This is a genomic window from Enterobacter cloacae complex sp. SYL001 (assembly GCF_049237025.1).
Taxonomy (GTDB): domain Bacteria; phylum Pseudomonadota; class Gammaproteobacteria; order Enterobacterales; family Enterobacteriaceae; genus Enterobacter; species Enterobacter intestinihominis.
The window spans coordinates 1-57,671 of record NZ_JBMKJI010000003.1 but is presented as its reverse complement, the minus strand read 5'-3'; the positions used below and the strand labels follow the sequence as shown (position 1 = coordinate 57,671).

Genomic DNA, 57,671 nt, shown 5'->3' with positions numbered 1-57,671 from the left:
GCGCGCGCAGCAGTTGTGTCACCGCCTGAAGAGCCGGGGAGGATCGCCTGACAGCGATAAAGTTATCCCTCTTCTGGCCCAGGCCTTCCCGGACAGGATCGCGCGCCGTCGCGGGCTTGATGGTCGTTATCAACTGGCAAATGGGATGGGCGCGATGCTGGACAGCGATGATGCTCTGACGCGTCATGAATGGCTGATCGCGCCGCTCTTACTCCAGGGCAGTCACTCCCCGGATGCGCGCATCTTGCAGGCGGTTGCCGTAGATATTGACGCCCTGACGCGTGCCTGCCCGCAGCTGCTTCAGCAATCTGACATTGTCGAATGGGATGATGCCCAGGGCACGCTGAAGGCGTTCCGTCGTAGCCAGATTGGCAAACTGACGCTCGGGACAAAACCGCTGGCGAAGCCGTCGGAGGAAGAGTTACACCAGGCGATGCTGAACGGCATTCGGGAAAAAGGGCTGAGCGTATTGAACTGGACGCCTGAGGCTGAACAATATCGCATTCGCCTGCACTGCGCCGCGAAGTGGCTGCCGGAACAGGGGTGGCCAGCGGTGGATGATGAGACGCTGCTCGCGACGCTTGAACAGTGGTTGTTGCCGCAGATGAGCGGCGTACACTCCCTGCGCGCCCTTAAGGCGCTTGATGTTAAGGCAGCGTTACAGAATTTACTGGACTGGTCGTTACGTCAACGTCTGGATAGTGAACTGCCTGGGCATTACACTGTGCCAACCGGGAGTCGGATTGCCATTCGTTATCATGAGGATAATCCGCCAGCGCTGGCGGTTCGGATGCAGGAGATGTTTGGTGAGGCCACCACGCCGTCCATCGCTGAAGGGCGCGTGCCGTTAGTGCTTGAGCTGCTTTCGCCTGCGCATCGTCCCTTGCAGATCACCCGCGATCTGAGGGCGTTCTGGGCGGGGAGCTATCGTGAAGTGCAGAAAGAGATGAAGGGGCGATATCCCAAACACGTCTGGCCGGACGATCCGGCGAATACCGCGCCGACACGGCGCACGAAGAAATATTCGTAATGGGGGAGTGCGGCCTGAAAGGTAAAGTGCGGCCTGATGCCCTCACCCCGGCCCTCTCCCACAGGGAGAGGGAGAAAACACTAAAGACTTTCCTGTCAGGAAAGTCTTGCTGTTTATTTTGAGAGATTTCTTCTTTCACTGACCTGTGCAAGATAAGAAAATCTGGCCTTTGCGCCTGAATGTTGCGGAGAAAAAGCATGGCGGGGAATGACCGCGAGCCAATAGGACGTAAGGGAAAGCCGACGCGTCCGGCGAAAGAAAAGGTAAGCCGTCGTCGCCTCAGAGATGAGGAGTATGACGATGACTATGAAGACGATTATGAGGATGAAGAACCGATGCCGCGTAAAGGGAAAGGCAAAGGGCGTAAGCCTCGTGGTAAGCGCGGCTGGTTCTGGCTGCTGCTGAAGCTGTTTATTGTTTTTGTTGTCCTGATCGCGATTTACGGCGTTTATCTGGATCAGAAGATCCGCAGCCGTATTGACGGGAAAGTCTGGCAATTGCCTGCGGCAGTGTACGGCCGCATGGTGAACCTTGAGCCGGACATGTCCATCAGCAAGAATGAGATGGTGAAGCTGCTGCAAGCCACGCAGTATCGTCAGGTCACAAAAATGACCCGTCCGGGTGAATTTACCGTCCAGGCGAAAAGCATTGAGATGATCCGCCGTCCGTTCGACTTCCCGGACAGTAAAGAGGGGCAGGTGCGCGCGCGTCTGACCTTTGACGGCGATCGCCTGGAAACCATTGAGAACATGGATAACGATCGCCAGTTCGGTTTCTTCCGTCTCGATCCGCGTCTCATCACCATGCTGTCGTCCGCAAACGGCGAACAGCGCCTGTTCGTGGCGCGTAACGGCTTCCCGGATCTGCTGGTGGATACCCTGCTGGCAACCGAAGACCGCCACTTCTACGAGCACGACGGGATTAGCCTTTACTCCATTGGTCGTGCGGTACTGGCGAACCTGACCGCGGGGCGTACGGTGCAGGGGGCGAGTACCCTGACCCAGCAGCTGGTGAAAAACCTGTTCCTCTCCAGCGAGCGCTCTTACTGGCGTAAAGCCAACGAAGCGTACATGGCCGTGCTGATGGATGCGCGCTACAGCAAGGATCGTATTCTTGAGCTGTACATGAACGAGGTGTACCTCGGTCAGAGCGGCGATAACGAGATCCGCGGCTTCCCGCTGGCGAGCCTGTACTACTTTGGCCGTCCGGTAGAAGAGCTGAGCCTTGACCAGCAGGCGCTGCTGGTGGGCATGGTAAAAGGCGCGTCGATCTACAACCCGTGGCGTAACCCGAAACTGGCGCTGGAGCGTCGTAACCTGGTGCTGCGTCTGCTGCAACAACAGCAGGTGATTGACCAGGAGCTGTACGACATGCTGAGCGCGCGTCCGCTGGGCGTTCAGCCGCGCGGTGGGGTGATCTCTCCGCAGCCTGCCTTTATGCAGATGGTACGTCAGGAGTTGCAGTCTAAGCTCGGAGATAAAGTGAAAGATCTCTCCGGGGTGAAGATCTTCACCACCTTTGACTCCGTGGCGCAGGATGCGGCAGAAAAAGCGGCGGTTGAAGGTATTCCGGTTCTGAAGAAGCAGCGTAAGCTGAGCGATCTGGAAACCGCGATGGTGGTAGTTGATCGCAACACCGGCGAAGTTCGCGCCATGGTGGGCGGCGCCGAGCCGCAGTATGCGGGCTATAACCGCGCGATGCAGGCGCGTCGTTCGATTGGTTCACTGGCAAAACCGGCAACCTACCTGACCGCGCTGAGCCAGCCGAATCTCTATCGACTGAACACCTGGATTGCCGATGCGCCAATCTCCCTGCGCCAGCCTAACGGCCAGGTGTGGTCTCCGCAGAACGATGATAAGCAGTTCAGCGGCCAGGTGATGCTGGTGGATGCGTTAACCCGCTCGATGAACGTGCCGACTGTTAACCTCGGCATGGCGCTGGGCCTCCCCGCCATCACCGACACCTGGCAGAAGCTGGGCGTACCGAAAGATCAGCTGCACCCTGTGCCAGCGATGATCCTGGGGGCGCTTAACCTGACGCCAATCGAAGTGGCCCAGGCGTTCCAGACCATCGCCAGCGGCGGTAACCGAGCGCCGCTTTCCGCCCTGCGTTCGGTGATTGCCGAAGATGGCTCCGTGCTGTATCAGAGCTTCCCGCAGGCGGAGCGCGCTGTTCCGGCGCAGGCGGCCTATATGACGCTGTGGACCATGCAGCAGGTGGTCCAGCGCGGTACCGGGCGTCAGCTGGGGGCGAAGTATCCTGGTCTGCATCTGGCGGGTAAAACCGGGACTACCAACAACAACGTCGATACCTGGTTCGCCGGTATTGATGGCCGTGAAGTGGTGATCACCTGGGTGGGCCGCGATAACAACCAGCCGACCAAACTGTATGGTGCGAGCGGCGCGATGTCGATTTACCAGCGCTATCTGGCCAATCAGTCTCCGGTGCCGCTGAACCTCGTTGCCCCGGAAGATATCGTCGATATGGGCGTGGACAGCTCGGGTAACTTCATCTGTGGCGGCGGCGTGCGTTCGCTGCCGGTCTGGACGACCAACCCGGATGCGCTGTGCCAGCAAAGCCAGCCAGAAGAACCGACAGGTAACCCGTTCGATCAGTCTTCTCAGCCTCAGCAGCCGCAGCAGCAACAGCCGCAGCAGCAGAACGAGAAGAAAGACAGCGACGGCGTCGCCGGCTGGATCAAGGATATGTTCGGCGGCAACTAGCCCTTATGACACCCCCTTCCCTGGAAGGGGGTGTTTTTTCACCTCAGCAACTCATTTCCTTAACCCTGTTTTCAATCCTTATTAACGACCCGTTTTCCGTTGATTATTTCTTAAACCCTCAATTCTTGTAGGGCCGCATATCGCTTGCTATGCCGTCAGCGTTTCGCATATTATTCTGCGGTCATAATAATAATTCTCGTTTACGTTATCATTCACCTTTTTCATCAGAGATCCATCATGGCGCTTTCCAATACTGCTCAGCCAATTAACACGTCGCTGCGTAAAATCGCAGCCGTCGTAGCCACAGCGGTTGCCGGCATGTCTGCTTATGCACAAGCCGCTGAAACCCCCAAGAAAGAAGAAACCATCACCGTGACTGCCGCACCGGCTGCACAGGAAAGTGCCTGGGGTCCTGCACCGACGATTGCGGCAAAACGCACTGCAACGGCGACGAAAACCGATACACCCATTGAGAAAACCCCGCAGTCTATTTCTGTTGTGACTCGTGAAGAGATGGACATGAAACAGCCGGGGACGGTTAAACAGGCCCTGGCCTACACCCCAAGCGTTTTCGCAACGCGCGGCGCCTCAACAACTTACGATGTGGTTTCGATTCGTGGTTTCACGACCTCCAGCACCGTGAATACCAACCAGTATCTGGATGGTATGAAGTTGCAGGGAGACAACTACTCTGAAGCGTCCATGGACCCGTACTTCCTTGAGCGCGTAGAGCTGCTGCGTGGCCCGACGTCTGTACTGTATGGCAAAAGCCATCCGGGCGGCGTAGTGAGTATGGTCAGTAAGCGTCCAACCACGGAACCGTTGAAAGAAATTCAGTTCAAAATGGGGACGGATAACCTCTGGCAGACGGGGTTTGATTTCAGCGACGCGATTGACGATGACGGCGTGTGGTCCTACCGTCTGACCGGTCTGGGACGTAGTGAGAACGCGCAGCAGGAAATGGTGAAGTCTACTCGTTACGCGATTGCGCCGTCTTTCAGCTGGCGTCCTGATGATAAAACCGATTTCACCTTCCTGAGCAACTTCCAGAGCGATCCGGATGCGGGTTACTACGGCTGGCTGCCACGTGAAGGTACCGTTGTGCCTTACTATGATGCTAACGGAAAAGCGCACAAACTGCCGACCGACTTCAACGAAGGTGATGAAGACAATAAGATCTCCCGTCGTCAGAAAATGGTGGGTTACAGCTTCGCGCATGAATTCAACGACACCTTCACCGTGCGTCAGAACCTGCGTTATACCAAAATCAACACGCTGTACCGTTCAGTTTACGGTAACGGCTATATCGCCCCGGCCCAGATCAGCCGTGCCTACGTGCGCTCAGATGAAGACCTCAACTCGTTCACGGTTGATACACAGCTCCAGTCGAAATTCGCGACCGGCGCCGTTGACCATACCCTGCTGACGGGTGTGGATTACCTTCGTATGCGAAATGACATTGATGCTGACTACGGCACCGCCGATCCGATCAGCATGAACAATCCTCAGCACGGCAATGCGAACGTCAATGTGAACTTCCCGTATGCCATGCTCAATCGTCAGGAGCAGACCGGGCTCTATGCGCAGGATCAGGCTGAATGGGATAAGTGGGTACTCACCCTGGGTGGCCGCTATGACTTTGCGAAAACGTCTGCCTTTAACCGTAATAACGGAACCACCGCGGAAATTAACGATCAGGCATTTACCTGGCGCGGGGGGATTAACTACCTGTTCGACAACGGGATTACACCATACTTCAGCTACAGTGAATCCTTTGAACCGCTCTCTGGCACTACCCAGGGCGGCAAACCGTTCGATCCGGCACGCGGCAAGCAGTATGAAGCGGGCGTGAAGTATGTTCCAAAAGATCTGCCTGTTGTGGTGACGGCAGCGGTATACCAGCTGACCAAGAACAATAACCTGACCGCGGATCCGGCGAACCCGACCAGCGGCTTTAGCGTGCAGGGCGGTGAAATTCGCTCCCGAGGCTTTGAGCTGGAAGCGAAAGCGGCGGTGTCGGCTAACGTGAACGTGACGGCGGCCTACAGCTACACCGATGCGGAATACACCCACGATACCTGGTATGAAGGTCGTCGTCCGGCAGAAGTACCGCGCAACATGGCATCACTGTGGGCGGATTACACCTTCCACGAGACGGCGCTAAGCGGCCTGACCGTTGGTGCGGGTGCTCGCTACATCGGTAACACGGTGACGTACTACTCCTCAGCGTCGCCTAAAGCCTATGAGTCCTTTAATGTCGCGGGTTATGCCCTGGCGGATGCGACCGTGAAATACGATCTGGCGCGCTTCGGTCTGCCGGGCTCTTCCGTCGGCGTCAACGTGAACAACATCTTTGATCGTGAATACGTCTCCAGCTGCTACAGCGAGTATGCATGCTACTGGGGAGCAGGACGCCAGGTTGTTGCCACGGCGACCTTCCGCTTCTAACCTCTTTATGGGCACGGTTCGCCGTGCCCTTTTTATTTAAGTTGGCTGACATGCAGGATACTAAAACGCAATCCGACTCCACCTTCACGCTCAACAATCTCTCCTTTCGCGTACCCGGGCGCACCTTGCTGCATCCGCTCTCTTTGACGTTTCCCGCAGGTAAAGTGACCGGTTTAATCGGGCACAATGGTTCCGGTAAATCGACGCTGCTGAAGATGCTGGGCCGTCATCAGCCGCCGTCCGAGGGCGACATTCTGCTGGATGACCAGCCGCTGGCGAGCTGGAGCAGTAAGGCCTTTGCCCGCAAGGTGGCCTATCTGCCGCAGCAGTTGCCGCAGGCGGAGGGGATGACGGTGCGCGAGCTGGTGGCGATTGGACGTTATCCGTGGCACGGTGCGCTCGGGCGTTTTGGCGTTGCTGACAGAGAGAAAGTGGAAGAGGCTATCGCGCTGGTTGGGTTAAAACCGCTGGCGCACCGTCTGGTGGATAGCCTGTCCGGTGGCGAGCGTCAGCGCGCATGGATCGCGATGCTGGTAGCGCAGGACAGCCGCTGCCTGCTGCTCGACGAACCCACTTCAGCGCTGGATATTGCTCATCAGGTTGACGTCCTGGCGCTGGTGCATCGCTTAAGCCAGCAGCGCGGCCTGACGGTGATTGCCGTTCTGCATGATATCAACATGGCGGCACGCTACTGCGACTATCTGGTAGCGCTGCGCGGCGGTGAAATGATCGCTCAGGGTACGCCTGCCGAACTGATGCGCAGCGAAACGCTGGAACATATCTACGGTATTCCTATGGGCATTCTGCCTCACCCGGCCGGGGCTGCACCCGTGAGCTTTGTCTACTGATGCTGGATCCAACATTAATTAGCCGCCGTCGCCTGCTAACGGCCATGGCACTCTCACCGCTGCTGTTAAAGATGGGCCCGGCCCGCGCTGCCGCAGTCGATCCGCACCGCATCGTGGCGCTGGAGTGGTTGCCCGTCGAACTGATGATGGCGCTGGGCGTGACGCCTTACGGCGTGGCCGATATTCCCAACTACACCCTGTGGGTGAATGAGCCAAAACTGCCGGACTCCGTCATCGACATCGGTCTGCGTACGGAGCCGAACCTCGAGCTTCTCACCCAGATGAAACCGTCTTATTTATTCTGGTCTGCGGGGTATGGCCCGTCGGAAGAGACCATGGCGAAGATTGCGCCCGGACGGGGCTTTTCCTTTAGCGACGGTAAAAAGCCGCTGACCATGGCAAAAAATTCCATCCACGAGATGGCGCAGTTCCTCAACCGTGAGGCTGAGGCGAAAAAACATCTCGATGAATTTGATGCGCTGATTGATTCCCTTAAGCCGCGCTTTGCCCACCGTGGCGATCGGCCTTTGCTGATGGTGACCCTGCTGGATGCCCGCCATATGCTGGTCTTTGGAAATAACTGTTTGTTCCAGGAAGTACTCGACAGCTTTGGCATTCGCAATGCCTGGGAAGGCGAGATGACGTTCTGGGGCAGTACCGCCGTGGGGATTGACCGCCTGGCGGCGTTTCGTGATGTGGACGTGCTGTGCTTTGACCACGGCAATGAGCGCGAAATGCAAACCCTGATGGCGACTCCGCTCTGGCAGGCAATGCCGTTCGTCCGCGAGCAGCGCTTCCTGCGCGCGCCAGCGGTATGGTTCTACGGCGCGACGCTGTCGGCCATGCATTTTGCCCGCGTGCTGGACAATGCACTGGGAGGCAAGGCATGAGCACGCGTATGGCCCGTTTCCCGATGTTACTGTTAGCGCTCATTTTTCTGGCTGCCCTGGCATTAACCGGCTTTAACCTGACCACGGCGTTACCGCGCGATCAGTGGGCAGCCGCGTTTGCCGCACCGGATATCGACAATATTCAGCAAATGCTGTTCCACTACAGCCTGCTGCCGCGTCTGGCTATCTCCCTGCTGGTCGGGGCGGGACTGGGACTGGTGGGCGTACTGTTTCAGCAGGTGCTACGTAACCCGCTGGCGGAGCCAACCACGCTGGGCGTGGCGACGGGGGCTCAACTGGGGATCACCATCACCACGCTCTGGACCCTGCCGGGAGCGTTAACCTCGCAGTTTGCCGCGCTGGCAGGTGCATGCGTGGTCGGTGCGCTGGTCTTTGGCGTAGCCTGGGGAAAACGTCTCTCACCGGTCACGCTGATCCTCGCGGGGCTGGTCGTCAGCCTCTACTGTGGGGCGATCAACCAGCTGCTGGTGCTGTTTCACCACGACCAGCTGCAAAGCATGTTTATGTGGAGTACCGGCACGCTCACCCAGACCGACTGGAGTATCGTCCAGCGTCTGTGGCCGCAGCTGTTCGGCGGCGTGGTGCTGACGCTGCTGCTGCTGCGTCCGCTCACGCTGATGGGCCTCGATGACGGCGTGGCGCGCAATCTCGGGCTGGCGCTGTCGCTGGCCCGTCTGGCGGCCCTGACCCTGGCGATTGTGCTGAGCGCGTTACTGGTTAACGCCGTCGGCATCATCGGTTTTATCGGCCTGTTTGCGCCATTGCTGGCAAAAATGCTCGGCGCGCGCCGTCTGCTGGCGCGTCTGATGCTGGCGCCGCTGATTGGTGCGCTGATCCTCTGGCTTTCCGATCAGCTCATTCTCTGGCTGGCGCGCGTCTGGATGGAAGTTTCCACGGGCTCGGTGACGGCCCTGATCGGCGCGCCGCTGCTGCTGTGGCTGCTGCCGCGCCTGCGCAGCATTAGCGCTCCGGCGATGGATGCCGGCGATAAAGTGCATGCCGAGCGTCAGTCGGTGGTGTGGTTCAGCCTTGCCGGGCTGGCAGTGCTGGTTATCGCCTCGTTTGCCGCACTCTCGCTGGGACGCGACGCCACGGGCTGGCACTGGGCAACGGGGGATTTGCTGCATGAACTCATGCAGTGGCGCTGGCCGCGGATTTTCTCCGCGCTGATTGCGGGCGTCATGCTGGCGGTGGCGGGCTGTATTATCCAGCGTCTCACCGGCAACCCGATGGCAAGCCCGGAAGTATTAGGGATCAGCTCCGGGGCCGCGTTTGGCGTAGTGTTGATGTTGTTCCTCGTACCGGGAAATGCGTTCGGCTGGCTGATGCCTGCCGGGAGTATCGGTGCGGCAGTCACGCTGATGATTATCCTGATCGCCTCCGGGCGAGGTGGTTTCTCACCTCACCGCATGCTGCTGGCCGGGATGGCGCTCAGCACCGCGTTTACTATGCTGCTGATGATGTTGCAGGCGAGCGGCGATCCGCGCATGGCGCAGATCCTGACATGGATTTCCGGTTCAACATACAACGCCACCGGCAGTCAGGTGGTGCATACCGGGATTGTGATGATCGTGCTGCTGGCGATTGTGCCGCTGTGCCGCCGCTGGATGACCATTCTGCCGCTGGGTGGGGATACCGCCCGCGCGGTCGGGGTGGCGCTGACGCCAACGCGCATTGCGCTGTTGCTGCTGGCCGCGTGCCTGACGGCGACGGCCACCATGACTATCGGCCCGCTCAGTTTTGTCGGATTAATGGCGCCGCATATCGCCCGTATGATGGGTTTCCGCAGGACTTTGCCGCATATCGTGATCTCTGCGCTGACGGGCGGGGCGATCCTGGTCTTTGCTGACTGGTGCGGAAGGATGGTGCTGTTCCCGTATCAGATCCCGGCGGGCCTCCTGTCGACCTTTATCGGCGCGCCTTACTTTATTTATCTGTTGAGAAAGCAGAGTCGGTAATAAAAGTAAACGGCAATCCTTAGATTGCCGTTTTAGTGTTTGCTCCCTCTCCCTGTGGGAGAGGGTTGGGGTGAGGGCATCAAGCCGCACATTTTACAGCTTCGCAAATACCTTACGCGCTGCGTCGATGGTGTTATTGATATCTTCTTCGCTGTGCGCCACGGACATAAAGCCTGCTTCAAACGCTGACGGGGCAAGATACACGCCTTCTTCCAGCATCAGGTGGAAGAAGCGTTTGAAGCGTTCCACGTCGCATTTCACCACGTCCTGATAGCAGGTCACGGTTTTCGCATTGGTGAAGAAAATCCCGAACATCCCGCCCACGTGGTTCACCACCAGTGGAATACCCGCATCTTCTGCGGCTTCCAGCAAACCGTTTGCCAGTTGCGTCGTCCGGTCCGTCAAGGTTTCGTGGATACCCGGCTGCGCCACTTCGGTCAGACAGGCAAAGCCCGCCGCCATCGCAATCGGGTTACCGGAGAGCGTACCCGCCTGGTAAACCGGACCGGTTGGCGCCAGCACGTCCATGACGTCCTTACGTCCACCGAACGCGCCGACAGGCATGCCGCCGCCAATGATTTTGCCGAGGCAGGTCAGATCCGGCTCCACGCCATAATAAGACTGGGCACCCGCCAGCGCCACGCGGAAGCCGGTCATCACTTCGTCGATGATCAGCAGCGCGCCGAACTCATCGCACAGGGCGCGTAGGCCCGGCAGGAAATCCGGCTGCGGTGGGATACAGTTCATGTTGCCCGCAACTGGCTCAACGATGATGCAGGCGATCTCCTGCGGATACTGCTCGAACGCGGCGCGAACGGTGCTCAGGTCGTTATAGGTGCAGGTCAACGTGTGTTTCGCGAAATCAGCCGGCACCCCCGGGGAGTTCGGCTGGCCGAGGGTCAGCGCGCCGGAACCGGCTTTCACCAGCAGACAGTCGGCATGGCCGTGATAACAACCTTCGAACTTGATGATCTTGTCACGGCCGGTAAAACCGCGCGCCAGACGGATAGCGCTCATGGTCGCTTCGGTACCGGAGTTCACCATACGCACCATGTCCATCGTTGGCACCAGTTCGGTGACCAGCTCCGCCATTTTGACTTCCATCTCGGTTGGCGCGCCGAAGCTCAGGCCGCGCTGAGCGGCTTCAATCACCGCGTTGCGGATCGCCGGGTGGTTATGCCCCAGTACCATCGGGCCCCAGGAGCTGACGTAATCGACATAGGCTTTACCATCCACATCATACAGATATGCGCCATCCGCACGTTCGATAAACAGCGGGGTGCCACCCACGCCGGTAAAGGCGCGCACGGGTGAGTTCACGCCGCCTGGGATTAGCTCGCGGGCTGCGCTGTAGAGGTTTTCAGACTTGCTCATGGCGTCGTTCCTGGTTCGTAGAAATGAGTTAAGGCAACTATTCTAAGTGATTCGGAAGAGGTTATAAAATTTTTGCCCCATAGAAGGCTTAACAATTGTTAAGTATTTTTCAGGGGACGAGGGGATTGTCTCTGGTAGAATCCCTGCGGCCTTTTGTATGACGAAACAGAACAGGTAATGAACGAGAACACGCCTTCTTTTGAACAACAACAGTTTACGCGCGCGAAGCACCGGGTCAGTATCCGGCGGCTGCTCAACCGTGACAAAACCCCGTTAGCCATTCTGGTGGCAGCCGCCGTTGTGGGCACGCTGGCCGGGCTGGTAGGCGTCGCGTTTGAGAAAGCCGTCAATGCGGTGCTCAACTGGCGCATAGGCACCGTCGCCAGCTTCGCGGATCGTGAATGGCTGGTCTGGGTGTGGGCCTTTGGCCTTTCGGCCCTGTTTGCCATGGTGGGCTATTTTCTGGTGCGTAAATTCGCACCTGAAGCAGGTGGCTCGGGGATCCCTGAAATTGAGGGGGCGCTGGAAGAGCTACGCCCGGTTCGCTGGTGGCGCGTGCTTCCTGTGAAATTTATCGGCGGGATGGGAACGCTCGGAGCGGGCATGGTGCTCGGTCGGGAAGGACCAACGGTACAGCTGGGCGGTAACGTCGGGCGCATGGTCGGCGATCTGTTCCGTATGCGCAGCGCCGAAGCGCGCCATACGCTGCTGGCAACGGGGGCGGCGGCCGGGCTGTCTGCCGCGTTTAACGCGCCGCTGGCGGGTATCCTGTTTATCATTGAAGAGATGCGCGCCCAGTTCCGCTACAACCTGATCTCCATTAAAGCGGTGTTTACCGGCGTGATTATGTCGAGCATTGTCTTTCGCGTCTTTAACGGCGAAGGGGCGGTGATTGAAGTTGGCAAGCTAACCAATGCGCCGGTCAATACTTTGTGGCTGTATCTGATTCTTGGGATGATTTTTGGCGTCGTTGGCCCGCTTTTTAACACCCTGATTTTACGGGCGCAGGATATGTTTCAGCGCATCCATGGCGGAAATACCACGAAATGGGTGCTGGTGGGGGGCCTGCTTGGTGGCGTGTGCGGGATCCTCGGTTTTATCGAACCGAATGCGGCGGGCGGCGGTTTCGGTCTGATTCCCATTGCCGCGGCGGGGAATTTCAGCGTAGGCCTGCTGCTGTTTATGTTTATTTCACGCGTCATCACCACGGTATTGTGCTTCTCCTCTGGTGCCCCGGGCGGCATTTTCGCCCCGATGCTGGCGCTGGGGACGCTGCTGGGTACGGCGTTCGGGATGGCGGCGGCGGCGGGCTTCCCGGCCTACCATCTGGATGCGGGGACGTTTGCGGTTGCGGGAATGGGGGCGCTGCTGGCGGCCTCCCTGCGTGCGCCGCTGACCGGGATCGTGCTGGTGCTGGAAATGACCGACAATTACCAGCTCATTTTGCCAATGATCATTACCTGCCTCGGCGCGACACTATTAGCCCAATTCCTGGGTGGAAAACCGCTATACTCCACCATTCTTGCCCGTACCCTGGCGAAACAGGAAGCTGAACAGGCCCTGAAGCAGAATACTTGAATGAATTACCAGGGTATTAGATAATGACAAAAAGAATTGGGTGATTTTTACCCAATAGCAGTCGCAGTATTCATGGGAGCATAAGATGAGTGATGACGTAGCGTTGCCGCTGGAATTTACCGAAGCAGCAGCGAAAAAAGTGAAAACCCTGATTGCCGACGAGGACAATCCGGATCTGAAACTGCGTGTTTATATTACCGGCGGCGGCTGTAGTGGCTTCCAGTATGGTTTTACCTTTGACGACCAGGTTAACGATGGTGATATGACTATCGAAAAACAGGGCGTCGCGCTGGTGGTTGATCCGATGAGCCTGCAATATCTGGTGGGCGGTTCAGTGGACTACACTGAAGGTCTGGAAGGTTCGCGCTTTGTGGTGACTAACCCGAATGCGACCAGCACCTGCGGGTGTGGTTCTTCATTCAGTATTTAACCTGAATGCAAATTGTAGGCCCGGTAAGCGAAGCGCCACCGGGCTTATAAACGATACCTATCTTGAATTTTCATCCAGTGCAAACGTCGGCAGCTTCAGGTGCCAGCGTATCGCCGCTAAACGGATCACCAGCGTTACCACCATCCCCAGCATCGCCGCGTTTTCCAGCGGGACAGCAAAGGTATAATACGCCGTGGCGTGAACAATCCCCCCGATGATACAGGCCGTCGCGTAGATTTCCGTTCGCAGGATCATCGGGACTTCTCGCGCCAGAATGTCGCGAATAATCCCTCCGCCCACGCCGGTCAACACGCCCATACAGATCGCCACCAGCGGGCCAGTCCCGGCAATAAAGGCTTTATTCACGCCTATTCCCACAAAGACCGCCAGACCGACGGCATCCAGCACTGGCAATATCCATTTTGGTAGTCTGCGAGGCTGACGAACCAGCACGATGGTTAACAGGCAGGTGACCATCGCCACCACCAGATCCGTTGGATCTTTTACCCAGAATACCGGGCCGTTTGCCAGCGCCATATCGCGAATCGTTCCGCCGCCTACCGCCGTAACGACGCCGAGCACCAGTACGCCAAAAGGATCCATGCGTAGTTTTCCGGCAAGCAAAACGCCGGAGATAGCAAAAACGGCTGTGCCAAGAATATCCAGCCAATACACGAGCATCGTTAAATCCTCGAATAGGGTATTTATCTGTTTGAGTGACTCTCTGCCAGTTCGGCGCAGAGTTGTTTTGCGGCGAGGATAATACGCGGGCTGGCGCGTTCAAACCAGTCGCTGTTGAGTGCGATGACCGGAATTTTAAGCTGCCGATGCCAGAATTGTTCTATTTTAGGAATCTCGCTCGCATTTCCGACCACCACAATGGCCTGCGGTTGTCGCGCCAGAACCTGCTCACGACTGACCTGCGGCCAGGGGACCCGGCTTTCAGCAAAGATATTTTCACCTCCACAGATCTCAAGCACCTGGTTCTGGATCGAGCCTTTCCCGGTAGTGAACAGCGGCTGGCTGCCAAATTGCAGAAAAACGCGTTGTTTCGGTTGCGTGCCGTATCGGGTTTTTAGCGCAGCATAGTCGTTGAGCATCTGCTGTGCAGCGTGCTCGGCGCGTTGGGGGGTAGGGCTGAAGGGCGCGAGGTCACGGAGGGTTTGCGCCACCTGTTCGATGCTCACCGCATCTACCCATTTTACCGTTATTCCCAGCGAAGAGAGCTGGTCCACCTGTCGTTCGGCATTACCGCCGCGCCAGGCAAGAACCAGATCGGGCTTCAGCGCCACGATGCGTTCCAGGTTCATTCCCTGCCAGGTGGCAACCTGTTCGAGATGGGCGGCCTGCGGTGGATAATCGGAAAAGCTGCTCACCGCAACGGGCGTAATCCCGGCGGCAAACGCCAGTTCCGTATTGGCAGGGGAGAGTGTGATCACCCGCGGCGCGGCGATGAGCCAGGCCGGGGCGAGCAGAAGCAGGGCGACCAGCGCCCTGAATGACACCTTACCCACGCGCCAGTTTCTGCACCAGGGTTTCCACCATCACGGTGGACTGTTTGGCCGCAACGGCCAGGAACTCGTCGAAGCTGATGTGGGACTGCTGGTCCGCCACGTCAGAGATCGCGCGAACGACCACGAACGGCACGCTGAAGTTATGACACACGTGCGCAATGGCCGTGGCTTCCATCTCAACGGCCACAGCCTGCGGGAAGTTATGACGGATTTTCGCCAGACCAACAGAACCGTTGATAAAGGCATCGCCGCTGACGATCAGGCCACGCACCGCATTGAGGTTCAGCTCGTTAATGCAGCTTTCAGCGGCGGCAATCAGCTTATCATCCGCTTTAAACCCGGCCGGGCAGCCCGGAAGCTGACCATATTCGTAGCCGAATGCGGTGACGTCTGCATCGTGGTAACGCGCTTCGTCGGAAACCACGATATCGCCCACTTTCAGCGTCGGCGCCAGACCGCCCGCCGAACCTGTATTAATGATAACGTCAGGCTTGCAGCGCTCAAGCAGCAGGGTCGCGCCCAGTGCCGCTGCAACTTTACCGATGCCTGATTTCAGCAGAGCCACGTCAACGCCGTTCAGCTGGCCGGTGTAGATCTCACAGCCACCAAGGGAGAGGGTCTGACGGTTCTCAATTTTGTCACGCAGCAGCGTAACTTCTTCTTCCATTGCACCAATAATGCCGATTTTCATAGATTTACTCGCGATGTGCCTTGTTAAGATGCATAGTCTATCATGCGGTTAAGGGGAAACGCATTCTCACGCGGGGGAGCACATGGCACCAATCGATTTTCGCACCAAAATTAACTGGCACCGACGTTTCCGTTCGCCGCAGGGCGATAAGAGCGAACATGAGATCCTGCGCATTTTTGAAAGCGATCGCGGACGCATCATCAATTCGCCCGCCATCCGCCGGTTACAGCAAAAAACCCAGGTGTTCCCGCTGGAGCGTAACGCTGCGGTGCGTACGCGGTTAACGCACTCCATGGAAGTGCAGCAGGTGGGGCGCTACATTGCGAAAGAGATCCTCAGCCGTCTCAAAGAGCAACGTCTGCTGGAAACCTACGGGCTGGATGAACTGACCGGGCCGTTCGAAAGCATCGTTGAGATGGCCTGCCTGATGCACGATATCGGCAATCCTCCCTTTGGTCATTTCGGCGAGGCCGCCATCAATGACTGGTTTAAACAGCGGCTTTTTCCCTCTGACGCCATAAGCCAGCCGCTCAGCGATGACCGCTGTGTGGTACGCGATTTACGCCTGCGTGAGGGCGAAGATAGCCTGAACGATCTGCGCCGCAAGGTGCGTCAGGATCTGTGTCATTTCGAAGGTAACGCGCAGGGGATCCGTCTGGTGCACTCCCTGATGCGCATGAATCTGACCTGGGCGCAGGTGGGCTGTATTCTCAAATACACGCGTCCCGCGTGGTGGATGGGGGAAACGCCTGCCACCCATAGCTACCTGATGAAAAAACCGGGCTATTACCTGTCGGAAGAAGCGTACATTGAACGGTTGCGTAAAGAACTTTCGCTAACGCCGAATGGCCGTTTTCCATTGACGTGGATTATGGAAGCGGCTGATGACATTTCTTATTGCGTGGCCGATCTGGAAGATGCAGTGGAAAAAAGAATATTCAGCGTCGAGGAGCTGTATCAGCATCTTCACGATGCCTGGGGAGAGCATGAAAAAGGTTCTCTGTTTGCACAGGTCGTCGAGAATGCCTGGGATAAATCGCGTTCAAATTCGCTGAGCCGCAGTACCGAAGATCAGTTCTTTATGTATTTGCGGGTCAATACGCTGAATAAACTGGTGCCGTATGCGGCCGCCCGTTTCATTGATAATTTGCCGATGATATTTAGCGGGGAATTTAATCACGCCCTGCTGGAAGATGAGAGCAGTTTTAGTCAGCTGCTTGAATTATATAAAAACGTGGCTGTTCGCCATGTTTTCAGCCACCCGGATGTCGAACAGCTGGAGCTGCAAGGATACCGGGTTATCAGCGGGTTGCTGGAAATTTATGGCCCGCTGCTCCAGCTGACGGTCGATGAGTTTTGCGAGCTGGTCGAAAATGAACGTGTTCGCCGCCTGCCGATTGAATCTCGTCTCTATCAGAAGCTTTCAACCCGTCACCGGCTGGCATACATTGAGGCCGTCAGTAAAATAGATCGTCATTCTTCCCAATGGCCAGTCATGGAATATTATTATCGCTGTCGTCTTATCCAGGACTATATCAGCGGGATGACAGATTTGTATGCCTGGGATGAATACCGCAAGCTTATGGCCGTTGAATAAGCCATGAGTTTTGTAAAGACGACCAATAAATTTTTACTTTTTCCATAAACTTAATCCCGGAACTAAGCGGTATAAAACGAATCTGAGTTACACAGCAATTTTGCGTTATCTGGTAAATCGAGATTGAGAAACATGAAAAAAACCACATTAGCAATGAGTGCACTGGCTCTGAGTTTAGGTTTAGCGTTGTCCCCTCTGGCGACGGCGGCCGAGACAGCTTCCTCGGCAGCGACTGCACAGCAGATGCCAAGCCTGGCCCCGATGCTCGAAAAAGTGATGCCATCGGTGGTGAGTATTAACGTTGAGGGCAGCACAACCGTCAATACGCCGCGTATGCCGCGTAATTTCCAGCAGTTCTTCGGCGACAATTCGCCATTCTGCCAGGACGGTTCGCCATTCCAGAGCTCCCCGTTCTGTCAGGGCGGCGCAGGGGATGACGGTCAGGGCGGCGGCCAGCAGCAGAAATTCATGGCACTCGGCTCGGGCGTTATTATTGATGCAGCGAAAGGCTACGTGGTGACCAATAACCACGTGGTAGATAATGCTAACACCATTAAGGTTCAGATGAGCGATGGCCGTAAATTCGATGCCAAAGTGGTCGGTAAAGACCCGCGCTCCGATATCGCACTGATTCAAATTCAGGATCCGAAGAACCTGACGGCGATTAAGCTTGCCGACTCTGACGCGCTGCGCGTGGGTGACTACACTGTCGCCATCGGTAACCCGTTTGGTCTGGGCGAAACCGTGACCTCGGGTATCGTCTCCGCGCTGGGACGTAGCGGCCTGAATGCGGAAAACTATGAAAACTTCATCCAGACGGATGCGGCCATTAACCGTGGTAACTCCGGCGGTGCGCTGGTTAACCTGAACGGTGAACTGATCGGTATCAACACCGCTATCCTGGCACCGGACGGTGGCAACATCGGTATCGGCTTTGCTATCCCGAGCAACATGGTGAAAAACCTGACTGCGCAGATGGTGCAATATGGACAGGTGAAACGCGGTGAGCTGGGTATCATGGGGACCGAGCTGAACTCCGAGCTGGCGAAAGCGATGAAAGTGGACGCTCAGCGCGGCGCATTCGTGAGCCAGGTCATGCCGAACTCTTCAGCGGCGAAAGCCGGCATTAAAGCGGGTGACGTGATCACCTCTCTGAACGGTAAACCGATCAGCAGCTTTGCCGCCCTGCGTGCGGAAGTGGGTTCTATGCCAATCGGCAGTAAAGTGACCCTCGGCCTGCTGCGTGAAGGTAAGCCAGTTAACGTGAGCCTGGAACTGCAACAGAGCAGTCAGAATCAGGTGGATTCCAGCACCATCTTCAGCGGTATTGAAGGTGCTGAGATGAGCAACAAAGGGGCAGATAAAGGCGTGGTGGTGAACAACGTGAAAGCGAACTCACCTGCTGCCCGTATCGGCCTGAAAAAAGGTGATGTGATCATGGGCGCTAACCAGCAGCCGGTGAAAAACATCGCTGAACTGCGCAAAATTCTCGACAGCAAGCCGTCCGTGCTGGCACTGAATATTCAGCGTGGTGATACCTCTATTTATCTCCTGATGCAGTAATCTTCTTAAGCCCCTGTACGCAGGGGCTTTCTTTTTTCTGTGACCTTTCCCACAACTCCATACATCTCGCTCTGCCTTTGGGCATCTGCACAATGCAGCCTTAGCTGAACTTCCCTATGCTTGAGCTCTGCTCACGGGAGGGTTATATGGCTGGCTGGCATCTTGATACCAAAATGGCGCAGGATATCGTGGCGCGCACCATGCGAATCATCGATACCAATATCAACGTAATGGACGCCCGAGGGCGCATTATCGGCAGCGGCGATCGTGAGCGTATTGGTGAATTGCACGAAGGGGCGTTGCTGGTGCTCTCTCAGGGGCGCGTGGTCGACATTGATGACGCCGTGGCGAAACATTTGCACGGGGTCCGTCAGGGGATCAACCTGCCGCTGCGTCTGGAAGGAGAGATTGTTGGCGTTATCGGTCTGACCGGCGATCCTGAATCGCTGCGTAAATACGGCGAGCTGGTCTGCATGACGGCGGAGATGATGCTGGAGCAGTCGCGTCTGATGCACCTGCTCGCCCAGGACAGCCGCCTGCGTGAAGAGCTGGTGATGAATTTGATCCAGGCGGAGGAGCACACGCCTGCCCTGAGCGAGTGGGCGCAGCGTCTGGGTATCGACCTGAATCAGCCGCGCGTGGTCGCCGTTATTGAGGTGGATAGCGGCCAGCTTGGCGTGGACAGCGCCATGGTGGAGCTACAGCAGCTGCAAAATATGCTGGCGACGCCGGAGCGAAACAACCTGGTGGCAATCGTCTCTTTGACGGAAATGGTGGTGCTCAAGCCTGCGCTTAATCAGTTTGGCCGCTGGGACGCGGAAGATCATCGTCGCCGCGTTGAGCTGCTCATCGAGCGCATGAAGGAGAACGGACAGCTCCGTTTTCGCGTCGCGCTGGGAAATTACTTTACCGGGCCGGGAAGTATCGCCCGTTCATGGCGAACGGCGCGCACTACCATGATGGTGGGTAAACAGCGCATGCCGGAGAGCCGCAGTTATTTCTATCAGGATCTGATGCTGCCGGTTCTGCTCGACAGCCTGCGCGGTGGCTGGCAGGCCAACGAGCTGGCGCGCCCGCTTGTGCGTCTGAAAGCGATGGACAACAACGGGCTGCTGCGCCGCACGTTGCAGGCGTGGTTCCGGCATAACGTGCAGCCGCTGGCAACGTCAAAAGCGCTGTTTATTCACCGTAATACGCTGGAGTATAGGTTAAACCGGATCTCGGAACTGACGGGGCTGGATTTAGGGAATTTTGACGACCGGCTACTGCTGTATGTGGCGTTGCAGCTGGATGAACAAAGATGATGCTGTTTGCCGCGTGGCGGCTTCGCCTTACCCGGCCTACATGCGTTCGTAGGCCCGGTAAGCGAAGCGCCACCGGGCAATAAAACGGCTCATTTGTTACGCGTCAATTTCTCAAGATCAGCTTCAATTTCGCTGATCTTATGGGTAACAACACTTTCCAGGTGACGCAGGTCGTCAAGGATCTTACGTTTCAGATCGACTTCGCTGCGATCGCGCTGGCAGATTTGATCGAGTTCGTCGATAACGTAGCGCAGGTTAGGGCTGATTTCCTGTACTTCTTTATATCCCTGACCGATACCGTCAGCGACAACGGTCTTACGCTGGCGTGGGTATTTAAATTTCACGCTTTTGGCGAAGAACTCTCCTTTGTCCTTGTGAAAATAGATTTTCAAAATATCGTTATTGGCTTCCTGGCGGAGACTATAACGATCAATTTCATCAGGATTGGTAATGCCCAGACTTTTCAGATTATCGTACATAGCGGTACCCTTGATCTCAACATAACCTATGAATAATTAACGAAAAAATCTATTTTCGCCACCTTCGGATATAAAAAAAGCGGGGTTGCCCCCGCTTTTTGTTATACCCGATTAATCGATGGTGCGCAGCAGTTCATTGATGCCCACTTTACCGCGCGTTTTCGCATCCACTTTTTTCACGATGACCGCGCAGTACAGGCTGTATTTGCCATCTTTAGACGGCAGGTTGCCGGAAACCACAACGGAACCGGCTGGAACGCGGCCGTAGTGAATTTCACCGGTTTCGCGATCGTAAATACGGGTGCTCTGGCCAATGTACACGCCCATGGAGATCACAGAACCTTCTTCGACGATCACGCCTTCAACCACTTCGGAACGTGCGCCGATGAAGCAGTTGTCTTCGATGATGGTTGGGTTAGCCTGAAGTGGCTCCAGAACGCCACCAATGCCGACGCCGCCGGACAGGTGAACATTTTTACCGATCTGCGCGCAGGAGCCGACGGTAGCCCAGGTGTCCACCATGGTGCCTTCGTCAACGTAGGCGCCGATGTTCACGTAGGATGGCATCAGCACGGTGTTGCGTGCGATGTATGCACCCTGACGAACGGCTGCGGGTGGTACTACGCGGAAGCCCTCTTTCTGGAAGCGCGCTTCGTCGTAATCCGCAAATTTCATTGGCACTTTATCGAAGTAGCGGCTTTCTGCTCCGTCGATAACCTGGTTATCGTTGATACGGAAAGAGAGCAGCACAGCTTTCTTCAGCCATTGATGAGTAACCCACTGACCGTCGATTTTTTCTGCCACGCGCAGCGCGCCGGAATCCAGCAGGGAAATAACCTGGTTTACCGCTTCACGGGTCACGGTATCCACATTTGCCGGAGTGATGTCGGCGCGACGCTCAAAAGCGGACTCAATAACGTTCTGTAACTGCTGCATTGTTTACTCTTTCCATTTCACTAAAAAACACGTCACCCTTTATCGTTTGGATTGAGGGCTGCTGTCAACCGTTGTTGCACTTCAAGTTGCAGGTCATTATTAAGGGCACGCCGGTCGGCCGTCGCGATTATAAATAAATCTTCTACTCGTTCGCCAATGGTTGTAATTCGGGCGCCGTGAAGCGAAATTCCCAGATCGGCAAAAACCTGGCCGACGCGGGCGAGCAGCCCTGGCTGGTCGAGCGCAATCAGCTCAAGGAACGATTTACGGTCGGTATGGGTCGGCAGGAAATTGACCTCGGTATCGACGGTAAAGTGGCGCAGTTTTGCTGGCTGACGTCGCGGCTGCGGAGGTTGCCAGCTGCGCTGCGTAATCGCCTGCTCGAGGCCAAAGCGTATCCCCTCATGCCTGTCCGACGACAGCGGGCTGCCATCCGGCTCCAGTACAATAAAGGTGTCCATCGCCATGCCGTCGCGGGTGGTAAAAATCTGCGCGTCGTGAACGCTCAGGTTACGCCTGTCCAGTTCGGCGCAGACCGCCGCAAACAAATAAGGCCGGTCCGGGCTCCAGATAAAGATCTCCGTCCCGCCACGCGTGGCCTGCGGGCTGAGCAGAATCATTGGTTTCGTCAGGTCGTGCTTCAGCAGATGCCGGGCGTGCCAGGCAAGCTGGTTTGGGCTGTGGCGCACAAAGTAGTTGGCGCGACAGCGCGCCCAAATCTGATGTAGTGCCTCTTCGTTAATGTTATCCATGCGCAACAGGGCAAGCGCCTGCAACTGGTGGTGGCGCACGCGCTCGCGCATATCCGGGGTGTTCTGCATCCCGCGACGCAGCTGTTTTTCGGTGGCGAAGTACAGTTCGCGCAGCAGGCTCTGCTTCCAGCTGTTCCACAGGGTTTCGTTGGTAGCGCAGATATCGGCTACCGTCAGGCAGACCAGGTAGCGCAGGCGGTTCTCCGTTTGCACTTCCTCGGCGAACTGTTTGATCACTTCCGGATCCTGAATATCACGACGCTGAGCGGTAACCGACATCAGCAGATGATGGCGAACCAGCCAGGCAATAAGCTGCGTCTCACGTGAGTTCAGGCCGTGCAGCTCGGCAAATTTCAGCACGTCCTGGGCACCGAGTACGGAGTGGTCGCCGCCGCGACCTTTGGCGATATCATGGAACAGGGCGGCGATCAGGATCAGTTCGGGGTGAGAGAGGCGCGGCCACAAATCAACGCACAGCGGATGGCGGGATCGCGTCTCTTCTCTGGCAAAACTTTCCAGCTTCAGCATGACGCGGATCGTGTGCTCATCCACCGTATAGGCGTGAAACAGGTCGAACTGCATCTGCCCGACAATATGCGACCACTGTGGCATATAGGCCCACAATACACTGTGTCGGTGCATCGGCAGCAGACCGCGGCTGACGGCGCCCGGATGACGAAGCATGCTCAGGAATAGCGAGCGCGCCTCCGGGATGTAACACAGCGGCTGCTTCAGATGACGCCGCGCGTGGCGTAAATGGCGAAGGGTGGTGGAGTAGATCCCGGTGATCGTGCTGTTGCGCACCATGGTATAGAACATTCGCAGGATCGCTTCCGGTTCGCGGATGAATAGCGTTTCGTCGCGAAGATCGATCAGCGTGCCGCGCAGCTGAAATTCGTCATCAATCGGACGCGGTTTTTCGTCTGCCGTCAGCGCGAGGATCGCCTCATCGAACAGCTGTAACAGCATCTGGTTCAGCTCAGAGACGCGGCGAGTGACGCGGAAGAAATCCTTCATCATTTGCTCGACCGGCTCGTTGCCCTCGCCCTGGTAATTCAGGCGCTGCGCCACGCTAAGCTGCCGGTCAAACAGCAGGCGGTTATCGTAGCGGGTGACCTCCAGGTGCAGCGCAAAACGGATGCGCCAGAGCAGATGCAGGCACTCGTTGAGTTCGTTACGTTCGGCTTCGGTCAGAAAACCAAAACCGACCATTTCGTCCAGCGAGGTGGCCCCAAAATGGCGACGGGCGACCCATTGCAGCGTGTGGATATCGCGCAGGCCACCGGGGCTGCTTTTAATATCCGGTTCGAGATTATAGCTGGTGCCGTGATAGCGCTGGTGGCGCTGGTTTTGTTCTTCGACTTTCGCGGCGAAGAATTTTTCTGAAGGCCAGAAGCCGTCGCTAAAGATGTGCTTTTGCAGTTCGAGGAACAGCGCCACGTCGCCAATCAGCAGGCGGGTTTCAATTAAATTGGTGGCGACGGTCAGGTCAGATAACCCTTCCAGCAGACACTCTTCCAGCGTGCGCACGCTGTGACCCACTTCCAGCTTCACGTCCCAGAGCAGGGTCAACAGCTCACCGATTTTCTGCGCCCGATCGTCCGGCAGTTTTTTACGGCTTAAGATTAGCAGGTCGATATCAGAGAGCGGATGCAGTTCACCCCGGCCATATCCGCCGACAGCAACCAGCGCGACGTCGCTCACCTGCCCGAAACCGTAGTCGATCCACAGACGTTGCAGGAGCTGATCGATAAATTCGGTGCGCGCTTCAATGAGCTGTTCGGCTGAGACGCCTGCATCAAATGCGCTACCCAGCCAGCGATGGAAAACCGCCATATGGGATTTGATATGCGCGCAGGTCAGCTCATGCGGTGGCCAGACGCCCGGGTTATCAGGCTGGTCGGGGAGGGTGGGAAGTGCTGTGTTAGCATACTGTTCGGGTAAGAGATTACTCATCGTGCGCCACCCATAAGAAAAAGCTATCGCCATTAAAAAAGCCGGCATTCGCCGGCTTCTTATCACTCAATGTTCGTCAGTATCGCCGGGATGGTGTCATCCTTGCGCAACGTCATAATTTCGCAGCCGTTGTCTGTAACCACAATAGTATGCTCGTACTGGGCAGACAAGCTTCTGTCTTTGGTTTTTACCGTCCAGCCATCTTTCATGGTACGGATGCGGTAATCGCCCGCGTTGACCATTGGCTCAATAGTGAAGGTCATGCCTTTTTGCAGCACTACGCCACCGTCGTCTGCATCATAGTGCAGAACTTGCGGTTCTTCATGGAACACACGACCAATACCGTGACCGCAATATTCACGCACCACGGAGAAACCTTCCGCTTCCACAAACTTCTGGATTGCGGCGCCGATGGTGCGCAGGCGGATGCCTGGCTTCACCATTTTCAGCGCCAGGTAGAGGCTGTCCTGGGTGACTTTACACAGGCGCTCGCCCAGAATCGTTGGCTTGCCAACGATGAACATCTTAGAGGTGTCACCGTGGTAGTCGTCTTTAATGACGGTCACGTCGATGTTGACGATATCGCCATCTTTCAGCAGCTTCTCGTCATCCGGAATGCCGTGGCAAACCACTTCATTAATAGAGATGCAGACGGATTTTGGAAAACCGTGATAGCCAAGGCAGGCGGAGACCGCGTGCTGCTCGTTGACGATATAGTCGTTACAGATGCGATCCAGTTCGCCGGTGCTGACGCCCGGTTTCACAAACGGTTCGATCATTTCAAGCACGTCAGCGGCCAGACGACCGGCGACGCGCATCTTTTCAATTTCTTCAGGTGTCTTAATAGAGATAGCCATGTAATCTGTCCATCGGTGTCGATTTTTTCGACAATACTAGTGTAAGTGTTGTCAATGGTATCAGTCAGGCGCACCCCGTGCCAAATTGAGAATCATTAACAGCACACTCCGCCAACAATTATTGGTTTCTGGCCGTGTTTTGTGATATAAAGCGCGCCGGACTTCCGATCCATCTCAGATACACAGGCTGGACGGGAGCGACAAATCTCACTTTGTGTAACAACACACACGTATCGGCACATATTCCGGGGTGCCCTTCGGGGTCGGTAATATGGGATACGTGGAGGCATAACCCCAACTTTCAATATAGAGGTTTTAAACATGGCAACTGTTTCCATGCGCGACATGCTCAAGGCTGGTGTTCACTTCGGTCACCAGACCCGTTACTGGAACCCGAAAATGAAGCCTTTCATCTTCGGCGCACGTAACAAAGTTCACATCATCAACCTTGAGAAGACTGTACCAATGTTCAACGAAGCCCTGGCTGAGCTGAGCAAGATCTCTTCCCGTAAAGGTAAGATTCTGTTCGTTGGTACTAAGCGCGCTGCAAGCGAAGCTGTGAAAGATGCTGCTAACAGCTGCGACCAGTTCTTCGTGAACCATCGCTGGTTGGGCGGCATGCTGACCAACTGGAAAACTGTTCGTCAGTCCATCAAGCGCCTGAAAGATCTGGAAACCCAGTCTCAGGACGGTACTTTCGATAAGCTGACTAAAAAAGAAGCGCTGATGCGCACTCGTGAACTGGACAAGCTGGAAAACAGCCTGGGCGGTATCAAAGATATGGGCGGCCTGCCAGACGCGCTGTTCGTAATCGATGCAGACCACGAGCACATCGCAATCAAAGAAGCTAACAACCTGGGTATCCCGGTATTCGCTATCGTTGATACCAACTCCGATCCGGACGGTGTTGACTTCGTTATCCCGGGTAACGACGACGCAATCCGTGCTGTTAGCCTGTACCTGAGCGCTGTAGCTGCTACCGTTCGTGAAGGCCGTTCCCAGGATCTGGCTTCTCAGGCGGAAGAAAGCTTCGTAGAAGCTGAATAATAAGGTTTTACCCCTTATTAGTACCGTGTATGAATAGGGGCCCATTATCGGCCCCTTTTTTCAATTTATACTGTTTGGCTCCCGGCCGGGCAGTTCACATCTCCCGAGGATTTAAGAATGGCTGAAATTACCGCATCCCTGGTAAAAGAGCTGCGTGAGCGTACTGGCGCAGGCATGATGGATTGCAAAAAAGCGCTGACCGAAGCGAACGGCGACATCGAGCTGGCAATCGAAAACATGCGTAAATCCGGTGCGATCAAAGCAGCTAAGAAAGCAGGCAACGTTGCTGCTGACGGCGTGATCATCACCAAAATCGACGGCAACTACGGCATCATTCTGGAAGTTAACTGCCAGACTGACTTCGTTGCTAAAGATGCTGGTTTCCAGGCATTTGCTAACAAAGTTCTGGACGCAGCGGTTGCAGGCAAAATCACTGACGTTGAAGTGCTGAAAGCACAGTTCGAAGAAGAGCGTGTTGCGCTGGTTGCTAAAATCGGTGAGAACATCAACATCCGTCGCGTATCTTCCCTGGAAGGCGATGTTCTGGGCTCTTACCAGCACGGCGCGCGTATCGGTGTTCTGGTTGCGGCTAAAGGCGCTGACGAAGAGCTGGTTAAACAGCTGGCAATGCACATCGCTGCAAGCAAACCAGAATTCGTTAAGCCAGAAGACGTGTCTGCTGAAGTGGTAGAGAAAGAGTACCAGGTTCAGCTGGACATCGCGATGCAGTCTGGTAAGCCAAAAGAAATCGCAGAGAAAATGGTTGAAGGCCGCATGAAGAAATTCACCGGCGAAGTTTCTCTGACTGGCCAGCCTTTCGTAATGGATCCAAGCAAGTCTGTTGCTCAGCTGCTGAAAGAGCACAACGCTGACGTGACTGGCTTCATCCGCTTCGAAGTGGGCGAAGGCATCGAGAAAGTTGAGACTGACTTCGCAGCAGAAGTTGCTGCCATGTCCAAGCAGTCTTAATGATTGAAAAGGAGCCGCCTGAGGGCGGCTTCTTTTTGTCACCCGTCTCACGAAATCAGACAGGCTCCAGTATCGCTGTGCTGATTTGCGACATATCATGTCGCCAGAATTAACCCCATCTTAATCGTTGACAGTCTCAGGAAAGAAACATGGCTACCAATGCAAAACCCGTGTACAAACGCATTCTGCTTAAGCTGAGTGGCGAAGCGCTGCAAGGATCGGAAGGCTTCGGTATTGACGCAAGCATCCTTGATCGCATGGCACAGGAAATCAAAGAACTGGTCGAACTGGGTATTCAGGTTGGCGTGGTCATTGGCGGTGGCAACCTTTTCCGTGGTGCTGGTCTGGCGAAAGCGGGGATGAACCGCGTAGTGGGCGACCACATGGGGATGCTGGCAACCGTGATGAATGGCCTGGCGATGCGTGATGCGCTTCATCGCGCCTATGTGAACGCTCGCCTGATGTCCGCTATTCCTTTGAATGGCGTATGCGATAACTACAGCTGGGCAGAGGCTATCAGCCTGCTGCGCAACAACCGCGTGGTGATCCTCTCCGCCGGTACGGGTAACCCGTTCTTTACCACCGATTCCGCAGCCTGCCTGCGCGGTATCGAAATCGAAGCCGATGTGGTGCTGAAAGCGACCAAAGTAGATGGCGTGTTTACTGCCGACCCGGCAAAAGATCCTTCAGCGACCATGTACGATCAGCTGAGCTACAGCGAAGTGCTGGATAAAGAGCTGAAAGTGATGGATCTTGCCGCCTTCACGCTGGCTCGCGACCATAAACTGCCGATCCGTGTTTTCAACATGAACAAGCCTGGCGCGCTGCGTCGCGTCGTGATGGGCGAAAAAGAAGGCACTTTGATCACGGAATAATTTCCGTCGGCGATAAATACAGGTAAGATTCCGCTTTACTTTGTAGTGGTATCTTACCTGGACGCGCCTTTGGCGCTGTCATGAATTAAACGCGACTATACTTAGCACACCTGTAGCGCTGTGCTGGCGGATAGTCTGCCTGAGACAAGTTTTCAAGGATTCGTATCGTGATTAACGACATCAGAAAAGATGCTGAAGTACGCATGGACAAATGCGTAGAAGCGTTCAAAAACCAAATCAGCAAAATCCGTACTGGCCGTGCTTCCCCAAGCCTGCTGGATGGCATCATCGTAGAATACTACGGTACGCCTACGCCACTGCGTCAACTGGCGAGCGTGACGGTAGAAGATACCCGTACCCTGAAAATCAACGTGTTCGATCGCTCAATGAGCCCGGCCGTTGAAAAAGCGATCATGGCATCTGACCTGGGCCTGAACCCAAGCTCAGCGGGCGCGGATATTCGTGTTCCACTGCCTCCGCTGACGGAAGAGCGTCGTAAAGATTTGATCAAAGTCGTTCGCGGTGAAGCAGAGCAGGGTCGCGTTTCCGTGCGTAACGTGCGTCGCGATGCGAACGATAAAGTGAAAGCCCTGCTGAAAGAAAAAGAGATCAGCGAAGACGACGATCGTCGCTCTCAGGACGACATTCAGAAAATGACCGACGCGGCGATCAAGAAAATTGATGCGGCGCTGGCAGAAAAAGAAGCGGAACTGATGCAGTTCTGATTTTCGCTATACACTGATAAACGCCGTTCAGAAGGACATTGAGTCTTGCTGGCGGCGTTTTGCTTTTATCTGGTCTAACTTTTGGGCATCTCATGAAGCATCTCACTCTCCTCGGCTCGACCGGCTCTATCGGTTGCAGCACTCTCGACGTCGTACGTCATAATCCCGACAGCTACACCGTGACCGCACTTGTGGCCGGAAAAAACGTGCAGCGAATGGTCGAACAGTGCATGGAGTTTACCCCTCGTTTTGCGGTGATGGATGATGAAGAGAGCGCCCGCCAGGTGAAAGCGCTGTTGCAGGAGAAGGGCTGTCGTACCGAAGTGCTCAGCGGGCAACAGGCGGCTTGCGATATGGCCTCGCTTGATGAAGTTGATCAGGTAATGGCGGCAATCGTCGGGGCGGCGGGTCTTCTGCCGACGCTTGCCGCTATTGATGCGGGAAAAGATGTTCTGCTTGCAAATAAAGAGTCGCTGGTCACCTGCGGACGCCTTTTTATGGAGGCGGTAAAACAGCGTGGGGCGCGTCTTTTGCCGGTCGATAGCGAGCACAACGCGATTTTTCAGAGTTTACCCCAACCTTTTCAACAAAACCTGGGGTACGCTGACCTGGAGCAGAATGGCGTTGTGTCGATTCTGCTTACCGGGTCTGGTGGCCCGTTCCGTGAAACGCCACTGTCTGAATTGAGCGCAATGACGCCGGATCAGGCGTGTCGTCATCCGAATTGGTCAATGGGGCGTAAGATCTCCGTCGATTCGGCCACCATGATGAATAAAGGTCTGGAATACATTGAAGCTCGCTGGCTGTTCAATGCGTCGGCGAAACAGATGGAAGTGCTGATCCACCCGCAGTCGGTGATTCACTCTATGGTGCGCTATCAGGACGGCAGCGTGCTGGCCCAGTTGGGCGAGCCGGATATGCGTACGCCTATTGCTCATACGATGGCGTGGCCAAACCGCGTAATATCGGGCGTTAAGCCTCTCGATTTTTGCAAGCTGAGTTCACTGACGTTTAGCGAGCCTGATTACGACCGTTATCCCTGCCTGAAACTGGCGATGACGGCCTTCGATCAGGGGCAGGCGGCGACAACGGCGCTTAATGCAGCCAATGAAGTGACCGTCGAAGCATTCCTGAATCAGCAGATCCGCTTTACTGATATCGCCGCGTTGAATTTATCCGTGCTGGAGATGATGGATTTGCGTGAGCCGCAGAGTGTGGAAGAGGTGCTGGCCGTGGATGAACAGGCACGTATTGTTGCGCGTAAACAGGTGACACGTCTCGCAAGCTGGTGATAAAGCAAGCACTAGTCGTCGTGCTATTTGTTAGCGTTGGGCTTCAGTGATATAGTCTGCGCCACCTGATCGCAGGTATTTGGCTTTAAGTGGTCAGGTAAGCCGTGGTATGACACGGCTTTTTTATGTATAGGCTTCAGTATTCCTGTGTACCGTTAAATCCTTTCAGGGACTAAAAACGCGTTATGTTGTCTGCGAATCAACCAATAAGCGAAAACTTGCCAGCACATGGCTGTCGCCATGTTGCAATCATCATGGATGGCAATGGCCGCTGGGCGAAAAGACAAGGGAAGATACGAGCCTTTGGGCATAAAGCCGGGGCGAAATCTGTTCGCCGCGCCGTTTCTTTTGCCGCCAATAACGGCATTGATGCGTTAACGCTCTATGCTTTTAGCAGTGAAAACTGGAATCGACCTGCGCAAGAAGTGACTGCGTTGATGGAACTGTTCGTGTGGGCGCTCGATAGTGAAGTAAAAAGCCTGCACCGCCACAACGTCCGCTTGCGTATTATTGGCGAAACCAGTCGTTTTAACTCACGTTTGCAGGAACGGATTCGCAAAGCTGAAGCGCTGACGGAAAATAATACCGGCCTGACGCTCAATATCGCGGCGAATTACGGCGGACGCTGGGATATTATCCAGGGGGTTCGGCATTTGGCTGAGCAGGTTCAGGAAGGTCTGTTAAGACCCGACCAGATTGATGAAGAGGCGCTGAGTCAGCAAATCTGCATGAATGAACTGGCTCCCGTGGATTTGGTTATAAGGACAGGGGGGGAGCATCGCATAAGTAACTTTTTGCTGTGGCAAATTGCCTACGCTGAACTTTACTTTACGGATGTTCTTTGGCCAGATTTTGATGAACAAGACTTTGAAGGTGCGCTGCATGCCTTTGCCAATCGAGAGCGTCGTTTCGGCGGCACCGAGCCTGGTGGCGATAACGCCTGATGGGGGTAGCTTTTGCTGAAGTATCGCCTGATTTCCGCTTTTGTATTAATACCCGTCGTTATCGCAGCGCTGTTTTTACTGCCTCCGGTGGGATTCGCTATTGTTACGCTGGTGGTGTGTATGCTCGCCGCGTGGGAATGGGGGCAGCTTAGCGGCTTTACCTCGCGCACTCAGCGGGTATGGCTGGCGGTACTCTGTGGTTTTTTACTGGCCCTGATGCTGTATACCTTGCCTGAATATCATCACGATGTTCACCAGCCGCTGGTTGCCGGATCCTTATGGATATCGCTGGCCTGGTGGATTGCTGCGCTTGTTTTAGTGCTTTTCTACCCGGGCTCTGCGGCGATCTGGCGTAACTCTAAAGTGTTGCGCCTTATTTTTGGTCTGCTCACGATTGTTCCGTTCTTCTGGGGTATGGTTGCGCTGCGCGCCTGGCACTATGACGAAAACCATTACAGCGGCGCAATATGGCTGCTTTATGTGATGATTCTCGTCTGGGGGGCTGACTCCGGAGCCTATATGTTTGGTAAACTGTTTGGCAAACATAAACTGGCGCCCAAGGTTTCTCCGGGCAAAACCTGGCAAGGTTTCATCGGCGGCCTGTTTACGGCAGCGATTATCTCCTGGGGCTATGGCGTCTGGGCGAATCTTGAGGTTGCCCCCTCCACGCTGCTGGTATGTTCGATTTTCGCGGCGCTGGCATCGGTACTGGGTGATTTAACCGAGAGCATGTTTAAGCGTGAAGCAGGGATTAAGGACAGTGGTCACCTGATTCCAGGACATGGCGGAATACTGGATCGCATTGACAGCCTTACCGCGGCTGTTCCCGTATTTGCTTGCCTGCTTTTACTGGTGTTTGGGACGATATAACGGAAGGTTTTATGCTGAGCATTCTCTGGAATCTGGCGGCGTTCATTGTTGCATTGGGTGTACTGATTACCGTGCATGAATTTGGCCATTTCTGGGTTGCCCGGCGCTGTGGTGTGCGGGTAGAGCGATTCTCGATTGGCTTTGGCAAATCGCTCTGGAAGCGCACCGATAAGCATGGCACCGAGTTTGTCATTGCTCTGATCCCCCTGGGCGGCTATGTCAAAATGCTCGACGAACGCGTTGAGCCTGTCGCCCCGGAACTTCGACATAGCGCGTTCAACAATAAAACTGTTGGCCAACGTGCTGCCATCATCGCTGCCGGACCGGTAGCCAATTTCATCTTCGCTATCTTCGCCTACTGGCTGGTGTTTATTATCGGCGTGCCTGGCGTACGCCCGGTTGTGGGTGAAATCACCACGGGTTCCATTGCGGCAACGGCGCAAATTACACCGGGAATGGAACTTAAAGCGATTGATGGTATCGAAACCCCTGATTGGGATGCCGTGAGGTTACAACTGGTTGCGAAAATCGGTGATGAGCAGACAACCGTCAGCGTATCGCCTTTTGGTTCCGACCAGCGGCAGGAAAAAGTGCTGGATTTACGCCACTGGCGCTTTGAGCCAGACAAAGAGGATCCAGTCACTACACTGGGGATTCGCCCGCGCAGCGCGCAGATCGAGCCGGTGTTAGCCGAAGTACAGTCTAATTCGGCAGCGAGTAAAGCAGGTTTACAAGCGGGTGACAGGATCGTTAAAGTCGATGGTCAGCCATTAACACAATGGATGACCTTTGTTACTCTGGTGCGCGATAATCCAGGCAAGCCGCTCGCGCTGGAAGTGGAAAGGCAGGGGAGTTCGCTCTCACTGACCCTCACCCCGGATACCAAATCGGGCGGCGGTAAGGCGGAAGGGTTTGCCGGCGTTGTGCCGAAAGTGATCCCACTGCCAGATGAGTACAAGACAATACGCCAGTATGGGCCGTTTAGCGCCATCGTTGAGGCCACGGATAAAACATGGCAGCTGATGAAGCTTACGGTCAACATGTTGGGGAAATTGATAACCGGTGATGTGAAACTGAACAACCTCAGTGGGCCAATTTCGATTGCTCAGGGGGCTGGGATGTCAGCGGAGTTCGGGGTGATTTACTATCTCATGTTCCTTGCGCTGATTAGCGTGAACCTGGGGATAATCAACCTGTTCCCGCTTCCCGTATTAGATGGGGGCCATCTGCTGTTTTTAGCGATTGAAAAGCTAAAAGGCGGACCGGTATCCGAGCGAGTTCAAGACTTTAGTTATCGCATTGGCTCGATTTTGCTGGTGCTGTTAATGGGGCTTGCACTTTTCAATGATTTCTCTCGGTTGTAAGAGAGTTAGTTAGGAAGAACGCATAATAACGATGGCGATGAAAAAGTTGCTCATAGCGTCGCTGCTGTTTAGCAGCGCGACCGTATACGGTGCTGACGGGTTCGTAGTGAAAGATATTCATTTCGAAGGCCTTCAGCGTGTCGCCGTTGGTGCGGCCCTCCTCAGTATGCCTGTGCGCCCCGGCGATACGGTTAATGATGAAGATATCAGTAACACCATCCGTGCTCTGTTTGCCACTGGCAACTTTGAGGACGTCCGCGTCCTGCGCGATGGTGATACGCTGGTGGTTCAGGTAAAAGAACGTCCAACGATTGCCAGCATCACTTTCTCCGGCAACAAGTCGGTGAAAGATGACATGCTCAAGCAGAACCTTGAGGCATCGGGTGTTCGTGTGGGGGAATCTCTGGACCGCACAACCCTTGCAGACATTGAAAAAGGTCTGGAAGATTTCTATTACAGCGTCGGTAAATACAGCGCGAGCGTTAAAGCGGTTGTTACACCGCTGCCACGTAACCGTGTTGACCTGAAACTGGTCTTCCAGGAAGGTGTTTCTGCGAAGATCCAGCAGATCAACATCGTGGGTAACCACGCGTTCAGCACCGACGAATTGATCTCCAACTTCCAACTGCGTGACGAAGTGCCGTGGTGGAACGTGGTAGGCGATCGTAAATACCAGAAACAGAAACTGGCGGGTGACCTTGAAACCCTGCGCAGCTACTATCTGGATCGCGGTTACGCCCGTTTCAACATCGATTCAACTCAGGTGAGTCTGACTCCGGACAAGAAAGGTATCTACATTACCGTTAACATCACAGAAGGCGATAAATACACGCTTTCAGGTGTTGAAGTCAGCGGCAACCTGGCAGGACATTCTGCTGAAATTGAATCTCTGACCAAAATTCAGCCGGGCGATCTTTATAGCGGATCTAAAGTCACCAAAATGGAAGACAGCATTAAGAAGCTGCTCGGCCGTTATGGTTATGCGTATCCGCGTGTGCAAACGCAGCCGGAAATTAACGACGCGGATAAGACTGTTAAGCTTCACGTTAACGTTGATGCGGGCAACCGTTTCTACGTGCGTAAAATCCGCTTCGAAGGTAACGATACCTCTAAAGACTCCGTTCTGCGCCGTGAAATGCGCCAGATGGAAGGGGCATGGCTGGGAAGCGATCTGGTCGACCAGGGTAAAGAGCGTCTGAACCGTCTGGGCTACTTCGAAACGGTCGATACCGATACTCAGCGTGTACCAGGTCGTCCGGATCAGGTGGATGTTGTTTATAAAGTTAAAGAACGTAATACCGGTAGTTTCAACTTCGGTATTGGTTACGGTACTGAAAGTGGCGTGAGCTTCCAGGTCGGCGTTCAGCAGGATAACTGGCTGGGTACGGGTTACTCTGTCGGTATCAACGGGACGAAAAACGACTACCAGACCTACTCTGAGTTCTCCGTTACCAACCCATACTTCACCGTGGACGGTGTAAGCCTGGGTGGTCGTATCTTCTATAACGACTTTAAAGCGGACGACGCGGACCTCTCCTCGTATACCAACAAGAGTTACGGTCTGGATGGTACGCTCGGCTTCCCGGTTAACGAATACAACACCCTGCGTGCAGGTTTAGGGTACGTGCATAACGACCTGTCTAACATGCAACCGCAGGTGGCGATGTGGCGTTACCTGGACTCCATCGGTCAGTCTGCAAGTACGTCCAGCGATGACAACGGTTTCGCCGCGGATGACTTCACCTTCAACTACGGTTGGACCTACAACCGTCTTGACCGTGGCTACTTCCCGACGGAAGGTTCACGCGTTAACCTGAACGGTAAGGTGACGATCCCGGGCTCGGATAACGAGTTCTACAAGGTCACGCTGGATACGGCGTCCTACTTCCCAATTGATGACGACCACAAGTGGGTCGTACTGGGTCGTACCCGCTGGGGCTATGGTGACGGTATCGGAAGCAAAGAGCTGCCGTTCTATGAGAACTTCTACGCCGGTGGTTCAAGCACCGTTCGTGGCTTCCAGTCCAATAACATTGGTCCGAAAGCGGTTTACTACGGCGGTAATGACGAAGATAACTGCGCAAGCCGCGATTCAAAACAAGTCTGTAGCTCTGATGATGCGGTAGGCGGTAACGCCATGGCCGTGGCGAGCCTCGAGTTCATCACGCCGACGCCGTTTATCAGTGATAAGTACGCGAACTCTGTCCGTACCTCCTTCTTTATGGATGCAGGTACGGTGTGGGATACCAACTGGGAGAATACCGCCCAGATGCGTGCAGCGGGCGTTCCGGACTACAGCGATCCGGGCAACATTCGCATGTCCGCAGGTATCGCATTACAATGGATGTCACCGCTGGGGCCGTTGGTCTTCTCCTACGCCCAGCCGTTCAAGAAATACGATGGAGACAAAGCGGAGCAGTTCCAGTTTAACATTGGTAAAACCTGGTAATAATCCGCTGCAATGGAATGCGTTGGCAGTGTAGCGCTGACAACCGGCGATCGGTAAAACGGTCGCCTTGCCACGCAAAGAACGGCACCCCTCGGGTGCCAATGGGATGGTAAGGAGTTAATTGTGAAAAAGTGGTTATTAGCTGCAGGTCTCGGTTTAGCGATGGCAACTTCTGCTCAGGCAGCGGACAAAATTGCAATCGTCAACATGGGTAATTTGTTCCAGCAGGTTGCACAGAAAACGGGCGTTTCTGCAACGCTGGAAAACGAATTCAAAGGCCGTGCGAGCGAACTGCAACGTATGGAAGGTGATCTTCAGTCCAAGATGCAGCGTTTACAGCGTGATGGTTCTACCATGAAAGCGAGCGAGCGCAGCAAACTGGAAAAAGACGTCATGTCTCAGCGCCAGACCTTCTCTCAGAAAGCGCAGGCTTTCGAGCAGGATCGTCAGCGTCGTTCTAACGAAGAGCGTGGCAAGCTGGTGACGCGTATTCAGTCTGCCGTTAAAGCAGTAGCAGCCGATCAGAGCATCGATCTGGTTGTTGATGCGAACGCCGTTGCATTCAACAGCAGCGATGTTAAAGACATCACCGCTGATGTTCTGAAACAGGTTAAATAAGTAATGCCTTCAATTCGACTGGCTGATTTAGCTCAGCAGTTGGATGCAGAATTACACGGTGATGGCGATATCGTCATCACCGCTGTTGCGTCCATGCAATCTGCTAAAGCAGGCACTATTACCTTCATGGTAAGCCCTAAGTACCGTGAACACCTGGCTCAGTGCCAGGCGTCTGCCGTTGTTCTGACGCAGGACGATCTTCCGTTTGCCACTAACGCTGCACTGGTAGTGAAAAATCCCTACCTGACCTATGCACGCATGGCCCAAATTCTTGATACCACGCCGCAGCCGGCGCAGAACATTGCAGCCAGCGCTGCGATTGATTCAACGGCTCAGCTGGGTAACAACGTGGCAGTCGGCGCAAACGCCGTTATCGAATCCGGCGTTGTGCTGGGTGATAACGTGGTGATTGGGCCAGGCTGCTTTGTTGGAAAAAATACGAAAATTGGCGCAGGGACTCGTCTGTGGGCCAATGTTTCTGTCTACCATGAGGTTGAGATTGGCGAGAATTGCCTCGTACAGTCCAGCACGGTGATTGGTTCTGACGGATTCGGTTACGCCAACGATCGGGGTAACTGGGTTAAGATCCCGCAGCTGGGTCGCGTGATTATCGGCGATCGCGTTGAGATCGGCGCTTGCACAACCATTGACCGTGGTGCACTTGACGACACCATTATTGGTAACGGTGTTATCATAGACAACCAGTGCCAGATTGCACATAACGTTGTGATTGGCGACAATACCGCAGTTGCGGGTGGTGTTATCATGGCAGGCAGCCTGAAAATAGGCCGTTACTGCATGATAGGCGGTGCCAGCGTGATCAATGGCCATATGGAAATATGCGACAAAGTCACGGTGACGGGGATGGGTATGGTGATGCGTCCCATCACTGAGCCCGGCGTTTATTCCTCCGGTATCCCGCTGCAACCGAACAAGGTATGGCGTAAAACAGCTGCACTGGTGATGAATATTGATGATATGAGCAAGCGACTCAAAGCGATTGAGCGCAAAATCGATCAACAAGACTAAGCGTTCATCCGTTTAACGCTAAATTTCCCGGCCTGTCGGCTTTGTTTATAAACCGGCAGGCCGTGTTATTATTGCTACTTAGTACATTTGACAGGAAGAGTATTTTGACTACTGACACTCATACTCTGCATATTGAAGAGATTTTAGAACTTCTGCCGCACCGCTACCCGTTTTTACTGGTAGACCGTGTGCTGGATTTTGAAGAAGGTCGTTTTCTGCGCGCAGTGAAAAATGTCTCCGTTAACGAGCCATTCTTCCAGGGGCACTTCCCTGGTAAACCTATCTTCCCGGGTGTGTTGATCCTGGAAGCGATGGCACAGGCTACCGGTATTCTGGCGTTTAAAAGCGTAGGTAAACTGGAGCCGGGTGAACTCTATTACTTCGCGGGTATCGATGAAGCGCGCTTCAAGCGTCCGGTCGTGCCTGGTGATCAAATGATCATGGAAGTCACTTTTGAAAAAACGCGTCGCGGCCTGACTCGCTTCAAAGGCGTAGCTATGGTTGACGGCAAAGTTGTTTGCGAAGCGACAATGATGTGTGCGCGTAGCCGGGAGGCCTGATACGTGATTGATAAATCCGCCTTTATTCATCCTACCGCCATTGTGGAAACGGGTGCCATCATTGGCGCAAACGTCCACATTGGCCCGTTTTGTATTGTTGGACCCCATGTCGAAATTGGTGAGGGTACAGTACTGAAATCTCACGTTGTCGTGAATGGTCATACCACCATTGGCTGCAACAATGAGATCTATCAGTTCGCCTCCATCGGCGAAGTTAACCAGGATCTTAAGTATGCTGGCGAACCGACCCGCGTGGAAATCGGCGATCGTAACCGCATTCGCGAAAGCGTCACCATTCATCGTGGTACAACGCAAGGCGGTGGATTGACGAAGGTGGGCAGCGACAACCTGTTTATGGTTAATGCGCATATTGCGCACGACTGTACCGTGGGTAGCCGCTGTATTCTCGCCAACAACGCAACGCTGGCGGGGCACGTATCGGTCGATGATTTCGCAATTATTGGCGGCATGACCGCAGTCCATCAGTTCTGCATCATCGGTGCACACGTGATGGTCGGCGGGTGCTCCGGTGTGGCGCAGGACGTCCCACCGTTTGTGATTGCGCAGGGCAACCATGCCACGCCGTTTGGCGTGAACATTGAAGGCCTTAAGCGTCGTGGCTTTAGCCGCGAAGCGATTACCGCGATCCGCAATGCGTACAAATTGCTGTACCGTAGCGGTAAAACGCTGGAAGAGGCGAAGCCGGAAATTGCCGAGCTGGCGAATAAGCACCCTGAAGTGAAAACGTTCATGGAATTCTTTGAACGTTCAACCCGTGGTCTGATTCGTTAATGGTCGACAGTCGTCCGCTTACTATCGCCCTGGTCGCCGGAGAAACCTCCGGCGATATTCTTGGTGCAGGTCTTATCCGCGCGCTTAAAGCCCGTGTACCCAATGCCCGCTTTGTGGGCGTGGCTGGGCCGCTGATGCAGGCCGAAGGCTGTGAAGCCTGGTATGAAATGGAAGAGCTGGCTGTGATGGGCATCGTCGAGGTGCTGGGCCGCCTGCGTCGCCTGCTGCATATTCGCGCCGATCTTACCCGCCGCTTTACCGACCTCAAGCCCGATGTCTTTGTCGGCATTGATGCACCTGATTTCAATATTACCCTTGAAGGGAACCTGAAAAAGCAGGGGATCAAAACTATCCATTACGTCAGCCCGTCCGTGTGGGCGTGGCGACAGAAACGCGTTTTCAAAATCGGACGGTCGACCAATCTGGTGCTGGCTTTTCTGCCTTTCGAAAAAGCGTTTTACGACAGGTTTAATGTCCCGTGCCGTTTTATCGGTCATACCATGGCGGATGCCATGCCGCTGGACCCTGATAAAAATGCGGCGCGTGACGAACTGGGCATCCCGCATGATGTGCACTGTCTGGCGCTGCTGCCAGGGAGCCGGGGTGCGGAAGTTGAAATGCTAAGTGCCGATTTCCTGAAAACGGCGCAAATTCTCCGCAAGACGTACCCAGACCTTGAAGTGGTCGTGCCGCTGGTGAATGCCAAACGCCGCGAGCAGTTTGAGCGTATCAAAGCCGAGGTTGCCCCGGATCTTCACGTCCGCCTGCTGGACGGGAAAGGGCGGCAAGCTATGTTTGCGAGCGATGCCGCACTGCTGGCTTCCGGCACGGCTGCGCTGGAGTGTATGCTGGCAAAATGCCCAATGGTGGTCGGTTATCGCATGAAACCGTTTACCTTCTGGCTGGCAAAACGTCTGGTAAAAACAGACTACGTATCCCTGCCAAACCTGCTTGCAGGTCGCGAGCTGGTGAAAGAACTCTTGCAGGATGAATGCCAGCCGCAGGCACTGGCTGATGCATTACTGCCGCTGCTGGCCAACGGTAAAACCAGCCACCAGATGCATGATACTTTCCGTGAACTGCATCAACTGATCCGCTGTAATGCTGATGAGCAGGCGGCCGATGCGGTGCTGGAGTTAGCACAATGATGGAATTTATTTATCCCCATACCCACCTCGTTGCCGGTGTGGATGAAGTCGGTCGTGGTCCGTTAGTGGGTGCCGTTGTGACCGCGGCGGTGATCCTCGATCCAGCCCGCCCGATCCCTGGCCTGAACGACTCGAAAAAACTGAGCGAAAAGCGCCGCCTGGCGCTGTTCGATGAAATTAAAGAGAAGGCGCTGGCCTGGAGTCTCGGGCGCGCAGAGCCGGATGAGATCGACGATCTGAACATTCTGCACGCCACCATGCTGGCGATGCAGCGTGCCGTTGCGGGCCTGAAGATTGTGCCTGAGTATGTGCTGATCGACGGTAACCGTTGCCCGACGCTGCCGATGCCATCAATGGCTGTTGTTAAAGGCGATAGCCGCGTCGCAGAAATCAGTGCGGCGTCAATCATTGCCAAAGTGACGCGCGATGCCGAAATGGCCGCGCTGGACCTCACTTATCCCGCGTATGGTTTCGCCCAGCACAAGGGATATCCAACGGCTTTCCATCTGGAAAAGCTGGCTGAACATGGCGCAACTGAACATCATCGGCGCAGCTTTGGCCCGGTGAAACGCGCGCTGGGACTGGTGTCCTGAATCAAGACGCAAGCAATTAAGTAACGCGGGATCTGAAGATGGCTGAACCACGTTTCGTACACCTGCGGGTGCATAGCGACTACTCCATGATCGATGGGCTGGCAAAGACCGGGCCGCTGGTAAAGAAGGCGGCCTCGCTTGGCATGCCTGCGCTGGCGATCACCGATTTTACCAACCTGTGTGGCCTGGTGAAGTTCTACGGAACGGCGCATGGCGCAGGATTAAAGCCCATCGTCGGCGCGGATTTCCACGTGCAGAGCGACCTGCTCGGCGATGAGATGACGCAAATTTCCGTGTTAGCCATGAATAACACGGGCTATCAGAACCTCACTCTGCTGATCTCAAAAGCCTACCAGCGCGGCTACGGCGCGCTGGGTCCATGGATTGACCGCGACTGGCTGGCGGAGCTGAACGAAGGTCTGCTGCTGATCTCCGGTGGTCGTATGGGGGATGTCGGCAAATGTCTGCTGCGCGGGAACAACGCGCTGGTGGATCAGTGCGTCTCGTTCTACGAAGAGCATTTCCCGGATCGCTATTACCTGGAGCTAATCCGTACCGGGCGTGCGGATGAAGAGAGCTATCTGCATGCGGCCGTCGCCCTGGCGGAAGCGCGTGGCCTGCCTGTAGTGGCCACCAACGATGTGCGCTTTCTTGAGCCGGGCGATTTTGACGCGCATGAAATTCGCGTCGCTATCCACGACGGCTTCACCCTCGACGATCCGAAACGTCCTCGCAACTACTCATCGCAGCAGTACATGCGCAGCGAAGAGGAAATGTGTGAGCTCTTCTCCGACATCCCGGAAGCGCTGGAAAATAGCGTAGAGATTGCCAAGCGCTGCAACGTCACCGTGCGTCTCGGCGAATATTTCCTGCCGCAGTTCCCGACGGGCGACATGACCACGGAAGATTTCCTGGTCATGAAATCGAAAGAGGGCCTTGAAGAGCGTCTGGAATTCCTCTTCCCGGATGAAGCGGTCCGTAAAGAGAAGCGTCCTGAATATGACGAGCGTCTGGATATTGAACTCCAGGTGATCAACCAGATGGGGTTCCCTGGCTACTTCCTGATCGTAATGGAGTTCATCCAGTGGTCGAAGGATAACGGCGTACCGGTTGGCCCGGGCCGTGGTTCAGGTGCCGGCTCGCTGGTGGCGTATGCGCTGAAAATCACCGACCTCGATCCGCTGGAATTCGACCTGCTGTTCGAACGTTTCCTTAACCCGGAACGTGTCTCCATGCCCGACTTCGACGTCGACTTCTGCATGGAAAAACGCGACCAGGTGATTGAGCACGTGGCCGATATGTACGGTCGTGATGCGGTTTCACAGATCATTACCTTCGGTACGATGGCGGCGAAAGCGGTTATCCGCGACGTGGGCCGCGTTCTGGGCCACCCCTACGGTTTTGTCGATCGAATCTCTAAGCTGGTGCCGCCCGATCCGGGCATGACTCTGGCGAAAGCCTTTGAAGCTGAACCTCAGCTGCCGGAAATCTACGAAGCCGACGAAGAGGTGAAAGCGCTGATCGACATGGCGCGCAAGCTGGAGGGCGTCACGCGTAACGCCGGTAAGCATGCGGGGGGCGTGGTTATTGCCCCGACCAAAATCACCGACTTCGCGCCGCTGTACTGCGATGAAGCGGGCCAGCATCCGGTCACCCAGTTCGACAAGAACGACGTTGAATACGCCGGGCTTGTGAAGTTCGACTTCCTTGGTTTGCGTACGCTGACCATCATCAACTGGGCGCTGGAGATGATCAACGCCCGCCGTGAGAAGAACGGCGAGCCGCCGCTGGATATTGCGGCTATCCCGCTTGATGACAAGAAAAGTTTCGACATGCTGCAACGCTCCGAGACGACAGCCGTCTTCCAGCTTGAATCCCGCGGCATGAAAGATTTGATTAAGCGTCTGCAACCAGACTGCTTCGAAGATATGATCGCGCTGGTGGCCCTGTTCCGTCCGGGCCCGTTGCAGTCGGGGATGGTAGATAACTTTATCGACCGTAAGCACGGGCGCGAAGAGATTTCCTATCCGGATGTGCAGTGGCAGCATGAAAGCCTGAAGCCGGTACTGGAGCCAACCTACGGCATCATCCTGTATCAGGAACAGGTCATGCAGATCGCCCAGGTGCTTTCTGGTTACACCCTTGGCGGCGCAGATATGTTGCGTCGTGCGATGGGTAAGAAAAAGCCGGAAGAGATGGCCAAGCAGCGTTCTATCTTTGAAGATGGGGCGAAGAAAAACGGCGTCGATGGCGAACTGGCGATGAAAATCTTCGACCTGGTGGAGAAATTCGCCGGGTACGGATTTAACAAATCCCACTCCGCCGCTTATGCTTTGGTGTCGTATCAAACGCTGTGGCTCAAGGCCCACTATCCCGCTGAGTTTATGGCGGCGGTAATGACCGCCGATATGGACAACACCGAAAAGGTGGTTGGCCTGGTGGACGAGTGCTGGCGCATGGGGCTGAAGATCCTGCCGCCGGATATTAACTCTGGCCTGTACCATTTCCACGTCAACGATGACGGGGAAATCGTCTATGGGATCGGCGCGATCAAGGGCGTGGGTGAGGGGCCGATCGAGGCGATCATCGAAGCGCGTAACAACGGCGGCTATTTCCGCGAGCTGTTCGACCTGTGCGCCCGCACCGATACCAAAAAACTGAACCGCCGCGTGCTGGAAAAACTGATCATGTCCGGTGCGTTTGACCGGCTGGGGCCACACCGCGCCGCGCTGATGAACTCGCTCGGCGATGCGCTGAAAGCGGCCGATCAGCATGCTAAAGCGGAAGCCATTGGCCAGGCGGATATGTTCGGCGTGCTGGCGGAAGAGCCAGAGCAGATCGAGCAGTCCTATTCCAACTGCCAGCCGTGGCCAGAACAGGTGGTGCTGGATGGGGAGCGTGAGACGTTAGGCCTGTACCTGACGGGACACCCGATCAACCAGTATCTGAAAGAAATTGAGCGCTATGTCGGCGGCCACAGGCTTAAAGACATGCATCCGACAGAACGTGGTAAAATCACCACGGCTGCGGGGCTCGTGATTGCTGCAAGGGTAATGGTCACCAAGCGCGGCAATCGTATCGGCATCTGTACCCTGGATGACCGTTCCGGGCGTCTGGAGGTGATGTTGTTCACCGACGCGCTGGATAAATACCAGCAATTGCTGGAAAAAGACCGCATACTTATCGTCAGCGGACAGGTCAGCTTTGATGACTTCAGCGGGGGGCTTAAAATGACCGCCCGCGAAGTGATGGACATTGACGAAGCCCGGGAAAAATATGCTCGCGGGCTTGCTATCTCGCTGACGGACAGGCAAATTGATGACCAGCTTTTAAACCGACTCCGTCAGTCTCTGGAACCCCACCGCTCGGGGACCATTCCAGTACATCTCTACTATCAGAGGGCGGATGCACGTGCGCGGTTGCGCTTTGGTGCAACGTGGCGTGTCTCTCCGAGCGATCGTTTACTGAACGATCTCCGTGGCCTCATTGGTTCGGAGCAGGTGGAACTGGAGTTTGACTAATACAGGAATACTATGAGTCTGAATTTCCTTGATTTCGAACAGCCGATTGCAGAGCTGGAAGCGAAAATCGATTCTCTGACAGCCGTAAGCCGTCAGGATGAAAAACTGGATATTAACATCGACGAAGAAGTGCATCGTCTGCGTGAAAAAAGCGTAGAACTGACGCGCAAAATCTTTGCCGATCTCGGCGCATGGCAGATCGCCCAGCTGGCGCGTCATCCACAGCGTCCGTACACCCTGGATTATGTCCGCCTGGCGTTTGACGAATTTGACGAACTGGCAGGCGACCGCGCATACGCTGACGATAAAGCTATCGTCGGCGGTATCGCGCGTCTGGATGGACGTCCGGTGATGATCATTGGTCACCAGAAAGGCCGTGAAACCAAAGAGAAGATCCGGCGTAACTTCGGTATGCCAGCACCAGAAGGCTACCGTAAGGCCCTGCGTCTGATGGAGATGGCTGAGCGTTTCAATATGCCAATCATCACCTTCATCGACACACCGGGTGCTTACCCGGGTGTTGGCGCAGAAGAGCGCGGTCAGTCTGAAGCCATCGCACGCAACCTGCGTGAGATGTCTCGCCTGAAAGTGCCGGTCATCTGTACCGTTATCGGTGAAGGTGGTTCCGGCGGTGCGCTGGCAATTGGCGTGGGCGATAAAGTGAATATGCTGCAGTACAGCACCTATTCCGTTATCTCTCCGGAAGGCTGTGCCTCCATTCTGTGGAAAAGTGCCGATAAAGCGCCGCTGGCTGCGGAAGCGATGGGCATCATTGCCCCACGTCTGAAAGAGCTGAAGCTGATCGACACCGTTATCCCTGAACCGCTGGGTGGCGCGCACCGTAAGCCGGAAGTGATGGCTGCTTCCCTGAAAGCGCAGCTGCTGGCAGATCTGGCGGATCTGGACGTGCTGAGCACAGAAGATCTGCTCAACCGTCGTTATCAGCGTCTGATGACCTACGGTTACGCGTAAGCCTCACAATTATCCTAAAAGCCGCACATTGTTGCGGCTTTTTTTATACCTGCCGTTTACCTTAACTATGCTTATCTGATGTTTTTCAAGGAGGTAAACCATGAACATCATTGCCATCATGGGGCCACACGGCGTCTTTTATAAAGACGAACCCATCAAGGAGCTGGAGCAAGCCCTTAAAGCACGCGGATATCAGCTAATCTGGCCGCAAAACAGCGCCGACCTGCTGAAATTCATCGAACACAATCCGCGCATCTGTGGCGTGATATTCGACTGGGACGAATACGACATGGAGTTGTGCAGCGAGATCAATAAGCTCAACGAATATCTTCCGCTGTACGCCTTTATCAACACTCACTCGACCATGGACGTCAGCGCCCATGATATGCGTATGGCGCTGTGGTTCTTCGAATACGCGCTCGGCGTGGCTGAGGACATTGCGACCCGCATTCAGCAGTACACCGGTGAATATCTGGATAACATCACCCCGCCGTTTACGCGTGCGCTGTTCACCTATGTGAATGAAGGGAAGTACACCTTCTGTACGCCAGGCCACATGGCGGGAACGGCCTATCAAAAAAGCCCGGTAGGGTGCCTGTTCTACGATTTCTTTGGCGGCAATACGCTGAAGGCGGACGTGTCGATTTCAGTGACCGAGCTGGGCTCGCTGCTGGATCATACCGGCCCGCATCTGGAAGCCGAAGAGTACATCGCCCGGACCTTTGGTGCCGAGCAGAGCTACATGGTGACCAACGGAACCTCGACGTCGAACAAGATCGTCGGGATGTATGCCGCGCCTGCCGGTAGCACGTTGCTGATTGACCGAAACTGCCATAAATCACTGGCGCATTTGCTGATGATGAGTGACGTCGTGCCGCTCTGGCTGTCTCCCACGCGTAATGCGCTGGGGATCCTCGGCGGCATTCCTCGCCGTGAGTTCGCGCATGAAGCCATTGAAAATAAGATCGCGGCGATCCCCGAGGCAAGCTGGCCTGTGCATGCGGTGATCACCAACTCCACCTATGACGGGCTGCTTTACAACACGAACTGGATCAAGCAGACGCTGGACGTGCCGTCGATTCACTTTGACTCCGCGTGGGTGCCTTACACCAATTTCCACCCGATTTACTCGGGTAAAAGTGGGATGAGCGGCGAGCGGGTGCCGGGTAAGGTGTTCTTCGAGACGCAGTCGACGCACAAAATGCTGGCCGCGTTTTCCCAGGCGTCTCTCATTCACATCAAGGGTGAGTACGACGAGGACACCTTCAACGAAGCTTTCATGATGCACACGACCACGTCGCCCAGCTACCCGCTGGTGGCGTCCATCGAAACGGCGGCGGCGATGCTGCGCGGCAATCCCGGGAAACGCCTTATTAATCGTTCGGTGGAGCGGGCGCTGCATTTCCGAAAAGAGGTTCAGCGACTTAAAGATGAAGCGGACGGCTGGTTCTTTGATATCTGGCAGCCGGAAGAGATTGATGAAGCAGAATGCTGGCCCGTCGCGCCGGGGGAGAGCTGGCACGGTTTTCGGGATGCTGATGCAGACCACATGTTCCTCGATCCGGTTAAGGTGACGATCCTGACGCCGGGTATGGATGAGCAGGGTGTGATGGGTGAGGAAGGGATCCCGGCTGCGCTGGTGGCGAAGTTCCTTGATGAACGCGGCGTGGTGGTGGAGAAAACCGGCCCCTATAATTTGCTGTTCCTGTTCAGTATCGGGATCGATAAAACCCGCGCGATGGGGCTGCTGCGCGGACTGATGGAGTTTAAGCGCGCATACGATCTTAACCTGCGGGTGAAGAATATGCTGCCGGATCTCTACGCGGAAGATCCTGACTTCTACCGCAATATGCGTATTCAGGATCTGGCCCAGGGGATCCACAGGCTGATCCGCCAGCACGATCTGCCGCGCCTGATGCTGCAGGCATTTGATGTTCTGCCTGAAATGAAGCTGACGCCGCACAGGGCGTGGCAGCGCCAGGTGAAAGGGGAGGTTGAAACCATTGAGCTGGAGAACCTGGTCGGGCGGGTATCAGCCAACATGATCCTGCCTTATCCGCCGGGCGTACCGCTGCTGATGCCGGGCGAGATGATCACCGAGGAGAGCCGGGCGGTGCTCGATTTCCTGCTGATGCTCTGTTCGATAGGGCGCCACTATCCGGGCTTTGAGACGGATATTCACGGTGCGAAACGCGATGATAACGGCGTGTACTGGGTGAGAGTCCTAAAATAAAAGGGGCCGCTTGCCAGGGGCGGGTTGTCGGTTGTAACGTTCAGGGCACCATAAAAAGGAGAAACTATGCTGGGTTTAAAAGCTGTTCATCATATTGCGATCATTGCCACCGATTACGCGAAAAGTAAGGCCTTTTACTGCGACATTCTCGGCTTTACGCTGTTGAGCGAGGCCTACCGCGAGGAGCGCGATTCCTGGAAAGGCGATCTGGCGTTAAACGGACAATATGTGATTGAACTGTTCTCTTTTCCTTTCCCGCCAGCGCGTCCTTCGCGCCCGGAAGCCTGCGGCCTGCGCCACCTGGCCTTCAGCGTCGATAACCTGGACAGCGCGGTAAAGCATCTGGAAGCCCACGGCGTGGCCTGTGAAGCAATTCGCATCGATCCCTTCACCGATAAACGTTTCACTTTTTTCAACGATCCGGACGGTCTGCCGCTGGAGCTTTATCAGCAGTAATCGCCGTCATGTGTGATAATGCCCGTTCAGTTCGGGCATTTTTTATGTGTAATTTCCTATGACCTTACCCGCTATCGCGCACGCCGTTTCACCCTACCGCCAGCTGCTGGTGGGGTTCAGCGGTGGCCTGGATTCCACCGTTTTGCTGCACCGTCTTAAGCTCTGGCGCGACCGTGAGCCTGACGTCCAGCTGCGGGCGATGCATATCCATCACGGCTTAAGCCCCCATGCCGACGACTGGGTGGCGCACTGCGAAGCGGTGTGCTCAGGGTGGGCGATCCCGCTAATCGTTGAACGCGTCACGCTTGAGGATGAAGGGCTGGGTATTGAGGCGCAGGCGCGCAAAGCCCGCTACGCCGCGTTTTCCGGCGCGTTACAGCCTGGAGAAGCGTTGGTCACCGCGCAGCATCTGGACGACCAGTGCGAGACGTTTTTACTGGCGCTCAAGCGGGGCAGCGGGCCTGCGGGTTTATCCGCCATGCCTGAGCGTGCTGGTTTTGCTGAAACAGAGCTCATCCGCCCGCTACTGGGTGAGACGCGCGCATCACTGGAAGCCTGGGCGCAGCAACATCATCTGCGCTGGATTGAAGACGAAAGCAATCAGGACGACAGTTACGACCGTAACTTCCTGCGCCTGCGCGTCTTACCGCTGCTGAGTGAGCGCTGGGCCCATTTTTCCGAAGCGGTGGCCAGAAGTGCCATGCTTTGTGCTGAACAGGAAAGCTTGCTGGATGAGTTGCTGAGCGGGGAGCTGAATACGCTGACTACCGCTGACGGTGCCCTTAACATTGCGCCGTTGAAAGTGATGAGCCCCGTGCGCCGGGCTGCTCTGATTCGTCGCTGGCTGGCTTCCCACCGTGCGGTTATGCCGTCCCGGGCGATGCTCAACCGTATCTGGGAAGAAGTTGCACAGGCGCGGGAAGATGCCGCACCGTGTATACGCCTGAATGGTTATGACGTCAGGCGCTATAAAGAGCAACTCTGGTGGGTGAAATCTGTGCCGTCGCTGGCTGACGTTGTGCTTGACTGGCCGTCGCCGGAAAAAGCATTAACGCTACCGTTGAATGCCGGTGTCGTTGCGTTAAGCCATTCGGGCAATGTGCGTCTACCTGAGCCGGACGAGAACGTCACCATACGCTTCAGGGCCAGCGGCATGCTGCATATCGTTGGGCGTAACGGCGGGCGTAAACTGAAGAAAATCTGGCAGGAACAGAACGTTCCGCCCTGGCGACGTGATACCACGCCGCTTCTGTTTTACGGCGACACGCTCATCGCGGCGGCAGGTGTGTTTATTACCCAGGAAGGGTGGGCTGAAGCGGGTGTCAATTTTGAATGGAAAGCGTAACGGGCAGCCTGGCTGCCCGTTGGTTATCAGGATTCGCTCACCACGACGGTGCCGATTTCCGGATGGCTGAAACTGGCAATTTTGTCGAGGCGTAGCTCACGCGTTGCACCTGCATCTTCCACAACCAGGTATTCCACATTTTTACGGGAAACCAGATCGCTGGCCTTTGCCTTTAGCACTTCGCCATCTTTTAGCTCCAGCGTCAGTATTAAATGATGCTGGCAGGCGAGTTCGAGGTTGTCATAGTCATCACAATTGATGGGTTGATAGATATCATTCATCGACATAATCGCTCACCAGTAAATTCGCCGCAGCATACGCTGCTTTTTCCCTGACCGATTCAGAAAGGCTCTCATCAGAGGCCACTTCATTCAGCACGTTCAATACACAGCCCAACGCATCCGGGATGTACCCCAGATCTCCGCTGGCAATTTCCGCATACCGTCTGCGAATCAACTCACAATAATTATTCACATCACCTCCTGCCAGCGTACTGACTTACTGTGAGATATCATTAAGCCTACGAAGTTAAACTCGGTTTAGCAAGGTGACTATACCATACTCATTTAAGCAATATCAGCGCCTTGATAACGGGGTGCCACCACCTCGTAACAGCCTTTTGCTGCGGTTTTCGCTACAATGTACGCCTGATTCGAAAGGAGTTCTCTCATGGCGCTGAAAGCGACAATTTATAAAGCTGTGGTTAATGTGGCGGATCTTGACCGTAACCAGTTTCTGGATGCGTCATTGACGCTGGCGCGTCACCCTTCTGAAACCCAGGAGCGCATGATGCTGCGCCTGCTGGCGTGGATTAAGTATGCCGACGAGCGTCTGCAATTTACCCGTGGTTTAAGCGCGGAAGATGAACCGGAAGCCTGGCTGCGCAACGATCATCTGGGTATCGATTTATGGATTGAGCTTGGCCTGCCGGATGAACGCCGGATCAAAAAGGCGTGCACCCAGTCAGCTGAAGTGGCGTTGTTTGCCTATAACCATCGCGCGGCGGAGATCTGGTGGCAGCAAAACAAAAATAAATGTGCGCAGTTCAAAAATCTTACCGTCTGGTATCTGGATGATGAACAACTGGCACAGCTGAGCGCGTTCGCCAGCCGGACAATGGCGCTTCAGGCAACGATTCAGGACGGCGCCATCTGGCTTTCCGATTCTCAGAATAATCTGGAAATTCATCTCACGGCCTGGCAGCCCGTATCATGATTGAGTTGTCCCGAAACGTCAGCATCCCTGATCACGAGCTGGAGATCACCGCCATCCGTGCTCAGGGCGCAGGGGGGCAGCACGTTAACAAGGCCTCAACGGCTATCCATTTGCGCTTTGACATCCGGGCCTCCAGCCTGCCAGAGTATTATAAAGAAAGCCTGCTCGCCGCCAGCCATCATCTGATCACCAGTGAAGGTGTGATTGTGATTAAAGCGCAGGAATATCGCAGCCAGGAAATGAACCGGGAAGCGGCACTTTCCAGACTGGCGGCGGTCATAAAAGAGCTGACGGCTGTACAAAAAAGTCGCCGGGCAACACGTCCAACGCGGGCATCGAAAGAACGTCGGTTGTCATCGAAGGCGCAGAAATCCACCGTAAAGTCACTGCGTGGCAAAGTCCGTCATCCGTAATGTGACGAAAGGGACACACTTTTTCATAAGGAATGTATTGTGAAAAAAGCATTATTATCAGCGCTGGCCGTGACAAGCCTGTTCGCGCTTTTTGGCTGTAACAACCGTTCAGAAATACAGGTACTACAGCCAACGCAAAACGAAGAATTGAAGCCGATGCAGCAGAGCTGGCGCGGCGTATTGCCATGTGCAGATTGTGAAGGCATCGAAACCTCTCTGTTCCTGCAAAAAGATGGCACCTGGGTGATGAACCAGCGCTATCAGGGGGCGAAAGAGCCGTCTTCTTTTGCAACATACGGAACATGGGCGCGTACGGCTGAAAAGCTGGTATTGACTGATACCACGGGCGATAAAACGTATTTCCGCGCCAAAGGCGAGGGGATGGAGATGCTCGATCGCGAAGGCAATCCGATTGAATCCCAGTTCAACTACACGCTGGCCCCGGTAAAAGCGACCCTGCCTGCAACCCCAATGGCGATGCGAGGGATGTATTTCTACATGGCGGATGCGGCAATCTTCACTGACTGTGCAACCGGGAAGAAAGTCAGCGTGGCGAACAATGCCCAGCTGGAGCGTGACTATGCCGTCGCGCGCGGTAACGACAGCAAACCAGTGTTGCTGACGGTTGAAGGGCATTTTACGCTGGAGCCAAACCCCGATAGCGGTGAGCTGGTGAAAACGCTGGTGGCAGATAAAGACGCGAAGTTTGCTGCGGGTAAAGACTGCGAAAGCAAATAAGTTATAGCCATTAAAAAACCCCGCACTGGCGGGGTTTTTTTGTTTCTTAGCCTTTGATGGCTTTCACCAGGTAATCAAGAATGTCGCCCGTCTTGATCATCTGTTTTTCGCCGTTGCGACGGTACTTGTATTCAATCTCATCGCTGTCGAGGTTACGGTCGCCGATGACGATGGTGTGTGGAATACCGATCAGTTCCATATCAGCAAACATCACGCCAGGACGCTCTTTACGGTCATCCATCAGCACGTCGATACCTTTCGCGCTCAGCTCAGCGTAGAGTTTCTCTGCCAGCTCCTGCACGCGGTAAGACTTGTGCATGTTCATTGGCAGGATCGCCACCTGGAACGGCGCGATGTTATCCGGCCAGACGATTCCGCGTTCGTCATAGTTCTGCTCGATAGCGGCCGCAACAACGCGCGTTACCCCAATGCCGTAGCAGCCCATGGTCAGAACCTGGTTACGACCATCTTCGCCCTGAACGGCAGCGTTCATTGCGCGCGAGTACTTATCGCCCAGCTGGAAGATGTGGCCTACTTCGATACCGCGTTTGATCATCAGGGTACCCTTGCCGTCCGGGCTTGGATCGCCTGCGACCACGTTACGGATGTCAGCCACTTCCGGCGTCGCCACGTCACGATCCCAGTTGATGCCGAAGTAGTGTTTACCGTCGATGTTTGCGCCCGCAGCGAAGTCGCTCATTGCCGCAACGGTGCGGTCAATCACTACAGGAACAGGCATATTCACCGGGCCCAGAGAACCTGGACCTGCGTTCACCACGGCGCGGATTTCGGCTTCCGTCGCGAAGGTCAGCGGGCTGGCAACCTGCGGCAGCTTCTCGGCTTTCACTTCGTTCAGCTCGTGATCGCCACGGACCAGCAGGGCTACCAGTGGGTAGGCGCTGCCTTCAGCCGATTTCACCAGCAGGGTTTTGACCGTTTTTTCGATCGGCAGATTAAACTGTTCAACCAGCTCGGCGATGGTTTTCGCGTTTGGCGTATCAACCAGCGTCATCTCTTGCGTTGCCGCGCCGCGTGGTTCTTTTGGTGCCAGCGCTTCTGCGAACTCAATGTTGGCGGCGTAATCAGAGGAGTCAGAGAAAATTACATCGTCTTCGCCGCTCTGCGCCAGAACCTGGAATTCATGAGAGGCGCTACCGCCGATTGAACCGGTATCAGCCTGTACAGCACGGAAATCCAGCCCCATGCGGGAGAAGATTTTGCTGTAGGCCACGTACATTTTGTCGTAGGTCTCTTGCAGTGATTCCTGAGAAGTATGGAAAGAGTAGGCATCTTTCATCAGGAATTCGCGAGAGCGCATCACGCCAAAGCGTGGGCGCACTTCGTCACGGAACTTGGTCTGGATCTGGAAGAAGTTCAGCGGCAGCTGTTTGTAAGAGCTCAGCTCGTTACGGATCAGATCGGTGATCACTTCTTCATGCGTTGGGCCGAGGACGAATGGACGATCGCCACGATCGGCAATACGCAGCAGTTCAGGACCGTACTGCTCCCAGCGACCGCTCTCCTGCCACAGTTCAGAGGGCTGAACGACCGGCATTAACACCTCGATAGCACCGGCGTTGTTCATCTCTTCACGCACGATGTTTTCGACTTTTTTCAGGACGCGCACGCCGGTCGGCAGCCAGGTGTATAACCCGGAGGCCAGCTTGCGGATCATCCCGGCGCGCAGCATCAGCTGGTGGCTGATCACCTCGGCGTCGGCAGGTGTCTCCTTCAGAGTGGAGAGCAGATATTGGCTAGTACGCATGTTGTTACGGTTCCATTTCGACGATTGGAACAGGCTGAAACACCAGCCTGACACAAAAAAAGTGGTTTAGTTTACCAGTGTGGCAAAGATGCCAAAAGAGAGGAGAACAAAATTACCTGGGTTCCAGGGCAAACACTTCAAAACCTGCATCAGTTACGCGCCAGCGCACGTTAAAGTCCAGCAGCCAGACGGCGTACGTTTTTCCGGCGTCTTCCTCTTTGCGGTAGGCGGGACGAGGGTCCTGCGCCAGGACTTCGACGATAAAGTCACGCAGACGAGGATAGCGCTTTTCCAGCTGGCTGATTTGCGTCGTTATTTCAGATGTGAAGTAAACCGGCATCTCTGCCTGTGGGGCGTCCTGAGCATAGCTTGCACGGGCATCCGGCAGCGCTTCGGCGAAGGGCAGGTAAGGTTTAATATCGATGACCGGCGTGCCATCAACCAGGTCAAGGCTACCTAACTCCAGGATCACCCGATCTTTCTGACAGCGTATCCCTTTCAGTTCGACCAGCGACATCCCGACTGGATTCGGTCGGAACGTTGAGCGGGTGGCAAAAACTCCCATTCTGGCATTTCCGCCCAGACGAGGAGGACGCACGGTAGGACGCCAGCCGCCTTCCATGGTCTGGTGAAACACAAACACCACCCATAAATGGCTGAATGCCTCAAGCCCGCGCACTGCATCGGCCTGATTATACGGCGCGACAAGATGCAGCTCGCCGCCGCCGTTAAGGACCAGTCCCGGCTGACGCGGCACGGCGAACTTTTCTTTATAAGGGGAGCGGATAACGCCTATCGGCTCGAACTGAAATGAACTCATTTCGCCGTGATGTTAAGCGCAGAACCGATACATACCGCCTGACGGTAGCAGCCCGGCGTACCACTGGTGACCTCGCAACTGTGCAGCAGCACCGCGTTGGCTTTCATTTTCGACGCGTTGATTTGCATACGCTTGCGGGCTGTTGGGATATTTGGAGGGGAGTCCTGATTTGTTGCCTGGCAGGATTCGCCGCTCACTTCGCCCAGTTCACGGAATGGCTTACCGACCAGCTCGTCGGCTTTAGTAATAATACGTACCGGCGCAGCGCGAGGCGCTTTCGGTTTTGCTGGCTCCGCTTTTGGCGGGGTTGCAGTGCTTTGAACGGGTTCAACAGGAGATCTGCTTAGCATAGAACAGCCGCTCAGCATCAGTGCTAAAAGACAGATCGGTAAAGCACGCATAATAGTTCCTCAGTGGATAATCAAAACGTCAGATATTGAAGCAGTTGACCGCACAAATGACAAGACGGGCAAATGCCCGTCTTGATGATATTACACTGAGGTGAGATTACCAGCCTTTAACCGCGCCGCCGTTAAACACCTTATTGGCTTCCTGGTAAACTTCTTCAGACTGATATGCCTGCAGGAATTTCTTCACGTTTTCCGCGTCCTTGTTGTCTTCGCGAGTCACGATCAGGTTGACGTACGGGGAATCTTTGTCTTCAACAAAGATGCCATCTTTCGCAGGGGTCAAACCGATCTGGCTGGCGTAAGTGGTGTTGATAACGGCCAGCGCGATCTGTGCATCGTCCAGAGAACGTGGCAGCTGAGGGGCTTCCAGCTCAACAATTTTCAGATTTTTCGGGTTTTCGGTCACGTCCAGAACGGTCGGCAACAGGCCAACACCTTCTTTCAGTTTAATCAGGCCCACTTTCTGGAGCAGAAGCAGCGAACGGCCAAGGTTGGTTGGGTCGTTAGGGACGGCAACCTGTGAACCCGGCTGGAGTTCATCCAGAGATTTAATTTTCTTGGAATAACCGGCAATCGGGTAAACGAAGGTGTTACCGACAGCAACCAGCTTGTAGCCGCGATCTTTGATCTGTTGATCCAGGTACGGTTTATGCTGGAAGGCGTTAGCGTCAATGTCGCCTTTGCTCAGCGCTTCGTTCGGCAGAACGTAATCGTTGAAGGTCACCAGCTCAACGTCCAGGCCATATTTTTCTTTCGCGATTTTCTGCGCGGCCTCAGCAACCTGCTGCTCTGCACCGACGATAACGCCTACTTTGATGTGGTTCGGATCTTTTTCGTCCTGACCGCAACCCACCAGTGCCAGCGAACCAATCAGTGCGCCTACTGCTGCAAAGGTCTTAAATTTAAACGCCATGTTATATCCTTAACTCGTCGAGTTTGTGTTGTTTGTAACGTTATTTATGCGTAACAGCCCGGACGATACGATCGCCAGAGAATTGGATTAAGTAAACCAGCACAACCAGCAATACCAGAACGGTATTCATTACGGTAGCGTTATAGCCAATATAGCCGTACTGATATCCAATCTGTCCTAAACCGCCAGCACCCACGGCGCCGCCCATCGCGGAATAACCGACCAGGGTGATAAGCGTGATGGTTGCTGCATTCACCAGCCCAGGCAGCGCCTCAGGCAGCAGAACTTTGCGAACGATCTGCATTGGCGTCGCACCCATAGCGCGGGAAGCTTCAATCAGGCCTGTTGGGATTTCCAGCAGGGCGTTTTCCACCATACGGGCGATAAACGGTGCGGCGCCTACGGTTAGCGGGACAATAGCTGCCTGCAAACCAATCGACGTCCCGACAATAACGCGCGTAAACGGAATCATCCACACCAGCAGAATAATGAACGGAATAGACCGGAAAATGTTCACCAGCGCAGAGAGCGTGCGATACAGCTTCGCGTTTTCAATAATTTGACCCGGGCGCGTGACGTACAGCAGCACGCCGACCGGCAGCCCAATCACAAAACCAAAAAAGCCCGATACGAAGGTCATTGCCAGCGTTTCCCAAACGCCGCGAACCAGTAGCCACATCATCGGCTCAGACATAACCCAGCACCTCTACTTTTACGTGATGTTCTTGCAGCCAGGCAATTGCCGCCTGGGTTTCTTCCTGTGTGCCGTGCATTTCCGTCAGCATAATGCCGAACTTCACGCCACCGGCGTAGTCCATCTGCGCGCTAATAATGTTGTTATTCACGTTAAAGCGACGCGCGGTTTCGGACAGCAGCGGTGCGTCAACGGACTGGCCCGTGAACTCCATGCGCAGCATCGGGACGCTGTCAGACGTTGCGTCTGCTTTTAAACGTTCCAGATAATCTTCCGGAATATCCAGATGCAGTGTGGACTGAATGAACTGCTGAGCCAGAGGCGTTTTCGGGTGCGAGAAGACTTCGCTGACCGTGTCCTGCTCAATCAGCTCACCGTTGCTGATGACGGCGACGCAGTCACAGATACGCTTCACCACGTCCATTTCGTGCGTAATAAGGAGGATAGTCAGGCCCAGACGACGGTTAATGTCTTTCAGCAGTTCCAGGATAGAACGCGTGGTGGCTGGATCTAACGCGCTGGTGGCTTCATCACACAGCAGCACTTTTGGGTTGCTTGCCAGCGCGCGAGCGATTGCTACACGCTGCTTTTGCCCGCCTGAGAGGTTGGCCGGGTAGCTGTCATGCTTATCACCCAGCCCAACCAGATCCAGCAGTTCGGTGACGCGTCGGGTAACCTCTTCTTTTGGTGTGTTATCCAGCTCCAGCGGCAACGCCACGTTTCCAAAAACCGTGCGTGAGGCCAGCAGGTTAAAGTGCTGGAAAATCATGCCAATCTGGCGACGCGCTTTGGTGAGTTCTTTTTCTGAGAGAGCGGTAAGCTCCTGGCCGCCAACTTCTACGCTGCCCTGGGTCGGGCGCTCAAGCAGGTTAACACACCGGATCAGCGTACTTTTACCCGCACCCGATGCGCCAATGACGCCATAAATCTGACCAGCAGGCACATGCAGGCTGACGTTGTTCAGCGCCTGAATGGTTCGGTTCCCCTGCTGGAACACTTTGGTGATATTGGAAAGTTTAATCATTAGATTATTTTTATCGTATGTAAGTTAGCCGTGGCATTTTCTTCTGCCAGATACGGGGAATGACCGTAAACAAAATGGATGTTAAGGCATCCAGACGTCTAAATCAATCCACCTCTGTGCGATGAGCACTTTATTGCGCTGCGATTCATGAGATACTAGCTGAACAAGCCTTTTTCAGGAGCAAACCGGTGGCAAAATCTGTACCCGCAATTTTTCTCGATCGTGACGGCACAATTAATGTGGATCACGGTTACGTCCATGAGATTGATGAGTTCGAATTTATCGAGGGCGTAATAGATGCCATGCGCCAGCTGAAAGAGATGGGCTATGCGCTGGTGGTGGTAACTAATCAGTCCGGTATCGCCCGGGGTAAATTCTCCGAAGCGCAGTTCGAGACGCTGACGGAATGGATGGACTGGTCTCTGGCCGATCGTGGCGTCGATCTTGATGGCATCTATTATTGTCCGCATCATCCACAGGGAACAGTAGAAGCGTATCGTCAGACATGTGATTGCCGTAAGCCACACCCGGGCATGTTTATCTCTGCACAGGAATTCCTGCACATTGATATGGCCGCGTCTTTTATGGTGGGCGATAAACTGGAGGATATGCAGGCAGCGGCGGCGGTGGGTGTGGGAACCAAAGTATTAGTGCGGACCGGTAAACCAGTCACCCCAGAAGCAGAAAATGCAGCTGACTGGGTGATAACTAGTCTGGCAGATCTGCCAAAAGAGATTAAAAAGCACCAAAAATAGACGTTTTGGTGAAAAGGTGAGCGGTTGAAATAAAAATGCATTTTTCCGCTTGTCATTCCTCGGCGGCTCCCTATAATGCGCCTCCATCGACACGGCGGATGTGAATCACTTCACAGACAACCCGGTCGGTTGAAGAGAAAAAATCCTGAAATAACGGGTTGACTCTGAAAGAG

General features: G+C 55.0%; 51 protein-coding genes (1 of these 51 running past the window's edge). 35 read left to right on the top strand and 16 right to left on the bottom strand.

Annotated elements, in window-relative coordinates:
* The 6 genes from hrpB to fhuB all read left to right on the top strand — a co-directional run.
* On the top strand, positions 1–1,030 hold the end of the coding sequence (hrpB, locus tag ACOTZP_RS05135; protein WP_271074949.1) for an ATP-dependent helicase HrpB. It extends 1,400 nt beyond the left edge of the window; the window shows 1,030 of its 2,430 coding nt (coding positions 1,401–2,430); its start codon lies beyond the left edge, outside the window; the stop codon is at positions 1,028–1,030.
* Between the two features lie 197 nt (positions 1,031–1,227).
* Positions 1,228–3,753 carry a bifunctional glycosyl transferase/transpeptidase gene (gene mrcB / locus ACOTZP_RS05130; RefSeq protein WP_022647091.1) on the top strand — a complete coding sequence of 842 codons (2,526 nt, stop codon included), beginning with the start codon at positions 1,228–1,230 and terminating at the stop codon, positions 3,751–3,753.
* A 237-nt stretch (positions 3,754–3,990) separates the two neighbouring features.
* Positions 3,991–6,201: a ferrichrome porin FhuA gene (gene fhuA, locus ACOTZP_RS05125; protein WP_023299357.1), complete on the top strand. Its 2,211-nt coding sequence runs from the start codon at positions 3,991–3,993 to the stop codon at positions 6,199–6,201.
* Between the two features lie 50 nt (positions 6,202–6,251).
* A complete protein-coding gene (gene fhuC, locus ACOTZP_RS05120; protein WP_022647093.1) occupies positions 6,252–7,049 on the top strand; it encodes a Fe3+-hydroxamate ABC transporter ATP-binding protein FhuC in 798 nt (265 codons plus the stop codon).
* The gene (fhuD, locus tag ACOTZP_RS05115; protein WP_022647094.1) at positions 7,049–7,939 is read left to right on the top strand and encodes a Fe(3+)-hydroxamate ABC transporter substrate-binding protein FhuD; all 891 of its coding nucleotides are present in this window, start codon (positions 7,049–7,051) and stop codon (positions 7,937–7,939) included. Before fhuC ends, fhuD begins: the two co-directional genes overlap by 1 nt.
* On the top strand, positions 7,936–9,918 hold the full coding sequence (gene fhuB / locus ACOTZP_RS05110) for a Fe(3+)-hydroxamate ABC transporter permease FhuB (protein WP_032625558.1): 1,983 nt from the start codon (positions 7,936–7,938) through the stop codon (positions 9,916–9,918). Before fhuD ends, fhuB begins: the two co-directional genes overlap by 4 nt.
* 93 nt (positions 9,919–10,011) lie before the next feature.
* On the opposite strand, the gene hemL is transcribed toward fhuB, so the two are convergent.
* On the bottom strand, positions 10,012–11,292 hold the full coding sequence (gene hemL, locus ACOTZP_RS05105) for a glutamate-1-semialdehyde 2,1-aminomutase (protein ID WP_421633666.1): 1,281 nt from the start codon (positions 11,290–11,292) through the stop codon (positions 10,012–10,014).
* A gap of 177 nt (positions 11,293–11,469) precedes the next feature.
* Between hemL and clcA the strand changes: the two genes are divergently transcribed.
* Both clcA and erpA read left to right on the top strand, forming a co-directional pair.
* Complete coding sequence (gene clcA / locus ACOTZP_RS05100) at positions 11,470–12,870, top strand: H(+)/Cl(-) exchange transporter ClcA (protein ID WP_022647097.1); 1,401 nt, start codon at positions 11,470–11,472, stop codon at positions 12,868–12,870.
* 85 nt (positions 12,871–12,955) lie between these two features.
* A complete protein-coding gene (gene erpA, locus ACOTZP_RS05095) occupies positions 12,956–13,300 on the top strand; it encodes an iron-sulfur cluster insertion protein ErpA (RefSeq protein ID WP_003856230.1) in 345 nt (114 codons plus the stop codon).
* Positions 13,301–13,357: 57 nt separating this feature from the next.
* On the opposite strand, the gene ACOTZP_RS05090 is transcribed toward erpA, so the two are convergent.
* The 3 genes from ACOTZP_RS05090 to mtnN are packed head-to-tail and all read right to left on the bottom strand — an operon-like array spanning position 13,358 to position 15,505.
* On the bottom strand, positions 13,358–13,981 hold the full coding sequence (locus ACOTZP_RS05090) for a TRIC cation channel family protein (RefSeq protein ID WP_003856227.1): 624 nt from the start codon (positions 13,979–13,981) through the stop codon (positions 13,358–13,360).
* A 23-nt stretch (positions 13,982–14,004) separates the two neighbouring features.
* Entirely contained in the window at positions 14,005–14,814 is an 810-nt protein-coding gene (gene btuF / locus ACOTZP_RS05085) for a vitamin B12 ABC transporter substrate-binding protein BtuF (protein WP_023305464.1), read from the bottom strand.
* Positions 14,807–15,505, bottom strand: coding sequence for a 5'-methylthioadenosine/S-adenosylhomocysteine nucleosidase (gene mtnN, locus ACOTZP_RS05080; protein WP_003856223.1), 699 nt, complete (start codon positions 15,503–15,505; stop codon positions 14,807–14,809). Before mtnN ends, btuF begins: the two co-directional genes overlap by 8 nt.
* 82 nt (positions 15,506–15,587) lie before the next feature.
* Here mtnN and dgt point away from each other — a divergent pair, with 82 nt between their 5' ends.
* From dgt to ACOTZP_RS05065, 3 genes are all read left to right on the top strand, one after another.
* A complete protein-coding gene (dgt, locus tag ACOTZP_RS05075) occupies positions 15,588–17,102 on the top strand; it encodes a dGTPase (RefSeq protein WP_023299363.1) in 1,515 nt (504 codons plus the stop codon).
* Positions 17,103–17,234: 132 nt separating this feature from the next.
* Positions 17,235–18,665: a serine endoprotease DegP gene (degP, locus tag ACOTZP_RS05070; protein ID WP_023299364.1), complete on the top strand. Its 1,431-nt coding sequence runs from the start codon at positions 17,235–17,237 to the stop codon at positions 18,663–18,665.
* Between the two features lie 146 nt (positions 18,666–18,811).
* Positions 18,812–19,969, top strand: coding sequence for a CdaR family transcriptional regulator (locus ACOTZP_RS05065; protein ID WP_003856217.1), 1,158 nt, complete (start codon positions 18,812–18,814; stop codon positions 19,967–19,969).
* A gap of 89 nt (positions 19,970–20,058) precedes the next feature.
* On the opposite strand, the gene ACOTZP_RS05060 is transcribed toward ACOTZP_RS05065, so the two are convergent.
* From ACOTZP_RS05060 to map, 4 genes are all read right to left on the bottom strand, one after another.
* A complete protein-coding gene (locus ACOTZP_RS05060; protein ID WP_022647102.1) occupies positions 20,059–20,448 on the bottom strand; it encodes a DUF3461 family protein in 390 nt (129 codons plus the stop codon).
* A 111-nt stretch (positions 20,449–20,559) separates the two neighbouring features.
* Entirely contained in the window at positions 20,560–21,384 is an 825-nt protein-coding gene (gene dapD / locus ACOTZP_RS05055) for a 2,3,4,5-tetrahydropyridine-2,6-dicarboxylate N-succinyltransferase (RefSeq protein WP_023299365.1), read from the bottom strand.
* Between the two features lie 32 nt (positions 21,385–21,416).
* On the bottom strand, positions 21,417–24,092 hold the full coding sequence (gene glnD / locus ACOTZP_RS05050; RefSeq protein ID WP_032676702.1) for a bifunctional uridylyltransferase/uridylyl-removing protein GlnD: 2,676 nt from the start codon (positions 24,090–24,092) through the stop codon (positions 21,417–21,419).
* 62 nt (positions 24,093–24,154) lie between these two features.
* A complete protein-coding gene (gene map, locus ACOTZP_RS05045) occupies positions 24,155–24,949 on the bottom strand; it encodes a type I methionyl aminopeptidase (RefSeq protein ID WP_022647104.1) in 795 nt (264 codons plus the stop codon).
* Positions 24,950–25,270: 321 nt separating this feature from the next.
* Between map and rpsB the strand changes: the two genes are divergently transcribed.
* The 20 genes from rpsB (at position 25,271) to tilS (ending at position 48,751) form a co-directional block, all read left to right on the top strand.
* Positions 25,271–25,996 (top strand): 30S ribosomal protein S2, encoded by a 726-nt coding sequence (gene rpsB / locus ACOTZP_RS05040; protein ID WP_022647105.1) that lies wholly within the window; start codon positions 25,271–25,273, stop codon positions 25,994–25,996.
* Between the two features lie 117 nt (positions 25,997–26,113).
* Entirely contained in the window at positions 26,114–26,965 is an 852-nt protein-coding gene (gene tsf, locus ACOTZP_RS05035) for a translation elongation factor Ts (protein ID WP_015572722.1), read from the top strand.
* Positions 26,966–27,114: 149 nt separating this feature from the next.
* Positions 27,115–27,840, top strand: coding sequence for a UMP kinase (gene pyrH / locus ACOTZP_RS05030; protein WP_008501910.1), 726 nt, complete (start codon positions 27,115–27,117; stop codon positions 27,838–27,840).
* Positions 27,841–28,007: 167 nt separating this feature from the next.
* Positions 28,008–28,565, top strand: a complete 558-nt coding sequence (gene frr, locus ACOTZP_RS05025; protein WP_003856180.1) for a ribosome recycling factor — start codon at positions 28,008–28,010, stop codon at positions 28,563–28,565.
* 92 nt (positions 28,566–28,657) lie between these two features.
* On the top strand, positions 28,658–29,857 hold the full coding sequence (gene ispC / locus ACOTZP_RS05020) for a 1-deoxy-D-xylulose-5-phosphate reductoisomerase (protein WP_271074947.1): 1,200 nt from the start codon (positions 28,658–28,660) through the stop codon (positions 29,855–29,857).
* A 185-nt stretch (positions 29,858–30,042) separates the two neighbouring features.
* Positions 30,043–30,801 carry a (2E,6E)-farnesyl-diphosphate-specific ditrans,polycis-undecaprenyl-diphosphate synthase gene (ispU, locus tag ACOTZP_RS05015; protein ID WP_003856176.1) on the top strand — a complete coding sequence of 253 codons (759 nt, stop codon included), beginning with the start codon at positions 30,043–30,045 and terminating at the stop codon, positions 30,799–30,801.
* 12 nt (positions 30,802–30,813) lie between these two features.
* Positions 30,814–31,671 carry a phosphatidate cytidylyltransferase gene (cdsA, locus tag ACOTZP_RS05010; protein WP_003856175.1) on the top strand — a complete coding sequence of 286 codons (858 nt, stop codon included), beginning with the start codon at positions 30,814–30,816 and terminating at the stop codon, positions 31,669–31,671.
* A gap of 11 nt (positions 31,672–31,682) precedes the next feature.
* Entirely contained in the window at positions 31,683–33,035 is a 1,353-nt protein-coding gene (gene rseP / locus ACOTZP_RS05005) for a sigma E protease regulator RseP (RefSeq protein WP_171932462.1), read from the top strand.
* 31 nt (positions 33,036–33,066) lie between these two features.
* The gene (gene bamA / locus ACOTZP_RS05000; protein WP_022647109.1) at positions 33,067–35,484 is read left to right on the top strand and encodes an outer membrane protein assembly factor BamA; all 2,418 of its coding nucleotides are present in this window, start codon (positions 33,067–33,069) and stop codon (positions 35,482–35,484) included.
* A 123-nt stretch (positions 35,485–35,607) separates the two neighbouring features.
* Complete coding sequence (gene skp / locus ACOTZP_RS04995) at positions 35,608–36,102, top strand: molecular chaperone Skp (RefSeq protein ID WP_006810039.1); 495 nt, start codon at positions 35,608–35,610, stop codon at positions 36,100–36,102.
* Between the two features lie 3 nt (positions 36,103–36,105).
* Positions 36,106–37,131, top strand: a complete 1,026-nt coding sequence (lpxD, locus tag ACOTZP_RS04990; protein WP_038415377.1) for a UDP-3-O-(3-hydroxymyristoyl)glucosamine N-acyltransferase — start codon at positions 36,106–36,108, stop codon at positions 37,129–37,131.
* 104 nt (positions 37,132–37,235) lie between these two features.
* Positions 37,236–37,691: a 3-hydroxyacyl-ACP dehydratase FabZ gene (fabZ, locus tag ACOTZP_RS04985; RefSeq protein WP_003856165.1), complete on the top strand. Its 456-nt coding sequence runs from the start codon at positions 37,236–37,238 to the stop codon at positions 37,689–37,691.
* 3 nt (positions 37,692–37,694) lie between these two features.
* Positions 37,695–38,483, top strand: coding sequence for an acyl-ACP--UDP-N-acetylglucosamine O-acyltransferase (lpxA, locus tag ACOTZP_RS04980; protein WP_003856164.1), 789 nt, complete (start codon positions 37,695–37,697; stop codon positions 38,481–38,483).
* Positions 38,483–39,631, top strand: a complete 1,149-nt coding sequence (lpxB, locus tag ACOTZP_RS04975) for a lipid-A-disaccharide synthase (RefSeq protein ID WP_023305467.1) — start codon at positions 38,483–38,485, stop codon at positions 39,629–39,631. The genes lpxA and lpxB overlap by 1 nt, the downstream gene beginning before the upstream one ends.
* Positions 39,628–40,224: a ribonuclease HII gene (rnhB, locus tag ACOTZP_RS04970; protein ID WP_023305468.1), complete on the top strand. Its 597-nt coding sequence runs from the start codon at positions 39,628–39,630 to the stop codon at positions 40,222–40,224. The genes lpxB and rnhB overlap by 4 nt, the downstream gene beginning before the upstream one ends.
* Positions 40,225–40,262: 38 nt before the next feature.
* Positions 40,263–43,745 (top strand): DNA polymerase III subunit alpha, encoded by a 3,483-nt coding sequence (gene dnaE / locus ACOTZP_RS04965; RefSeq protein WP_022647113.1) that lies wholly within the window; start codon positions 40,263–40,265, stop codon positions 43,743–43,745.
* A 12-nt stretch (positions 43,746–43,757) separates the two neighbouring features.
* Positions 43,758–44,717 carry an acetyl-CoA carboxylase carboxyl transferase subunit alpha gene (gene accA / locus ACOTZP_RS04960; protein ID WP_003856154.1) on the top strand — a complete coding sequence of 320 codons (960 nt, stop codon included), beginning with the start codon at positions 43,758–43,760 and terminating at the stop codon, positions 44,715–44,717.
* A gap of 100 nt (positions 44,718–44,817) precedes the next feature.
* On the top strand, positions 44,818–46,950 hold the full coding sequence (locus tag ACOTZP_RS04955) for a lysine decarboxylase LdcC (RefSeq protein WP_022647114.1): 2,133 nt from the start codon (positions 44,818–44,820) through the stop codon (positions 46,948–46,950).
* 66 nt (positions 46,951–47,016) lie between these two features.
* Positions 47,017–47,406, top strand: a complete 390-nt coding sequence (locus tag ACOTZP_RS04950; protein ID WP_022647115.1) for a VOC family protein — start codon at positions 47,017–47,019, stop codon at positions 47,404–47,406.
* A gap of 58 nt (positions 47,407–47,464) precedes the next feature.
* Positions 47,465–48,751, top strand: coding sequence for a tRNA lysidine(34) synthetase TilS (tilS, locus tag ACOTZP_RS04945; RefSeq protein ID WP_105323027.1), 1,287 nt, complete (start codon positions 47,465–47,467; stop codon positions 48,749–48,751).
* Between the two features lie 26 nt (positions 48,752–48,777).
* On the opposite strand, the gene rof is transcribed toward tilS, so the two are convergent.
* Together rof and ACOTZP_RS04935 are read right to left on the bottom strand one after the other, a co-directional pair.
* The gene (gene rof / locus ACOTZP_RS04940; RefSeq protein ID WP_023305471.1) at positions 48,778–49,038 is read right to left on the bottom strand and encodes a Rho-binding antiterminator; all 261 of its coding nucleotides are present in this window, start codon (positions 49,036–49,038) and stop codon (positions 48,778–48,780) included.
* Positions 49,025–49,225, bottom strand: coding sequence for a YaeP family protein (locus ACOTZP_RS04935; protein WP_003856146.1), 201 nt, complete (start codon positions 49,223–49,225; stop codon positions 49,025–49,027). The genes rof and ACOTZP_RS04935 overlap by 14 nt, the downstream gene beginning before the upstream one ends.
* A gap of 195 nt (positions 49,226–49,420) precedes the next feature.
* Between ACOTZP_RS04935 and ACOTZP_RS04930 the strand changes: the two genes are divergently transcribed.
* Genes ACOTZP_RS04930 through nlpE form a run of 3 tightly spaced genes read left to right on the top strand, consistent with a single transcriptional unit; the run spans position 49,421 to position 51,117 of the window.
* Positions 49,421–49,966, top strand: coding sequence for a YaeQ family protein (locus ACOTZP_RS04930; protein WP_048965726.1), 546 nt, complete (start codon positions 49,421–49,423; stop codon positions 49,964–49,966).
* Positions 49,963–50,379 carry an alternative ribosome rescue aminoacyl-tRNA hydrolase ArfB gene (arfB, locus tag ACOTZP_RS04925; RefSeq protein WP_022647119.1) on the top strand — a complete coding sequence of 139 codons (417 nt, stop codon included), beginning with the start codon at positions 49,963–49,965 and terminating at the stop codon, positions 50,377–50,379. Before ACOTZP_RS04930 ends, arfB begins: the two co-directional genes overlap by 4 nt.
* A gap of 39 nt (positions 50,380–50,418) precedes the next feature.
* Entirely contained in the window at positions 50,419–51,117 is a 699-nt protein-coding gene (gene nlpE, locus ACOTZP_RS04920; protein ID WP_271074946.1) for an envelope stress response activation lipoprotein NlpE, read from the top strand.
* Between the two features lie 46 nt (positions 51,118–51,163).
* On the opposite strand, the gene proS is transcribed toward nlpE, so the two are convergent.
* The 6 genes from proS to metN all read right to left on the bottom strand — a co-directional run bounded on the left by proS (position 51,164) and on the right by metN (position 56,743).
* Positions 51,164–52,882 carry a proline--tRNA ligase gene (gene proS / locus ACOTZP_RS04915; protein ID WP_023299374.1) on the bottom strand — a complete coding sequence of 573 codons (1,719 nt, stop codon included), beginning with the start codon at positions 52,880–52,882 and terminating at the stop codon, positions 51,164–51,166.
* A 112-nt stretch (positions 52,883–52,994) separates the two neighbouring features.
* Complete coding sequence (tsaA, locus tag ACOTZP_RS04910; protein ID WP_023299375.1) at positions 52,995–53,702, bottom strand: tRNA (N6-threonylcarbamoyladenosine(37)-N6)-methyltransferase TrmO; 708 nt, start codon at positions 53,700–53,702, stop codon at positions 52,995–52,997.
* A complete protein-coding gene (gene rcsF, locus ACOTZP_RS04905) occupies positions 53,699–54,103 on the bottom strand; it encodes an Rcs stress response system protein RcsF (RefSeq protein WP_003856133.1) in 405 nt (134 codons plus the stop codon). Before rcsF ends, tsaA begins: the two co-directional genes overlap by 4 nt.
* A gap of 106 nt (positions 54,104–54,209) precedes the next feature.
* Positions 54,210–55,025, bottom strand: coding sequence for a methionine ABC transporter substrate-binding lipoprotein MetQ (gene metQ / locus ACOTZP_RS04900; RefSeq protein WP_006810023.1), 816 nt, complete (start codon positions 55,023–55,025; stop codon positions 54,210–54,212).
* Between the two features lie 40 nt (positions 55,026–55,065).
* Positions 55,066–55,719: a methionine ABC transporter permease MetI gene (locus tag ACOTZP_RS04895; protein WP_003856130.1), complete on the bottom strand. Its 654-nt coding sequence runs from the start codon at positions 55,717–55,719 to the stop codon at positions 55,066–55,068.
* Positions 55,712–56,743: a methionine ABC transporter ATP-binding protein MetN gene (gene metN / locus ACOTZP_RS04890; RefSeq protein WP_192970758.1), complete on the bottom strand. Its 1,032-nt coding sequence runs from the start codon at positions 56,741–56,743 to the stop codon at positions 55,712–55,714. The genes ACOTZP_RS04895 and metN overlap by 8 nt, the downstream gene beginning before the upstream one ends.
* Positions 56,744–56,931: 188 nt before the next feature.
* On the opposite strand from metN, the gene gmhB reads away from it, so the two are divergent.
* On the top strand, positions 56,932–57,498 hold the full coding sequence (gene gmhB, locus ACOTZP_RS04885) for a D-glycero-beta-D-manno-heptose 1,7-bisphosphate 7-phosphatase (protein ID WP_271074945.1): 567 nt from the start codon (positions 56,932–56,934) through the stop codon (positions 57,496–57,498).
* The last annotated feature ends 173 nt before the right edge of the window (positions 57,499–57,671 follow it).

What these genes read in the sequence shown, in the direction of transcription:
- lpxB (WP_023305467.1), top strand. Translation starts at nt 38,483, where the DNA reads ATGGTCGACAGTCGTCCGCTTACTATCGCCCTGGTCGCCGGAGAAACC.
- dnaE (WP_022647113.1), top strand. Translation starts at nt 40,263, where the DNA reads ATGGCTGAACCACGTTTCGTACACCTGCGGGTGCATAGCGACTACTCC.
- rof (WP_023305471.1), bottom strand. Translation starts at nt 49,038, where the DNA reads ATGTCGATGAATGATATCTATCAACCCATCAATTGTGATGACTATGAC.
- dapD (WP_023299365.1), bottom strand. Translation starts at nt 21,384, where the DNA reads ATGCAGCAGTTACAGAACGTTATTGAGTCCGCTTTTGAGCGTCGCGCC.
- metQ (WP_006810023.1), bottom strand. Translation starts at nt 55,025, where the DNA reads ATGGCGTTTAAATTTAAGACCTTTGCAGCAGTAGGCGCACTGATTGGT.
- ACOTZP_RS04930 (WP_048965726.1), top strand. Translation starts at nt 49,421, where the DNA reads ATGGCGCTGAAAGCGACAATTTATAAAGCTGTGGTTAATGTGGCGGAT.
- fhuA (WP_023299357.1), top strand. Translation starts at nt 3,991, where the DNA reads ATGGCGCTTTCCAATACTGCTCAGCCAATTAACACGTCGCTGCGTAAA.
- mrcB (WP_022647091.1), top strand. Translation starts at nt 1,228, where the DNA reads ATGGCGGGGAATGACCGCGAGCCAATAGGACGTAAGGGAAAGCCGACG.
- ACOTZP_RS05090 (WP_003856227.1), bottom strand. Translation starts at nt 13,981, where the DNA reads ATGCTCGTGTATTGGCTGGATATTCTTGGCACAGCCGTTTTTGCTATC.
- rpsB (WP_022647105.1), top strand. Translation starts at nt 25,271, where the DNA reads ATGGCAACTGTTTCCATGCGCGACATGCTCAAGGCTGGTGTTCACTTC.
- hemL (WP_421633666.1), bottom strand. Translation starts at nt 11,292, where the DNA reads ATGAGCAAGTCTGAAAACCTCTACAGCGCAGCCCGCGAGCTAATCCCA.
- rcsF (WP_003856133.1), bottom strand. Translation starts at nt 54,103, where the DNA reads ATGCGTGCTTTACCGATCTGTCTTTTAGCACTGATGCTGAGCGGCTGT.
- fhuD (WP_022647094.1), top strand. Translation starts at nt 7,049, where the DNA reads ATGCTGGATCCAACATTAATTAGCCGCCGTCGCCTGCTAACGGCCATG.
- bamA (WP_022647109.1), top strand. Translation starts at nt 33,067, where the DNA reads ATGGCGATGAAAAAGTTGCTCATAGCGTCGCTGCTGTTTAGCAGCGCG.
- accA (WP_003856154.1), top strand. Translation starts at nt 43,758, where the DNA reads ATGAGTCTGAATTTCCTTGATTTCGAACAGCCGATTGCAGAGCTGGAA.
- degP (WP_023299364.1), top strand. Translation starts at nt 17,235, where the DNA reads ATGAAAAAAACCACATTAGCAATGAGTGCACTGGCTCTGAGTTTAGGT.
- clcA (WP_022647097.1), top strand. Translation starts at nt 11,470, where the DNA reads ATGAACGAGAACACGCCTTCTTTTGAACAACAACAGTTTACGCGCGCG.
- tsf (WP_015572722.1), top strand. Translation starts at nt 26,114, where the DNA reads ATGGCTGAAATTACCGCATCCCTGGTAAAAGAGCTGCGTGAGCGTACT.
- ACOTZP_RS05060 (WP_022647102.1), bottom strand. Translation starts at nt 20,448, where the DNA reads ATGTACGATAATCTGAAAAGTCTGGGCATTACCAATCCTGATGAAATT.
- fhuB (WP_032625558.1), top strand. Translation starts at nt 7,936, where the DNA reads ATGAGCACGCGTATGGCCCGTTTCCCGATGTTACTGTTAGCGCTCATT.
- glnD (WP_032676702.1), bottom strand. Translation starts at nt 24,092, where the DNA reads ATGAGTAATCTCTTACCCGAACAGTATGCTAACACAGCACTTCCCACC.
- arfB (WP_022647119.1), top strand. Translation starts at nt 49,963, where the DNA reads ATGATTGAGTTGTCCCGAAACGTCAGCATCCCTGATCACGAGCTGGAG.
- pyrH (WP_008501910.1), top strand. Translation starts at nt 27,115, where the DNA reads ATGGCTACCAATGCAAAACCCGTGTACAAACGCATTCTGCTTAAGCTG.
- dgt (WP_023299363.1), top strand. Translation starts at nt 15,588, where the DNA reads ATGGCACCAATCGATTTTCGCACCAAAATTAACTGGCACCGACGTTTC.
- tsaA (WP_023299375.1), bottom strand. Translation starts at nt 53,702, where the DNA reads ATGAGTTCATTTCAGTTCGAGCCGATAGGCGTTATCCGCTCCCCTTAT.
- map (WP_022647104.1), bottom strand. Translation starts at nt 24,949, where the DNA reads ATGGCTATCTCTATTAAGACACCTGAAGAAATTGAAAAGATGCGCGTC.
- metN (WP_192970758.1), bottom strand. Translation starts at nt 56,743, where the DNA reads ATGATTAAACTTTCCAATATCACCAAAGTGTTCCAGCAGGGGAACCGA.
- ispU (WP_003856176.1), top strand. Translation starts at nt 30,043, where the DNA reads ATGTTGTCTGCGAATCAACCAATAAGCGAAAACTTGCCAGCACATGGC.
- rseP (WP_171932462.1), top strand. Translation starts at nt 31,683, where the DNA reads ATGCTGAGCATTCTCTGGAATCTGGCGGCGTTCATTGTTGCATTGGGT.
- rnhB (WP_023305468.1), top strand. Translation starts at nt 39,628, where the DNA reads ATGATGGAATTTATTTATCCCCATACCCACCTCGTTGCCGGTGTGGAT.
- ACOTZP_RS05065 (WP_003856217.1), top strand. Translation starts at nt 18,812, where the DNA reads ATGGCTGGCTGGCATCTTGATACCAAAATGGCGCAGGATATCGTGGCG.
- ispC (WP_271074947.1), top strand. Translation starts at nt 28,658, where the DNA reads ATGAAGCATCTCACTCTCCTCGGCTCGACCGGCTCTATCGGTTGCAGC.
- ACOTZP_RS04955 (WP_022647114.1), top strand. Translation starts at nt 44,818, where the DNA reads ATGAACATCATTGCCATCATGGGGCCACACGGCGTCTTTTATAAAGAC.
- mtnN (WP_003856223.1), bottom strand. Translation starts at nt 15,505, where the DNA reads ATGAAAATCGGCATTATTGGTGCAATGGAAGAAGAAGTTACGCTGCTG.
- lpxD (WP_038415377.1), top strand. Translation starts at nt 36,106, where the DNA reads ATGCCTTCAATTCGACTGGCTGATTTAGCTCAGCAGTTGGATGCAGAA.
- ACOTZP_RS04950 (WP_022647115.1), top strand. Translation starts at nt 47,017, where the DNA reads ATGCTGGGTTTAAAAGCTGTTCATCATATTGCGATCATTGCCACCGAT.
- ACOTZP_RS04895 (WP_003856130.1), bottom strand. Translation starts at nt 55,719, where the DNA reads ATGTCTGAGCCGATGATGTGGCTACTGGTTCGCGGCGTTTGGGAAACG.
- tilS (WP_105323027.1), top strand. Translation starts at nt 47,465, where the DNA reads ATGACCTTACCCGCTATCGCGCACGCCGTTTCACCCTACCGCCAGCTG.
- erpA (WP_003856230.1), top strand. Translation starts at nt 12,956, where the DNA reads ATGAGTGATGACGTAGCGTTGCCGCTGGAATTTACCGAAGCAGCAGCG.
- proS (WP_023299374.1), bottom strand. Translation starts at nt 52,882, where the DNA reads ATGCGTACTAGCCAATATCTGCTCTCCACTCTGAAGGAGACACCTGCC.
- fhuC (WP_022647093.1), top strand. Translation starts at nt 6,252, where the DNA reads ATGCAGGATACTAAAACGCAATCCGACTCCACCTTCACGCTCAACAAT.